The 56,095-nt window shown below is 50.7% G+C and carries 67 protein-coding genes, 1 tRNA gene, 2 rRNA genes and 9 pseudogenes (2 of these 79 only partly in view); 41 read left to right on the forward strand and 38 right to left on the reverse strand.

The window, feature by feature from the left end; all coding sequences use genetic code 11:
* From asd to cimA, 4 genes and pseudogenes are all read right to left on the reverse strand, one after another.
* Positions 1-226, reverse strand: the beginning of a protein-coding gene (asd, locus tag JCM16161_RS04910; protein ID WP_243669421.1) for an aspartate-semialdehyde dehydrogenase. Its footprint begins 794 nt before the window's first position; 226 of the gene's 1,020 nt are visible here — the first part of the coding sequence; its start codon is at positions 224-226; its stop codon lies beyond the left edge, outside the window.
* A gap of 115 nt (positions 227-341) precedes the next feature.
* Positions 342-836, reverse strand: coding sequence for an aspartate kinase (locus tag JCM16161_RS04915; RefSeq protein ID WP_054855165.1), 495 nt, complete (start codon positions 834-836; stop codon positions 342-344).
* 260 nt (positions 837-1,096) lie between these two features.
* Positions 1,097-1,321 carry a hypothetical protein gene (locus JCM16161_RS04920; protein WP_243669423.1) on the reverse strand — a complete coding sequence of 75 codons (225 nt, stop codon included), beginning with the start codon at positions 1,319-1,321 and terminating at the stop codon, positions 1,097-1,099.
* A gap of 150 nt (positions 1,322-1,471) precedes the next feature.
* Positions 1,472-2,972: pseudogene (cimA, locus tag JCM16161_RS04925) on the reverse strand (citramalate synthase).
* Positions 2,973-3,139: 167 nt separating this feature from the next.
* Here cimA and JCM16161_RS04930 point away from each other — a divergent pair.
* Together JCM16161_RS04930 and JCM16161_RS04935 are read left to right on the forward strand one after the other, a co-directional pair.
* A pseudogene (locus JCM16161_RS04930) lies at positions 3,140-3,666 on the forward strand (3-isopropylmalate dehydratase small subunit).
* A 134-nt stretch (positions 3,667-3,800) separates the two neighbouring features.
* Positions 3,801-4,565: a hypothetical protein gene (locus JCM16161_RS04935; protein WP_054855167.1), complete on the forward strand. Its 765-nt coding sequence runs from the start codon at positions 3,801-3,803 to the stop codon at positions 4,563-4,565.
* A gap of 101 nt (positions 4,566-4,666) precedes the next feature.
* Here JCM16161_RS04935 and JCM16161_RS04940 read toward each other — a convergent pair whose 3' ends face one another.
* The 16 genes and pseudogenes from JCM16161_RS04940 to ilvB all read right to left on the reverse strand — a co-directional run bounded on the left by JCM16161_RS04940 (position 4,667) and on the right by ilvB (position 18,103).
* Entirely contained in the window at positions 4,667-4,960 is a 294-nt protein-coding gene (locus tag JCM16161_RS04940) for a hypothetical protein (RefSeq protein ID WP_243669425.1), read from the reverse strand.
* Between the two features lie 115 nt (positions 4,961-5,075).
* Positions 5,076-5,590: pseudogene (locus JCM16161_RS15545) on the reverse strand (aconitase family protein).
* 49 nt (positions 5,591-5,639) lie between these two features.
* Positions 5,640-6,323: an aconitase family protein gene (locus tag JCM16161_RS15550; protein ID WP_243669427.1), complete on the reverse strand. Its 684-nt coding sequence runs from the start codon at positions 6,321-6,323 to the stop codon at positions 5,640-5,642.
* 131 nt (positions 6,324-6,454) lie between these two features.
* Positions 6,455-7,429, reverse strand: a complete 975-nt coding sequence (locus JCM16161_RS04950; RefSeq protein WP_054855169.1) for a thiamine pyrophosphate-dependent enzyme — start codon at positions 7,427-7,429, stop codon at positions 6,455-6,457.
* Positions 7,419-8,646 (reverse strand): annotated as a pseudogene (locus tag JCM16161_RS04955) (ferredoxin oxidoreductase). The gene JCM16161_RS04950 and the pseudogene JCM16161_RS04955 overlap by 11 nt, the downstream one beginning before the upstream one ends.
* Positions 8,643-8,909, reverse strand: coding sequence for a 4Fe-4S binding protein (locus JCM16161_RS04960; protein ID WP_054855170.1), 267 nt, complete (start codon positions 8,907-8,909; stop codon positions 8,643-8,645). Before JCM16161_RS04960 ends, JCM16161_RS04955 begins: the two are co-directional and overlap by 4 nt.
* A gap of 82 nt (positions 8,910-8,991) precedes the next feature.
* Positions 8,992-9,558 carry a 2-oxoacid:acceptor oxidoreductase family protein gene (locus JCM16161_RS04965; protein WP_054855171.1) on the reverse strand — a complete coding sequence of 189 codons (567 nt, stop codon included), beginning with the start codon at positions 9,556-9,558 and terminating at the stop codon, positions 8,992-8,994.
* Positions 9,559-9,700: 142 nt separating this feature from the next.
* A pseudogene (locus tag JCM16161_RS04970) lies at positions 9,701-10,692 on the reverse strand (citrate synthase).
* A gap of 227 nt (positions 10,693-10,919) precedes the next feature.
* The gene (locus JCM16161_RS04980; protein WP_054855174.1) at positions 10,920-11,225 is read right to left on the reverse strand and encodes a 4Fe-4S dicluster domain-containing protein; all 306 of its coding nucleotides are present in this window, start codon (positions 11,223-11,225) and stop codon (positions 10,920-10,922) included.
* Positions 11,225-11,634: pseudogene (locus JCM16161_RS15555) on the reverse strand (hydrogenase iron-sulfur subunit). The gene JCM16161_RS04980 and the pseudogene JCM16161_RS15555 overlap by 1 nt, the downstream one beginning before the upstream one ends.
* A gap of 2 nt (positions 11,635-11,636) precedes the next feature.
* Positions 11,637-12,737 carry a 4Fe-4S binding protein gene (locus tag JCM16161_RS15560; protein ID WP_243669429.1) on the reverse strand — a complete coding sequence of 367 codons (1,101 nt, stop codon included), beginning with the start codon at positions 12,735-12,737 and terminating at the stop codon, positions 11,637-11,639.
* Positions 12,719-14,053: an FAD-dependent oxidoreductase gene (locus JCM16161_RS15565; protein WP_243669431.1), complete on the reverse strand. Its 1,335-nt coding sequence runs from the start codon at positions 14,051-14,053 to the stop codon at positions 12,719-12,721. Before JCM16161_RS15565 ends, JCM16161_RS15560 begins: the two co-directional genes overlap by 19 nt.
* Positions 14,054-14,124: 71 nt before the next feature.
* Entirely contained in the window at positions 14,125-14,901 is a 777-nt protein-coding gene (locus JCM16161_RS15570) for a 4Fe-4S dicluster domain-containing protein (protein WP_243669433.1), read from the reverse strand.
* Positions 14,902-15,120: 219 nt separating this feature from the next.
* Positions 15,121-16,104, reverse strand: a complete 984-nt coding sequence (gene ilvC, locus JCM16161_RS04990) for a ketol-acid reductoisomerase (protein ID WP_054855175.1) — start codon at positions 16,102-16,104, stop codon at positions 15,121-15,123.
* Complete coding sequence (locus tag JCM16161_RS04995; protein ID WP_054855176.1) at positions 16,097-16,384, reverse strand: hypothetical protein; 288 nt, start codon at positions 16,382-16,384, stop codon at positions 16,097-16,099. Before JCM16161_RS04995 ends, ilvC begins: the two co-directional genes overlap by 8 nt.
* Positions 16,368-18,103 (reverse strand): annotated as a pseudogene (gene ilvB / locus JCM16161_RS05000) (biosynthetic-type acetolactate synthase large subunit). Before ilvB ends, JCM16161_RS04995 begins: the two are co-directional and overlap by 17 nt.
* 279 nt (positions 18,104-18,382) lie before the next feature.
* Between ilvB and JCM16161_RS05005 the strand changes: the two are divergent.
* The gene (locus JCM16161_RS05005) at positions 18,383-19,516 is read left to right on the forward strand and encodes a 2-isopropylmalate synthase (protein ID WP_054855177.1); all 1,134 of its coding nucleotides are present in this window, start codon (positions 18,383-18,385) and stop codon (positions 19,514-19,516) included.
* A gap of 48 nt (positions 19,517-19,564) precedes the next feature.
* Here the strand turns inward: JCM16161_RS05005 and JCM16161_RS05010 are convergent, their stop codons facing one another.
* Positions 19,565-19,912, reverse strand: a complete 348-nt coding sequence (locus tag JCM16161_RS05010; RefSeq protein ID WP_054855178.1) for a cupin domain-containing protein — start codon at positions 19,910-19,912, stop codon at positions 19,565-19,567.
* Between the two features lie 98 nt (positions 19,913-20,010).
* Here JCM16161_RS05010 and JCM16161_RS05015 point away from each other — a divergent pair.
* From JCM16161_RS05015 to JCM16161_RS05065, 12 genes and pseudogenes are all read left to right on the forward strand, one after another.
* Positions 20,011-21,016, forward strand: a pseudogene (locus JCM16161_RS05015) (isocitrate/isopropylmalate dehydrogenase family protein).
* Positions 21,017-21,256: 240 nt separating this feature from the next.
* Positions 21,257-22,222 (forward strand): hypothetical protein, encoded by a 966-nt coding sequence (locus JCM16161_RS15575; RefSeq protein ID WP_243669435.1) that lies wholly within the window; start codon positions 21,257-21,259, stop codon positions 22,220-22,222.
* A gap of 38 nt (positions 22,223-22,260) precedes the next feature.
* Positions 22,261-23,157, forward strand: a complete 897-nt coding sequence (locus JCM16161_RS15580; RefSeq protein WP_243669437.1) for a hypothetical protein — start codon at positions 22,261-22,263, stop codon at positions 23,155-23,157.
* 72 nt (positions 23,158-23,229) lie between these two features.
* Entirely contained in the window at positions 23,230-23,691 is a 462-nt protein-coding gene (locus tag JCM16161_RS05025; protein ID WP_054855179.1) for a hypothetical protein, read from the forward strand.
* 16 nt (positions 23,692-23,707) lie between these two features.
* Entirely contained in the window at positions 23,708-24,718 is a 1,011-nt protein-coding gene (locus tag JCM16161_RS05030) for a glutamate synthase-related protein (RefSeq protein WP_243669439.1), read from the forward strand.
* A gap of 11 nt (positions 24,719-24,729) precedes the next feature.
* The gene (locus tag JCM16161_RS05035) at positions 24,730-25,062 is read left to right on the forward strand and encodes a hypothetical protein (RefSeq protein ID WP_054855181.1); all 333 of its coding nucleotides are present in this window, start codon (positions 24,730-24,732) and stop codon (positions 25,060-25,062) included.
* Positions 25,059-25,466 carry a hypothetical protein gene (locus JCM16161_RS05040; protein ID WP_054855182.1) on the forward strand — a complete coding sequence of 136 codons (408 nt, stop codon included), beginning with the start codon at positions 25,059-25,061 and terminating at the stop codon, positions 25,464-25,466. Before JCM16161_RS05035 ends, JCM16161_RS05040 begins: the two co-directional genes overlap by 4 nt.
* A gap of 88 nt (positions 25,467-25,554) precedes the next feature.
* Positions 25,555-26,478: a prephenate dehydratase gene (locus JCM16161_RS05045; protein WP_243669441.1), complete on the forward strand. Its 924-nt coding sequence runs from the start codon at positions 25,555-25,557 to the stop codon at positions 26,476-26,478.
* Positions 26,479-26,650: 172 nt separating this feature from the next.
* Positions 26,651-28,063: a phosphoenolpyruvate carboxylase gene (gene ppcA / locus JCM16161_RS05050; RefSeq protein WP_243669443.1), complete on the forward strand. Its 1,413-nt coding sequence runs from the start codon at positions 26,651-26,653 to the stop codon at positions 28,061-28,063.
* 153 nt (positions 28,064-28,216) lie between these two features.
* Positions 28,217-28,313: transfer RNA gene (locus JCM16161_RS05055), tRNA-Pro, on the forward strand.
* Between the two features lie 267 nt (positions 28,314-28,580).
* Positions 28,581-29,402, forward strand: coding sequence for an ATP-binding protein (locus JCM16161_RS05060; RefSeq protein ID WP_054855183.1), 822 nt, complete (start codon positions 28,581-28,583; stop codon positions 29,400-29,402).
* A gap of 5 nt (positions 29,403-29,407) precedes the next feature.
* Positions 29,408-29,701, forward strand: coding sequence for a MarR family transcriptional regulator (locus JCM16161_RS05065; RefSeq protein WP_243669445.1), 294 nt, complete (start codon positions 29,408-29,410; stop codon positions 29,699-29,701).
* A gap of 200 nt (positions 29,702-29,901) precedes the next feature.
* Here JCM16161_RS05065 and JCM16161_RS15585 read toward each other — a convergent pair whose 3' ends face one another.
* Positions 29,902-30,087 carry a hypothetical protein gene (locus tag JCM16161_RS15585; protein WP_243669447.1) on the reverse strand — a complete coding sequence of 62 codons (186 nt, stop codon included), beginning with the start codon at positions 30,085-30,087 and terminating at the stop codon, positions 29,902-29,904.
* 293 nt (positions 30,088-30,380) lie between these two features.
* Here JCM16161_RS15585 and JCM16161_RS05070 point away from each other — a divergent pair, with 293 nt between their 5' ends.
* From JCM16161_RS05070 to JCM16161_RS05080, 3 genes are all read left to right on the forward strand, one after another.
* A complete protein-coding gene (locus tag JCM16161_RS05070; RefSeq protein WP_243669449.1) occupies positions 30,381-30,845 on the forward strand; it encodes a nucleotidyltransferase domain-containing protein in 465 nt (154 codons plus the stop codon).
* 186 nt (positions 30,846-31,031) lie between these two features.
* Positions 31,032-31,274, forward strand: coding sequence for a hypothetical protein (locus JCM16161_RS05075; protein ID WP_243669451.1), 243 nt, complete (start codon positions 31,032-31,034; stop codon positions 31,272-31,274).
* Between the two features lie 97 nt (positions 31,275-31,371).
* A complete protein-coding gene (locus tag JCM16161_RS05080) occupies positions 31,372-31,914 on the forward strand; it encodes an EVE domain-containing protein (protein WP_243669452.1) in 543 nt (180 codons plus the stop codon).
* Positions 31,915-31,945: 31 nt separating this feature from the next.
* Here JCM16161_RS05080 and JCM16161_RS15590 read toward each other — a convergent pair whose 3' ends face one another.
* The 10 genes from JCM16161_RS15590 to JCM16161_RS15615 form a co-directional block, all read right to left on the reverse strand.
* Positions 31,946-32,107: a hypothetical protein gene (locus JCM16161_RS15590; RefSeq protein WP_243669454.1), complete on the reverse strand. Its 162-nt coding sequence runs from the start codon at positions 32,105-32,107 to the stop codon at positions 31,946-31,948.
* Entirely contained in the window at positions 32,104-32,562 is a 459-nt protein-coding gene (locus JCM16161_RS05085; RefSeq protein WP_054855186.1) for a hypothetical protein, read from the reverse strand. Before JCM16161_RS05085 ends, JCM16161_RS15590 begins: the two co-directional genes overlap by 4 nt.
* 30 nt (positions 32,563-32,592) lie before the next feature.
* Positions 32,593-32,988, reverse strand: coding sequence for a phospholipase D-like domain-containing protein (locus JCM16161_RS05090; protein WP_054855187.1), 396 nt, complete (start codon positions 32,986-32,988; stop codon positions 32,593-32,595).
* 175 nt (positions 32,989-33,163) lie between these two features.
* Positions 33,164-33,340 carry a hypothetical protein gene (locus JCM16161_RS15595; RefSeq protein WP_243669457.1) on the reverse strand — a complete coding sequence of 59 codons (177 nt, stop codon included), beginning with the start codon at positions 33,338-33,340 and terminating at the stop codon, positions 33,164-33,166.
* 148 nt (positions 33,341-33,488) lie between these two features.
* Positions 33,489-34,193, reverse strand: coding sequence for an MFS transporter (locus JCM16161_RS15600; RefSeq protein WP_243669459.1), 705 nt, complete (start codon positions 34,191-34,193; stop codon positions 33,489-33,491).
* Between the two features lie 2 nt (positions 34,194-34,195).
* Entirely contained in the window at positions 34,196-34,444 is a 249-nt protein-coding gene (locus JCM16161_RS15605) for a hypothetical protein (RefSeq protein ID WP_243669461.1), read from the reverse strand.
* 92 nt (positions 34,445-34,536) lie between these two features.
* Positions 34,537-35,034, reverse strand: a complete 498-nt coding sequence (locus JCM16161_RS05100) for a hypothetical protein (protein ID WP_054855188.1) — start codon at positions 35,032-35,034, stop codon at positions 34,537-34,539.
* A 100-nt stretch (positions 35,035-35,134) separates the two neighbouring features.
* Positions 35,135-36,238: an ATP-binding protein gene (locus tag JCM16161_RS05105; protein ID WP_243669463.1), complete on the reverse strand. Its 1,104-nt coding sequence runs from the start codon at positions 36,236-36,238 to the stop codon at positions 35,135-35,137.
* Positions 36,239-36,553: 315 nt separating this feature from the next.
* A complete protein-coding gene (locus tag JCM16161_RS15610; RefSeq protein WP_243669465.1) occupies positions 36,554-36,988 on the reverse strand; it encodes a hypothetical protein in 435 nt (144 codons plus the stop codon).
* A 26-nt stretch (positions 36,989-37,014) separates the two neighbouring features.
* Entirely contained in the window at positions 37,015-37,365 is a 351-nt protein-coding gene (locus tag JCM16161_RS15615) for an EVE domain-containing protein (RefSeq protein ID WP_243669467.1), read from the reverse strand.
* Between the two features lie 193 nt (positions 37,366-37,558).
* On the opposite strand from JCM16161_RS15615, the gene JCM16161_RS15620 reads away from it, so the two are divergent.
* The 10 genes from JCM16161_RS15620 to JCM16161_RS05140 all read left to right on the forward strand — a co-directional run bounded on the left by JCM16161_RS15620 (position 37,559) and on the right by JCM16161_RS05140 (position 42,096).
* Positions 37,559-38,281: a cytochrome ubiquinol oxidase subunit I gene (locus tag JCM16161_RS15620; protein WP_243669469.1), complete on the forward strand. Its 723-nt coding sequence runs from the start codon at positions 37,559-37,561 to the stop codon at positions 38,279-38,281.
* A complete protein-coding gene (locus JCM16161_RS15625; RefSeq protein ID WP_243669471.1) occupies positions 38,260-38,541 on the forward strand; it encodes a cytochrome ubiquinol oxidase subunit I in 282 nt (93 codons plus the stop codon). Before JCM16161_RS15620 ends, JCM16161_RS15625 begins: the two co-directional genes overlap by 22 nt.
* Entirely contained in the window at positions 38,456-38,878 is a 423-nt protein-coding gene (locus JCM16161_RS15630; RefSeq protein ID WP_243669473.1) for a hypothetical protein, read from the forward strand. The genes JCM16161_RS15625 and JCM16161_RS15630 overlap by 86 nt, the downstream gene beginning before the upstream one ends.
* A gap of 32 nt (positions 38,879-38,910) precedes the next feature.
* Complete coding sequence (locus JCM16161_RS15635) at positions 38,911-39,213, forward strand: cytochrome ubiquinol oxidase subunit I (protein ID WP_243669475.1); 303 nt, start codon at positions 38,911-38,913, stop codon at positions 39,211-39,213.
* Positions 39,206-39,391, forward strand: a complete 186-nt coding sequence (locus JCM16161_RS15640; RefSeq protein ID WP_243669477.1) for a hypothetical protein — start codon at positions 39,206-39,208, stop codon at positions 39,389-39,391. Before JCM16161_RS15635 ends, JCM16161_RS15640 begins: the two co-directional genes overlap by 8 nt.
* Positions 39,358-40,278, forward strand: coding sequence for a cytochrome ubiquinol oxidase subunit I (locus JCM16161_RS05120; RefSeq protein WP_243669479.1), 921 nt, complete (start codon positions 39,358-39,360; stop codon positions 40,276-40,278). Before JCM16161_RS15640 ends, JCM16161_RS05120 begins: the two co-directional genes overlap by 34 nt.
* 192 nt (positions 40,279-40,470) lie before the next feature.
* The gene (locus JCM16161_RS05125) at positions 40,471-40,749 is read left to right on the forward strand and encodes a hypothetical protein (protein WP_243669481.1); all 279 of its coding nucleotides are present in this window, start codon (positions 40,471-40,473) and stop codon (positions 40,747-40,749) included.
* 14 nt (positions 40,750-40,763) lie between these two features.
* On the forward strand, positions 40,764-41,018 hold the full coding sequence (locus JCM16161_RS05130) for a hypothetical protein (RefSeq protein ID WP_054855190.1): 255 nt from the start codon (positions 40,764-40,766) through the stop codon (positions 41,016-41,018).
* A gap of 41 nt (positions 41,019-41,059) precedes the next feature.
* Positions 41,060-41,521, forward strand: coding sequence for a hypothetical protein (locus tag JCM16161_RS05135; protein WP_054855191.1), 462 nt, complete (start codon positions 41,060-41,062; stop codon positions 41,519-41,521).
* Between the two features lie 44 nt (positions 41,522-41,565).
* Complete coding sequence (locus tag JCM16161_RS05140; protein WP_054855192.1) at positions 41,566-42,096, forward strand: hypothetical protein; 531 nt, start codon at positions 41,566-41,568, stop codon at positions 42,094-42,096.
* Positions 42,097-42,161: 65 nt separating this feature from the next.
* On the opposite strand, the gene JCM16161_RS05145 is transcribed toward JCM16161_RS05140, so the two are convergent.
* Complete coding sequence (locus JCM16161_RS05145; protein WP_054855193.1) at positions 42,162-42,902, reverse strand: hypothetical protein; 741 nt, start codon at positions 42,900-42,902, stop codon at positions 42,162-42,164.
* Between the two features lie 92 nt (positions 42,903-42,994).
* Between JCM16161_RS05145 and JCM16161_RS05150 the strand changes: the two genes are divergently transcribed.
* A complete protein-coding gene (locus JCM16161_RS05150) occupies positions 42,995-43,240 on the forward strand; it encodes a hypothetical protein (protein WP_054855194.1) in 246 nt (81 codons plus the stop codon).
* A gap of 24 nt (positions 43,241-43,264) precedes the next feature.
* Here JCM16161_RS05150 and JCM16161_RS05155 read toward each other — a convergent pair whose 3' ends face one another.
* Positions 43,265-43,690, reverse strand: coding sequence for a hypothetical protein (locus JCM16161_RS05155; protein ID WP_054855195.1), 426 nt, complete (start codon positions 43,688-43,690; stop codon positions 43,265-43,267).
* 31 nt (positions 43,691-43,721) lie between these two features.
* On the opposite strand from JCM16161_RS05155, the gene JCM16161_RS05160 reads away from it, so the two are divergent.
* The 4 genes from JCM16161_RS05160 (at position 43,722) to JCM16161_RS05175 (ending at position 46,001) form a co-directional block, all read left to right on the forward strand.
* Positions 43,722-44,159, forward strand: a complete 438-nt coding sequence (locus JCM16161_RS05160; protein ID WP_243669483.1) for a hypothetical protein — start codon at positions 43,722-43,724, stop codon at positions 44,157-44,159.
* A 100-nt stretch (positions 44,160-44,259) separates the two neighbouring features.
* Entirely contained in the window at positions 44,260-44,859 is a 600-nt protein-coding gene (locus JCM16161_RS05165; protein WP_054855197.1) for a hypothetical protein, read from the forward strand.
* Between the two features lie 39 nt (positions 44,860-44,898).
* The gene (locus JCM16161_RS05170; RefSeq protein ID WP_054855198.1) at positions 44,899-45,678 is read left to right on the forward strand and encodes a ParA family protein; all 780 of its coding nucleotides are present in this window, start codon (positions 44,899-44,901) and stop codon (positions 45,676-45,678) included.
* Complete coding sequence (locus JCM16161_RS05175) at positions 45,663-46,001, forward strand: hypothetical protein (protein ID WP_054855199.1); 339 nt, start codon at positions 45,663-45,665, stop codon at positions 45,999-46,001. Before JCM16161_RS05170 ends, JCM16161_RS05175 begins: the two co-directional genes overlap by 16 nt.
* Here the strand turns inward: JCM16161_RS05175 and JCM16161_RS05180 are convergent.
* Positions 45,945-47,477 carry a type II/IV secretion system ATPase subunit gene (locus tag JCM16161_RS05180; protein WP_054855200.1) on the reverse strand — a complete coding sequence of 511 codons (1,533 nt, stop codon included), beginning with the start codon at positions 47,475-47,477 and terminating at the stop codon, positions 45,945-45,947. The two genes, JCM16161_RS05175 and JCM16161_RS05180, sit on opposite strands and share 57 nt — an antisense overlap.
* Before the next feature lie 75 nt (positions 47,478-47,552).
* Here JCM16161_RS05180 and JCM16161_RS05185 point away from each other — a divergent pair, with 75 nt between their 5' ends.
* From JCM16161_RS05185 to JCM16161_RS15650, 3 genes are read left to right on the forward strand one after another with little or no spacing between them, the layout of a single operon-like run.
* The gene (locus JCM16161_RS05185) at positions 47,553-47,897 is read left to right on the forward strand and encodes a hypothetical protein (RefSeq protein ID WP_054855201.1); all 345 of its coding nucleotides are present in this window, start codon (positions 47,553-47,555) and stop codon (positions 47,895-47,897) included.
* Positions 47,894-48,241: a ParA family protein gene (locus JCM16161_RS15645; protein ID WP_243669485.1), complete on the forward strand. Its 348-nt coding sequence runs from the start codon at positions 47,894-47,896 to the stop codon at positions 48,239-48,241. The genes JCM16161_RS05185 and JCM16161_RS15645 overlap by 4 nt, the downstream gene beginning before the upstream one ends.
* Positions 48,226-48,528, forward strand: coding sequence for a hypothetical protein (locus JCM16161_RS15650; protein WP_243669487.1), 303 nt, complete (start codon positions 48,226-48,228; stop codon positions 48,526-48,528). Before JCM16161_RS15645 ends, JCM16161_RS15650 begins: the two co-directional genes overlap by 16 nt.
* Before the next feature lie 4 nt (positions 48,529-48,532).
* Here JCM16161_RS15650 and JCM16161_RS05195 read toward each other — a convergent pair whose 3' ends face one another.
* The 3 genes from JCM16161_RS05195 to JCM16161_RS05200 form a co-directional block, all read right to left on the reverse strand.
* Positions 48,533-48,745 carry a hypothetical protein gene (locus JCM16161_RS05195; RefSeq protein ID WP_054855202.1) on the reverse strand — a complete coding sequence of 71 codons (213 nt, stop codon included), beginning with the start codon at positions 48,743-48,745 and terminating at the stop codon, positions 48,533-48,535.
* Complete coding sequence (locus JCM16161_RS15655) at positions 48,724-48,891, reverse strand: hypothetical protein (RefSeq protein ID WP_243669489.1); 168 nt, start codon at positions 48,889-48,891, stop codon at positions 48,724-48,726. Before JCM16161_RS15655 ends, JCM16161_RS05195 begins: the two co-directional genes overlap by 22 nt.
* 73 nt (positions 48,892-48,964) lie before the next feature.
* On the reverse strand, positions 48,965-49,753 hold the full coding sequence (locus JCM16161_RS05200) for a hypothetical protein (protein ID WP_054855203.1): 789 nt from the start codon (positions 49,751-49,753) through the stop codon (positions 48,965-48,967).
* A 108-nt stretch (positions 49,754-49,861) separates the two neighbouring features.
* Between JCM16161_RS05200 and JCM16161_RS15660 the strand changes: the two genes are divergently transcribed.
* The 5 genes and pseudogenes from JCM16161_RS15660 to JCM16161_RS05215 all read left to right on the forward strand — a co-directional run.
* A complete protein-coding gene (locus JCM16161_RS15660) occupies positions 49,862-50,836 on the forward strand; it encodes a DEAD/DEAH box helicase (RefSeq protein WP_243669491.1) in 975 nt (324 codons plus the stop codon).
* Positions 50,776-51,006, forward strand: coding sequence for a hypothetical protein (locus tag JCM16161_RS15665; RefSeq protein WP_243669493.1), 231 nt, complete (start codon positions 50,776-50,778; stop codon positions 51,004-51,006). The genes JCM16161_RS15660 and JCM16161_RS15665 overlap by 61 nt, the downstream gene beginning before the upstream one ends.
* 617 nt (positions 51,007-51,623) lie before the next feature.
* A pseudogene (locus tag JCM16161_RS15670) lies at positions 51,624-52,750 on the forward strand (hypothetical protein).
* Between the two features lie 171 nt (positions 52,751-52,921).
* Positions 52,922-54,430: ribosomal RNA gene (locus JCM16161_RS05210) — 16S ribosomal RNA — on the forward strand.
* A gap of 50 nt (positions 54,431-54,480) precedes the next feature.
* Positions 54,481-56,095: ribosomal RNA gene (locus JCM16161_RS05215) — 23S ribosomal RNA — on the forward strand; it runs 1,449 nt beyond the window's last position.
* Together the 16S and 23S rRNA genes form the textbook arrangement of a ribosomal RNA operon.

A 56,095-nucleotide genomic window follows, 5' to 3' on the forward strand; every position in this document is an offset into this window, starting at 1 on the left:
ACTTATGGTCTGAGGGTTCCGTGGATACTAATGTGATGTCCCTGGCATACTCAGGCACGTCACCCGGTATGAACCAGTGAACCGCCTCGCCATACTTACGACCAACCTTACCTGGGGATGCCGACAAACCAACTACCTCAATAAATGGGTGATTGGCCAGTAACTTAACCATCCACTGGCCAACGAGCCCCGTAGCCCCAAGTATCGAAACCCTTATGCGATCCATGATCTCACCCACCTATGCAGGTCCCTCGCCAATGAGACGGCATCATCCCACTCATTTAATAATGCGTACACGGCGTGCTGGTCATCACTAATAGTCTCCGCATCATGAGACGCCATTATCTTATACGCCTCACCCTTAAGTGACTCACCTGGGAAATCCTGCAACCGACCACGGACACCCTGAACATGCCCCTAACCTCATTCAGCGCAATTAATTTGGGTGTTGGCACGCAGTTGTTGATTACGTATGTCCCATCCTCACGCCAGGGATCCGTTATTATTGTTAGGACTTTACTCCCTAATAATGGTTCGAAGGTCCTTGGGTGGAACTTCTTGGCGCCAAGTAATGATGCCGTGTAAGCCTCGTCATAGCCAACCTCCCTAAGGAGTACTGGGTCGCTTATTATCCTTGGGTCACCACTGAGTATGCCACCACTGTCCGTGTAGAAGGTTAGTCGTGACGCGCCTAGGTAGCTTGCGAGTAGGGATGCCGTGTAGTCACTACCGCCCCTGCCGAGGGATGCGTACCTACCATCATTGGTAATACCTAGAAAGCCTGGAACCACAACAACATCATACTTACTAAGGGCATTACCCAACCTTTCAACCACGTACTTACTGCTTAATTCATGATTAACCGAGGCAAAGCCCCAATTGCTGTCAGTGACTATGCCAGGTTCATAGATTGCCTTAGCCTTAGGCCAAGTACGTCATTAAGGGCCCTCTCAATTAATAATGCCGAGAGTAACTCGCCGTGAATGATCACGTGATCCCTGACCCAGGCTCGCCGAGGTTTATAAACCTACTAAGCTCCTCACGCATGAGCTCGAGGAACGACACAAGGTCATTAAGGCCCAGATTTAAAGCCTCGCTATATATATCGAAATTGCCTCATCGAGTGCCTCTTTATCATGGTCGTTAAAGGCCTTATTAATAAGTCCGTAACGCCCTTCATCGCCGAGACCACAAGCACCAACTTATTACCCAGGTAATCCCTACCAACAACCCTACCTATTACATTAAGGACATTACCACTCGTCAGTAACGAACCACCCACCTTCGAAATCCTAACCCCCCGTTCTAGTACAGTTTCCATTTCCATCCGGTCACCTCTATATAGGCACGAACATAACACATATTTAAAATTTACTATCTCGAATATAGTATATACCTATTACCATGGTATAAATAGCAATAACAATATATAGAATTAGGAGTATAGATGTCATAGTTAATGCATTATTCCTCATTTACCTTTATAATTATAAATCATAAGGATATAGTTAAGCCCGTCAACCAGGGCCTCAACACTAGCCGCAATTATACTCGTTGACACACCCACGGTTCTCCACCTAATCCCACCATCGCTGAATTCCATGAGGACCCTAACCACGCTCTCCGTGCTCTTAACCTCACCGGGGAGTATGACCCTATAGTCGGTGAGCCTTACCTTATTAAGCTCGGGGAACAATCTCGAGGCGACGCTCCTCAATGCCATGTCAATCGCATGAACGGGCCCAACGCCCTCGGCAACGCCTAACTCCCCATTGACCTTTACCACGGCCACGTGCATGTCATCATCACTAACCACCTTCCAGTAATCAATCCTTAACGGGTCCCTGAAGAGTCCCATCTCCCTGAGGGCTATGAGTATTGCCGATGCCGACGCCAGGTCGAAGCTATAACCCTTATTTTCAAGCTCCTTTATCCTCTCCAGTGCGCGTTTGAGCTCGGGTCATCCTTACTCACGTTAAGGCCAAGCTCTTTGAGGTGCACGAGTATGTTCGATGAGCCCGCGAGCTCCGAAACCACGAACCTCCTCGTATTACCGACAAGCTCGGGGTCAATATGTTCATACGCCCTAGTCACTTTATATACACCGTCAACATGAAGGCCGGCCTTATGGGAGAAGGCGTAATCACCCACGTATGGTTGATACGGGTTAGGGTTCAACCCAGCGGCCTCATAGACAAACCTGGACACGGCCTTTAACTTCTTAAGATCGTCAACGCCCCTAAGAACCCTAAAGCCGAGTTTAAGCACTAAATTCGGTATTATCTGGACTAGGTCGGCATTACCCGTCCTCTCACCAAGCCCATTAATGGTTCCCTGAACATGGCGAGCGCCGGCTAGTACACCCATTACCGTATTAGCCACGGCGCACCCGGAGTCATTATGCATGTGAACACCGACAGTAACCCTCAACTCCTTCACAGCCTTACCAGTTATTTCGTAAACCTCGTGAGGAAGCATGGCGCCGTTTGTGTCCGCGAGGACCACGGTATTAGCCCCAGCCTCCTCGGCAGTCTTAACAACCCTGAGCGCGTAGTCAGGGTCCTCCCTAAACCCCTGGTAGAAGTGCTCAGCGTCGAAAATCACCGTTAAGCCGTGATCCCTAAGGTAACGAATACTGTCATAGACCATGTCCAGGTTATCCTCAGGCTAACCCTAAGGACCTCCCTGACATGGAGAGTCCAGGACTTACCGACAAGAACCGCAACATCAACGCCAGAATCCAGTATAGCCGCCAGGTTAGGGTCGTCCTTGGCACTGACACCCTTTCTCCTAGTCATACCAAAGGCGGCCAGCTTGGCATGACTCAATGAATAATTCCTCATAGCCCTAAAGAACTCAGCGTCCTTAGGATTACTACCTGGCCAACCACCCTCGATATAGTCGACGCCGAGGTCATCGAGCATGAGGGCAATCCTAACCTTATCATTAAGCGTGAACGAGACGCCGGTCATTTGGGCCCCATCCCTAAGTGTTGTGTCGAGAACCTCAACCCTCGTGGATTTCTACACCACCCATACCAAGCCTAGGTTATAGTAAGTATATATAAGCATTACTTCATAACAATAATATATTAAGTTTTACTTGATGAGCGTACAAAATTTAAATATACTCATTAGATATGGATACCGTGGGGTCCAGAGAACTTATTATCGAGGGCCCAGTGATTAAGGTTGGTGATAACATAGACACTGACGTGATAATACCTGCCAGGTACCTCGTTTACACTGATCCATCAATACTCGCTAAGCATGCAATGGAGCCCTTAATACCTAATTTCTTCGAGAAGGCTAGTAAGGGCGTGGTCCTAGTCGCGGGCAGGGGCTTTGGAATGGGTTCAAGCCGTGAGCAGGCAGCGATTGCTTTAAAGGCGGCTGGCGTTAGGGCTGTGCTTGCTGAGTCCTTTGCCAGAATATTTTACAGGAACGCGATTAACAACGGCCTACCAGTGCTTGTGGTACCCGGCGTTAGTAAGGAGGTTAATGATGGCGACTTCGTGAGGGTTAACGTGAGCACTGGCGAGGTAGTTATTAATAACGGGCAGAGGTTACTGAGGCTAAACCAATAACGGGTATGGCCCTTGAAATACTAATTAGTGGTGGTCTGCTTGAGTATATTAAGTCACGTGGAGTGTCAGGTAATATTTAATCAGCTTCATTACGATGAGGGTTTTGTAAAACTTTCAGCAAAGTCATTGATAAGGAAGTTAGCAAAACACTTAATAAATCGTTAAGAAATGGGCTGTTAATGGGTAATAATGGCTATATTGATGTCCAGGACCTATGGCGAAAAATCCTAGCTGGATTAACGAGCGAGGCATAGGCACCGTACGCATCAGTCTCGATAAGGGGAAAGCCATAACGTATAGGGCCTGGACCTACGAGAAGAGGGAGTTATCCTTCAATAATGGAATGAGTGAGTTGAGGATTAAGGGTAAGGCACACGTAGAGTTAAGGGCGCCTGAGGAGTACATAAAGGGGTTGTGTGGGATTATCGTGGATTTTATGCGTAGTGAGGGACGTAAATACGACTTCGTAAGCCTAAGAGCACCGCTGGATGTAATTAAGCACTTCATACCACCACCAAATGTATGTAAGTGTTCACTTGAGAACTCGTTGATGAGGGTTAGGGAGATTATTAATAATTCTACTGCTAATAAGGTGGTCCTCTTCCTTAGCACAAGCGAGTTCTTAGCAGGGTCCGCGGATGTTGATGAATACGTGTTCACTGACGGTAATATAGTGATAAGGGATGATGTCATGATGTTTAGCGGTACTAAAGCCCATCATAACCTTCTCTACTCAATTGAAGTTCATGGCTCTACATGGTCAATAATTATTGAGGGGATTGTTGATGCCGAGCTATACATGTACGTACATGCACCTAGGGAGCTTTGGGATACGATAATTAATGGCATTAAGGAGGCAGTGGGTAATAGGGATGTCGAGATTATTAATGAGGATGAGGATTATGAGGAAGACGGGGTTGAGGAGTTAAATGAGGAAGATGAGGATAGCAATTACGACTTTGTCATCGGTCCCAACTAATCACCAATACTGAGGAGGCCCGAGTACCTAACCTTACTGGCGTCATCATCCACGAACCTCCGCTTACCACTACCCGCAGCCAGAATAACAATACCCAACTCCTATGATAACTTATCGTTAATTATCACCTCCTCCTCAATATGCGATATAACGGCATCACAGACAACATCGCGGGTCTCCCTATCGTCGGTTACCACGGTTATTTGCACTGAACTCGGTACAACGTACTCTCTGATAGGCCCACCAGCCGTTCCCAACTCAATTAAGTACGCATTATTTGGTGGTGGCCATAATGATAAGGCCCTAGCTAAATTAAGCGGTACCAGTACCTGGGGCTTCTCGGTCTCAAAGCCTGTATTAACGAGTGCCGTCGTGATTACCTCTCGCTCCTTCACCCTCAGCCTTACCCTTATCGCCACGGTTAATCACCCATATATGCCCAATCCTACCCTTAATCCTAGTGTTGTCCACAAAATCTATACTTAAAATTAATGGTTAATAAATCCTAATTTACGTAAGGTACTTCCTGGGATCAACAAATTTGCCATTTAATGCCGCAGCAGCGGCTACAGCCGCATTTGCCAGGTAAACCTTACCCTCCGGTGAGCCCATCCTGCCCCTAAAGTTTCTACTGCCCGTGGACACGGCCACCTCCCCAGGGCCGACGAGGCCAAAGTGCCCGCCGAGACATGGACCGCAGGTGCCGTACGTCACCACACAGCCTGCCCTCACTAGCGTGTCTATGTAACCTAGTTCCGAGGCCTTTATGTATATCTCGCGTGAAGCGGTATTACCACGCACCTACTCCTCGCCCTACCATTCCTCAGTATCTTGGCCGCAACCTCAATATCGCTAAGCCTACCATTTGTGCATGAACCTATGAACACGTAATCCACGTCCAAACCCTCAACCTCACTTATTGACTTAACATTATCAACACTGTGCGGCGCGGCCACCAGTGGCTCTAACTTGCTCAATTCAACGTCATAACCATCAACATACCTGGCGTCTGGATCCGGCGTCACCGGCCTAACCTCGACACCCCTCCTCTCCCTAATGTATCTTACAGTCTCACTATCCGCACGAACATGGCGGCGTCGAGCCCGAGCTCCACGCCCATGTTTGACACGGTGGCCCTATAATCCATTGGGAACACTCCTGGATCCTCGGTAAAGAACTCGGCGGACTTACCATTAAGCCCCTCAGCCTAAACACACTGAGTAGGTGTAATGCGACGTCCTTACCGTAAACCCCAGGGCCTGGCTTACCAAGTATTCTGATCCTAAATGGTTCAGGGACTACGAGCCAGGTCCTACCTGTTATCACTATGGCGGCTATGTCACTAGCCCCAAGCCCCTGGGCAAAGGCGCCCACTGCGCCAACCGTTGTTGTATGGCTATCAGCAGCCATAACCACCTGTCCAGGGAGTGCGTAATGATCAAGGAGCAATTGGTGCAGAATTCCATCACCAACATCATGGAAGAACTTAACGCCGGCAGTCTTCACAAACTTCCTAAGCCCAACCTGAATCTCAGCAGCCCTCTCCGTGGGTGGTGGAGCCAGGTGGTCAAAGGCTAGGACAAACCTGTTAACATCCCAAACCCTGACAATCCCCATCTTCTCCATAACCTCAACCACATGATAACCTGTGAGGTCATGAAATGCCGCCAAATCAACATTTACTTCCACAACATCGCCAGGACTTACGGATTTACCTGATGCCCTGCTTAGTATCTTCTCGGTCAGTGTTAGGCCCATTAATTCCTAGAAATATATAGTGTTTATATGGTTTATCTCATAATACAGAGATTATGAATAATGCGTTACTATTTCGTAATTTTATTGCTTACTTCAAATAACGAATTAGGTAGATTAAGCCTAAACATTGATTATGAGTGTGTGACTGAAACCCCTGAACTCATTGATAATCGCCATAGGTAATTTAGGAATTCATCAACATCCCTCTCAAGCTCCTTTATTTCCTCATCAGTTATGTGGGACCACCTGGATTGAGCCTTAACAAACTCCTTCAGTGGCTTACGCAGTCTTCTATCCATATACATATCACTCGGTGGGTTTATGATTAACCTATCGTGGTCCCACTCGTATAGTGGGAAGTAGCCTGTTTCTGTGGCTAGCCTGGCTATCTCGATCATCTTCTCATCAGGGAATCCCCAACCTGGTGGGCATGGTGCTAGTACGTGTATGAAGGCTGGGCCCTCATTCAAGTAACTTAATGCTTTCCTAACCTTATTAATTAAGTCAATTGGGTAAGCCACATTCGCGGTTGCTGCGTATGGTATGTGATGTGCGATCACGATGCTCATTATGTCCTTCTTTTTCTCTATCTTACCTCTAATGACCGTTCCAGCGGGCATTGTGGTAGTCTTCGCAAACTTAGGCGTTCCTCCGCTTCTTTGTATTCCCGTGTTCATGTACGCCTCGTTGTCGTAGAGTACGTAGAGTACGCCGTGACCACGCTCAAGCATACCACTCAAGGACTGCAAACCAATATCATAAGTACCACCATCACCAGCGATGGCTATAACCTTGGTATTCCTCTTCAATAGACCATTCCTATTCAAAGCCTTTATGGCCGCCTCAATACCCGCCGCAACGGCGCCCGCGTTCTCAAAGGCCACATGTATGTATGGGACTCCCCACGATGTGTATGGGTATATGGTAGTCGTAACCTCTAGACAGCCTGTGGGGTTTACAATTATTACATCAGGCCCCGACGCCTTAAGTATTAACCTAGCAGCCAGGGTGGCGCCGCAGGCCGGGCATGCAGTATGCCCTGGCGCAAAGTACTCCTCCCTGGGTATGTCGAGGAATGACTTAACGAGCTTAACCTTAACTGACATATTCCCTCACCCCCATGTACACCGTGCTCCTTGCCAGGTTTGCTGGGTCCGATGCATTGATTATCCTTATTAACTCATTAATGTCCTTCGAGAACACAGTCCTCTGCCCAAGCCCGTGAATCACGGAGATCACGGGCGTATCAATGCCCCGGGATTTCAATGCAGTCGCCACCTCGAGTGCCACCGGACCTCTATTGGTGCTCCTGGACTGACGGCCCTGTCGATTACGGCCACCGCCTTAACACCCTCAATAGCCCTCACCAAGTCATCGGTTGGGAACGGCCTAAATAACCTAAGTCTCAGGGCGCCGGCCTTAATGCCGCTCTTCCTCGCCATGTCAACCGCCTTCTTCGTATTGCCCCATATGCCACCGTATGTTATAATTACGTAGTCCGCATCATCTATCCTATACTCCTCAATCAGCCTATAATTCCTACCAAAGGTCTTGTTGAATTCGTCATGTACACCCTTAATTACGTCCATTGAGTTATGCATCGCGTCAATCACTTGATACTTAATTTCATAATACCACTCGGGTATTGCCATGACACCCATGGTTATGGGCCTCCTACTATCTAGTATTGGTCTATTGATCCTCTTCGGTGCAAAGCTTCTTATGGCATCTAAATCGTATAATTCCACTGGTTCTGTGGTATGGCTCATTAGGAATCCGTCATATGCCACCATGACGGGCAGCAGGACCCTGCCGTCCTCGGCAATCCTATAGGCCATTATTATCGAATCATAAACCTCCTGAGCAGACGAAGCAATCAACACAACCCAACCGGTGTCCCTAACGGCTGCCAGGTCCTGGTAATCACCATGAATGCATATTGGTGCTGAGGCAGCCCTTGTGGCAAGGGCCATGACTATTGGAAGCCTGAGCCTGAGGCTATGTAGAGTAGTTCGAACATGTAGAATAGCCCCTGGCTTGAGGTTGCTGTGAATGTCCTTGCGCCGGCGGCCGAGGCGCCTATCAACGCTGACATGGCACTGTGCTCCGACTCAACCGGTATGTACTCAGCGAGCATTTCACCGTTTACTACGAAATCCGCTATCTTCTCGACGGCAGGGGTTTGCGGCGTTATTGGGTATGCCGCTACCACGTCGACCTCCGCATCCTTAGCGGCATAAGCCGCCGCGTGATTAGACGTTATGGCAATCCTATCCCTAACAATACCCTTCTTAATCTTTGGCTCAGCGGTTACCAGGCTCATTCCTCAACACCCTCTGGCACCATCCTTATCGCCTTTGTTGGGCATTCGTGGGCGCAGATTCCGCAGCCCTTGCAGTGGTCATAGTCAATTTCATACGTAATGTCATACCTCCTGCCGTCCTTTGTGACGTATGGTTTATCGAGCTCGAGTATAGCGGGCTCCGGGCAATAAACCCAGCAGGTCCTGCACCTAATGCAGGCATCCTGATCAATGACCGGCCTCTCAGTCCTCCAAGAACCAGTATTGTTCTTAGCAGTGCTCATCGGCTCTATTACGTAACCACCGATGGCAGGTAACTCCCTCCAGCCCAGTAACTTAACGGCCTTTGGAGCCAGGCACCTGAACTCATTTAATCACCCTCGCCTCGTTATACGCCACCCTAACCAACTCCGCATTTAACTTGCCCAATCTACCACTGAATATCCTCAAAACCGCATCAGCTACGTCATCAACCGTTAAGGCATCAAAGACCTTCAGTAATGCGCCGAGCATTGCCGTATTAACTATAGCCCTGCCCAAGTACTTAGTTGATAAATCATACGCATTTATATGAATTATCCCGCCATTGAACCCCCTTAAGTACGGCTCGACTGTTTCATAACGCCTTGAATTTATGACTATGTAATCCCGCGTTCTCTCGGGTATTTCCGGGTTGACTCTCAGCAGGTCTGGACCGAAGACTACGGATATATTAGGCCTTTCTATGGGTTCTCTAACCTCTATCGGCTCAGTGGATATTGCTAAGTACGACCTAACGGGTGCGCCCCTCCTTTCCGGCCCAAACTCTGGGTATGCCAGTGCGTACAATCCCTTACTCACAGCGGCCAACGCCATTATCTGCGCGGCGGTTACGGCGCCCTGCCCACCTCTACCGAAGAATATTATTTCATATTCATAACCTTCACCTGCCATACCAAGTCTTCATTGAATGTGATTAGTTATAAACAATTTTACAAATTTTTAAGTATTTATAATAATGAAATTAGTCCGTTGTAGAAAATCCTTGATACAATTAATGATGCCGTGATTGCGACATATAAGGAGACTGTTTCGGTCATCCCCTCTCATTAATTGGTAAGTACCTCAGGTCGCGTGGACCCACGTAGTACTCCATGAGCCTTATCAATCTACCCCCCACACTCCAATACTCAAGCACGTGAGCCACCCAGCCAACTATCCTGGCCAATGCGAAGTTAGCTGGGTTATACTCCATTGGAAAGCCTAGCATGTAGTAAATCAGGGATGCGTAGAGATCGGTATTGGCATGTACACCCTTATGTCCCAGATGCCTCTCAACCGCATCCTCAAGCGCCCTAGCCGTCTCAAATAGTTTAAGGTAATCACCGCCCTTACTCACCGCTAACCTCCTGGCCAGGTCCTTTAGATAAACCGTCCTTGGATCCGCGAACCTCTTATACACTCTATGCCCAAACCCTATTATCTTCTCACCCCTCCTTACCTTATCAATTACGTACTCCTCCGCGCGGCTCGGATCACCAACCTCAATTATTGTCTTCAGGGCCTCGAAATTAGCACCACCATGCAACGGGCCCTTTAGACTTGAGAGGGCGGCCACAATCACTGAGTATATGTCGGTTAATGTGGATGCCACAGTAACGGCAGTGAATGAGGAGTTATTCATACCATGCTCCATGTAGGTTATGAACATGGTCTCCAAAGCCCTAAGCTCCTCATCACCGGGTTCCCTGCTGAAAAACATGTAGTAATAATTAGCCACATGGCTTAGGTCCGTCCTCGGCCTCGGTGCTGAGCCATCCGTGGTCAATCTATGGTATGTCGCAACGATGGTCGGCGCCATGGCTATTAGCCTGGTTGCCTTAACCTCTTCATTGGGCCCCCTAGCCGTGGCCTCCCTATCAAGGACGCCAGATAATCGATGCTTAGTCTAAGTACGTCGATTGGCCTAAGGCCACTGGGTAAACCTCTAAGGAATGCCAGCAATTCCTTAGGTAATTCCCTATTCGATGCTAATTCACTAGTGAACTCCCTCAACTCCGCCGTGCTCGGTAGTTTACCCCTAAGTATTAAGTATGCGGTCTCCTCAAACGTGGATTTAAGGGCTAGCTCGCTCAGTTCATAACCCTATAGTATATCTTGGCATTGTCAAGGTCTATTAGGCATATGCTGCTTTCCTTAACATAAACACCCTCCAATCCCCACTTAATCTCGGGCTTGAGGGTCATGAAGTTCCATATAGAGGTATAGTCTTTATTGATAAAATTTGTTTATTTTTAATAATGATAAACACGGCATTACCTGTCTCTTCGTTGCTCAATTATTATCTTTGATCTAACGAACCTAATTACATTGGGTATTCTAATCTCGTTTGGGCAGTTTTCCTGGCATAGGCCACAACCCATGCATAGCCACACAACCTTACGCACCCAGTCATTTATTATTCCCAGGTTCGCCAACTTCATTACTAACCTCGTGTTTAACCCGAACTCGGACATCGGGCAAACCGTGGTGCATGTACCACATTGGTAACATAATGATGCCGTGGGCTCGAACTTAAGCAATTCCTCCTTAAGTGTGGGGTTAGCCACGGCCATGTCCATCACCTCAATTGCTTAATTTTCTGCTTCGTCATTTCGATCTCCTCCTTAGTCACGGTCTCGACAATCCTCCTCGCCTCATTGGCGGCTTCTATGAAGTCCTTAACGTCTGGTGCGCCGAATAGTCTTAGTTGGAATCTTTCTTCTCTCACGCCTATGTTTTTTAGTCTCTTTTTCCAGTTTTCGAACCTTCTCACGGTGTTGTAGTTGGCCGTTATGTAGTGGCAGTCACCAAGCTACAGCCAGTCACGAAGACACCGGCAGCACCAAGCTCGAAAGCACGCTTAACATGTCTCCAGTTAAGCCTTGAGCTGCATGGCAACCTAATAATCCTGATGTGTGGTGGGTACTGAAGCTTCAGTATCCCCGTGTTATCAGCTGCATAGTATGAGCAGTATGCGCACGTGAACATTATCACCTTCTTCTCAGGCTCCTCAGCAAGGCAGCCTCAACCTGAGCCAAAATAGCATCATCACTCAATAGGTCCATGTCCAATGCGCCGTATGGGCACTCACCGACACATGCACCACAGCCCTGGCATGCGGCTGGGTCTATCTTCACGGGCTTACCAGGCTCGCCCTTAATCGCGCCGTAGGGACAGGCCTTAACGCATAATAAACAACCAACGCACTTGCTTGGGTCTATCCTCGGTACCGAGACCTCCTTAATTATGTAATCCCTAGACAACAGCGTCAACGCCCTGGCAGCAGCTGCATAACCCTCCAGGACAGCCTCGCCAAAGCCCCTATGAGCCCTAACCGCGCCCGCTATGAATATTCCAGGTGTCATTGTGTCCACGGGGCCGAGCTTCGGGTGGGCCTCCATCAGGAAGCCCTCCTGATCCCTAGAAAGCCTCAAAACCCTAGAAACCTCGTCCGAGTTAGGCCTCATGGGTGTATTGAATACCACGGTATCGACATGGACCGATACATCACCACCAAGCTCCACGTCCCTAATCACGGCAATGTCATGATTAAGCGATACGTAATTCATCACATCACCTTCCCTCGGGACTCTAAGTATTGTTATACCAGCCCTCCTAACCTCCCTATATAGGTCCTCGTATTGGGTCCCAACCGTCATGACGTCTTTAACAACGACATACACGTTCTTGCCAGCCCTCCTCAATGCCAGCGCTGTGTTAAACATTATGGCTTGGCAATAGGGCTTGCCGCACATGTCAATGAACAATACGTCATTGCCAGTACTCAAGCCCTTACTGACTAGGTCATGTATCGTCATGACATTGAGTCCATCACTACCATTGTAATTAGCGGTGTTGACGGGGCTAGCCCCTGTGGCAACTATTATTGCGCCCACGTCGAGCTCAACGCCGTTGCTCAGGACAACGTGGAAATTACCCGTGAAGCCCGTCACGTCCTTAACCGTAGTTCCATAGTAGACCTTAACCCTGGGATTCTCGAGAACCTTTAGCAATTTATTGATCATATCCTTAATTCTGGCGCCCTCCGGCAGGTACTTAACTACGAAATCGTTTAAGTAGGGCCACCGCATTTACTTCCTAACTCAACCACTATGGTTTCAACGCCTGCATTAGCGAGCGCATTAACGGCAGCGAGCCCCGCTGGACCACAACCAATAACCAACGCCCTCTTGATTATACCGAGCCTCTCAGGTCTGAAGGGTTTCATAAGTGGTGCCTTGGCTACTGCCATTCTTATCATGTCCTTTGCCTTTTCTGTGGCTATCTTCCTGTCGTTGTGGACCCAGGTGTCCAGGTTCCTAATGTTCGTCATCTCCACAAGGTAAGGATTAAGACCAGCCCTCCTCGCAGCATCCTGGAAAAACCTAAGGTGGGTCGCCGGTGAACATGCCGCCACAACGACTCTGTTAAGGTTGTTTTTCTTTATCGACTCAGCGACGCGATCCAGCCCGGCCTTTGAGCAGGCGAAGGGTATGTCCTCGGCGTGAACCACGCCGGGTAATTCCCTTGAAAACTTAACTAACTCATTCACATCGGCGACGCCGGCTATGTTACTGCCACAGTGACAGACGAAGACGCCAATCCTCGGCTTCTCCACCTCTATGGTTTCATTAAACTCCTCAGTCTTTATCACTGATTTACCCATGAAGCCCACGGCCTGGGCTGCCGCCGCCAAGCCCATGAGTACCGATTCCGTGATGTCGGTGGGCCCGGAGGCGCTTCCAGCCACGAATATGCCGGGAACGTTGGTCTCGACCGGGTTTGCCGGGTTCGCCTTGATGAAGCCATATCTATCGAGTTCGAGACCCAATGCATTGGCTAACCTCTGCAGGTCCTTGGAGGGCTTCATGGTAGGCGCCAGGACGATCATGTCATAATCCTCGACCCTGACCTCCCCACTCCGCGTATTCTCGTACCTAATCCTTATTGAACCATTAACGGGGCCTATCATCATTGGCCTACCATGGACTATCCTAACGCCCTTTTCAATGGCCCTCTGGTATAGGTTCTCGAAGCCCTTGCCGTATGTCCTAACGTCATTCATGTATAATATGGTGACGTCATCAATGCCGTGGTTCTTAGCGTAAATGGCCTGCTTAAGTAGGTACTCGCAACAGACCTTTGAGCAGTATGGATTAGCCTTACTCGTTCTGGAGCCTATGCAGGATATGAATAGGACCTTCCTTGGGTGTTCATGGTTACTTAGCTTAATCACCTCGCCTAATGATGGTCCAGTGGCGTTGACGAGCCTCTCAAACTCCATTGCGGTGAGTATGTCCGGGTGCTTGCCGTAGCCGTACTTAGTCAGTACCTCACCGCCCTCTAGCTCGTAGCCCGTGGCCACTATGACCGCCGCCACCTCCCTCTCGATTATCCTGGGCATCATCGTGAATAGTATGGTCCTGGGTTCACAGACGCTAACACACCTATTGCAGGCTATGTTCTCAGGGGGCTTGTTTAGGCATAGGTCTGGTCTATGGCGTAGATGCCGGGCTCGGCCTGAGGGAATGGTAGGTATATCGCCTTCCTAAGGCCAATCCCGGCATTGTACTCGCTCGGGGTTGTCATGGGGCATACGTTCTCGCACAACCCGCATTTCGTACATTCATCCGTAACATACCTAGGCTTAACGAGTATCCTAGCCTTATAACGCCCTGGCTCGCCCCTCAATTCCAGTAGCTCCGCCATTGTTAGCACCTCAATGTTCTTATTATTCGAGGTATCACTCATTAGCGGCCCCTCTATGCATATGCTGCAGTCTAGTGTTGGGAATGTCTTGTCGAGCATTGCCATCTTACCGCCGATGGTCGCCGATTTCTCGATTAATGTCACCTTATAACCCATGTTAGCCAAAGCCAAAGCAGCCTCAATACCAGCAATACCACCGCCAATTATGAGGACTCGGTTGTTTACAAGGCCCTCCTGTACGGCCTTGGTACCGCCGATCTTCATTAAGTAATCCCTCACCGTTATCTCCTCCTCACGCTCGACGTATATCGCATTCGTTGGGCAGACCCTCTCGCATATGCCGCATGCTACGCAGTCAAGTTCCTTACCAGGCTTAATCCTGACGTAATGATAACCCCTCGGGTTAACCTCCTCCTTAGTCAGCTCCAGGACATTCATTGGGCACCTCTTAACGCATAACTCATCGCCTATGCACATCTCCGGCGTAATCTTGAGCTTACCCAATGGTCTCCTTACTTTATCAATATCTAACGCCCTATAACTCACGGTTTAATGGACTGTTTCATAGATTAAAATTTTGCCTAAGTTAAAAATAAAAGATTAATAAGTCAATAGACTAACCTCTAAATTATTAAAAATTATTCATAATACATAATCATGATTTATAATTAATAAATTAATAACACCTCGGTTGCTCGCCATGAATTAGGTAAAAACGAGGGAACGTATTTAAGACAGGTAAATTGCCAAAATTATAACGAAGGCCTACTTACTCCTCATTAATTGCCTCAGGAATTCACCAACCTTCTCAACCTGGCTGTTGCTTACTTGCTCAAGTAACTCCCTGAGTCTTGGCGCGCCGCGTTGATACTCGGCGACCCACTCCTTAGCGAACTCACCACTCCTAACCCTCTCGGCGGCCTCCCTCATCCTTCTCTTAACATCCTCATTAATTACGTATGGCCCAACCGTTAAGCCGCCATACCTAGCCGTCTCGCTGACGCCAAGGAGCATCCCGGTGAGTCCCCTCTCCCATATTAAGTCCATTATTAGCTTAGCCTCGTTGATGGCCTCGAAGTAAGCCACCTCCGGTTGGTAACCAAGTTCCACCATAACCTCAAAACCATACCTCAACAACTGCAGCAGCCCGCCAACTAATACGTTCTGCTCACCTATTAGGTCGGTCTCCGTCTCCTCAGCGAAGGTTGTCTCTATAACACCAACCCTCGTGAACCCATTGGCCTTTGCAATCGCCAACGCAGTCTTTAGGGCATTCCCGGTGAAGTCCTGGTGAACAGCAACCAGCGCCGGAACGCCCCAACCCCTGACGAATTCATCCCTAACAGCCTTACCGGGCGCCTTGGGCGCTATTAAGACGACATCGACATCACTCGGCGGCTTTATTAGCCCGAACCTAATGTTGAAGCCGTGGGCAAAGACCACGGTCATGCCGCGCCTAATGTTTGGCGCAATTTCCGATTCCCAAACACTTGGCTGTACCATGTCGGGCAGCAGAACCGCTATTACATCCGCCCTCCTAACCGCATCACCCACTGGGTAAACCTCAAACCCCTCCTGCCTAGCCAGGTCAAAGCTCTTGCCCGGCCTAACACCAACGATGACCCTAACACCACTATCCCTCATGTTCAACGCCCACGCCCTACCCTGAATGCCATAGCCCAACACCGCAATTACCTTATCCCTTATCACCGATAGGTCTGCATCCCCATCTTTGTATATCCTAGCCATTACTAACCACCACCTTATTCATGTGTACTTCTTCGGGCATATATTTAACATTTACCACATCGTAGAGCTTATCAAGTTTATTACAGACCCACCTAACCTCATCCTCCTCACCCCTAGCCCTGATGGAAACCTTAATCACTGAGTCACTCATGTCCACCACCACGCGCTTAATCGTTATCTTGCCCCTCCTGATTACGTTCATAGCCCTAACCACGGCATCGAATGGGTTAACCTCATTACTCATCATGACCTCTATCGAGAAATCACCCTCCATAGCCATCACCTGGGTACCTGAGGTCGACCTTAAAGCTCCGGGAGTATGACCTCCTCAAGCCATTTACCTGACGGTACGAAGGGCAGGACGAAATCCCTCTCCCTATCAATGGTTATGTCGACGATCAACGCCTCATTATTCCTAACGGCCCTCGCACGGCACTCCTCAACTCCTCGTAATTACTCGGCCTAACACCCTCTATTCCATATGCCTCGGCTATCTTCATGAAGTCCGGGTTGACGTTAAAGTCCACGGCGATTATCCTCCTATTATACAGCATTACCTGCCAATGCCTGACGAGCATGAGCGTTGAGTTATCGAATATGGTCACTATCACGGGTAGGTTATACTCACGAATAAGGGCCAGGTTCTGCATTGTCATTTGGAATGAGCCATCGCCATCAATATCGAGCACGGGCACGTCGGGCCTGGCTATCTTTGCACCCAGGGCCGCGGGTAACCCAAACCCCATGGTGCCAAGGCCTGCGCTGGTTATGAAGGTTCCAGGTACGTAAACATCCCAGTGAAGCTCACACCACATTTGGTGGCTACCAACACCAGTAGTGGTTATTGAGTGTGGTGGCATCACCTCCCTAAGGACCTTTAAGACTCTCCACGGCGCGAACCCATCAATGTTAACCCTCCTCCTGTACTCCTCATAACTCTCCTTAATACCCCTTAACCACTTAATGAATGCTTCATGCCTTCTCTCGAGGGCCTTGGGCATGAGCTTAATCATGGTCGAGAGGACGGCCTTGGCGTCGCCGACAATACCGACCTCGGGCTTAACGTTCTTACCAATCTCGCTTCTGTCGATGTCCACGTGTATTATCTTCCTACCCCTCCTAAACTCGTTGAAGTTGCCCACGGTTCTATCGCTGAACCTTGTGCCGACTGCCAATATTACGTCGGCATTTATTATGGCTGCATCGGCCTCAAGCCTACCATGCATTCCCGAGGGACCCATAACCAATGGGTGATTACTAGGTACGCAGTTCTTACCTGGCAGCGTGGTGACTATGGGCATGCCTATTAATTCGGCGAGGGTCAGGACCTCGTTGGTCGCGCCACTCCAACAAACACCACCGCCGACCAGCATCACGGGTCTCTCTGCGTTTAGGAGTAGTTTGAGTGCGTAGGCGATTAATGAGGGGTCTGGCTCGGGGATTGCCTTCCTGGCTATTCTTATTACCCTGCCTTAACGATTGTCGGGTTTACATCCATTAACTGCACATCCCTCGGTAAATCAATAACTACGGGGCCTGGCCTACCATCTGTTGATATTTCATAGGCAGCCTTGTACACGGGGACCAGGTCCTCAGGCCTCTTGACCATGAATGTGTGCTTGGTGACGGGCATCGTAGCGCCGACGATGTCCGTCTCCTGAAAGGCATCCCTTCCGAAGAATGCAGTTGGTACTTGACCCGTTATTGCTATTAGTGGTGATGAGTCCATCATCGCGTTGGTGAGCCCGGTTAGTAAGTTTGTGGCGCCTGGGCCTGATGTGACGACCACGGTCATGGGCCTCCTCATGACCCTACCATAGGCATCCGCGGCATGTATGGCGCCCTGCTCATGCCTAAACATATAAACCTTAATATTAGAATTATATAGTGCATCGAAGAACGGCATTATCTGGCCACCAATAATGCCAAAGACCTCCCTAACGCCCATACCCTCCATCTCCTTAACCAGTAAATCAACGGCTCTAGGCATTATGACCACCCAACGCGCTCATTTCATGCCTACTCATGGTGGCTCCTAACCGTGAGTTTGACGAGTCGTTTCCATCATACGTAAAGAATAAAGCACCTCATCATACATAAGTCAATTTATAGAATATTTAAGCTTTTCCGCCATATAACTAATATAATGTGATTTATTGGATGTTTATGGTTATTCTATATCCTAGGGAAATGCTTAAATAAAGTATTTTTATTAATGGGTACGGTGGGTTAGATTGCTCAGGGAGACGTAGTTAGGGTCTCGCCTGGGAGTAAATACGTGAGGTTATTAGATACGACGCTTAGGGATGGTGAACAAACACCCGGCGTTGCTCTTAAACCTGAGGATAAGTTGGCTATTGCGTTAAAACTTGAGGAGTTGGGCGTTGATTCCATAGAGGCTGGCTTCCCAATAGTTAGTGATGGTGAGTTCAGGGCCGTTAAGTCAATAGCGAGGGAGGTAAGTAACTCCGAGGTCATTGCATTGGCGAGAACCAGGAGGGAGGATATTGATCGTGTAATTGATGCTGATGTACCGGCGGTTCACATATTCATAGCAACATCAGACCTACACATGAGGTATAAGCTTAGGATGGGTAGGGAGGAGGTCGTGGAGGCCGCGGTGAACGCGGTCACCTACGCCAAGTCCCATGGACTAACAGTGGAATTCAGCGCGGAGGATGCGACGAGGAGCGACCCCAAGTTCCTGGCCAGGGTATTTCAGGAGGTTGTTAATGCAGGTGCTGATAGGCTTGACATTGCGGACACGGTTGGCGTAATGTGGCCTAGTAAGATGGCGTCGCTTGTGAGGTTTGTTAGGGAGAACGTCAGGGGTAATTACCTACTTAGTGTGCATTGTCATGATGACTTCGGAATGGCCGTGGCAAATAGCGTGGCAGCTATTGAGGCTGGCGCTGACCAGGCCCACGGCACGATAAATGGGGTTGGGGAGAGGGCGGGTAATGCGGCGCTTGAGGAGATTGCGGCTGCCGTGAGGTTCCTACTCAATTATGATGTTGGCATTAAGTTCGAGAAAATTAAGGAGGTCTCTGACCTGGTCTCGAAGCTCTTCGGTATACCTGTGCCGCCTAATAAGGCTATCGTCGGGGCCAACGCCTTCTCCCATGAGTCGGGTATTCACGTACATGGGGTGCTCTCGAACCCACTGACCTATGAGCCGATAGACCCAGGGGCTGTGGGCATGAGTAGGAGGATAGTCGTTGGGAAGCATAGCGGTAGGCATTCAATAATGTATGTGTTAAGGTCCATGGGCATTGAACCACGTGATGACATAGTCAATACCGTGCTGAGGAGAATTAAGGAGTTAGGTGACATGGGTATTAGGGCGTCTGAGGAGGATATTAGGCACATAGTAATGGAGGTGCTTAACCAAGGTAGTGATAGGCCGTATTAAGAAAGCCCCTATGCATGTTTGATTTAACGCGTTTAAAATAGGCACTAATCACTCCCTTAAGTACTTATCCTCACCCCTTAACCAATCATCCCTAATTGGTGAGTAGACATCAATCACGAGCGAGTCCTCAAGCGCCTCAACACTGTGCACGGTATTTGGTGGTATGTGAACCACATCACCGGGTTCGGCTATGTACGTGTCATTATTCACGACAAACCTCAGCCTTCCCTTAACCACTATGGAGACCTGCTCATGTGCGTGAGAATGCGGCTTAACAACGGAACCCCTCAACAACTTAAATTGGGCTACCGTAACCCTAGAGCCATGCATATGCCTCCTATAAATCAACTCACCAAGCCTCTCCCAATTAGTCTCCTCATACTTAAGCAGTGCCATGCCTAACCCATACCTTAGAAGTATTTAAGTACTTAAACCTAAACAGTATTTTCTATAATTAGCAATGCATAAAAAAATAGGCTATGTAGTAAGGCCCAATGAGGGTGGCGGTGATTGAGGGTGACGGTATTGGGCCTGAGGTAACGAGGTCCGCGTTAGAGGTCCTTAAGACTGCCGCGTCTAAGTATGGCTTAAGTATCGACATAGTGAATGTTGAGGCTGGCGATAACGCACTTCGTAAGTACGGTGAGGCATTACCAAGCAAGTATTGGTCAGTAATAGAGAGTTCCGACGCAATCCTGAAGGGGCCCGTTGGCGAGAGCGCCGGTGAGGTGGTTGTTAGGTTGAGGAGGGGGTTGGACCTATACGCCAATATCAGGCCTGCCAGGAACTACCCGGGGGTTAAGGCTGTGAGGGACGGCGTTGATTTGGTCATTGTGCGTGAGAATACGGAGGACGTCTACGTGAGGGCTGAGTACATGTTCAGTAACGACACTGCAGTGGCCCTTAGGGTAATAACCAGGAGAGCCAGTGAGCGCATTGCCAGGGTCGCCCTAAACATGGCCAGGACCAGGCGTAGGAGGGTAACCATTGTTCATAAGGCCAACGTACTAACAGTGTCCGATGGCTATTTAGGAATGTCGTTAAGGAGATTGCCAGGGAGTACCCCGAGGTTGCGGTTGACGAGATGTACGTGGATGCGGCGGTTATGGACCTGGTCAGGAGGCCCCAGGACTTTGACGTAATAGTCACGACAAACCTCTACGGCGACATACTCAGTGACTTGGCGGCCTACGTGACCGGTAGCATTGGCTTGCGCCATCGGCCAACATAGGCGATAATAAGGCGTTATTCGAGCCAATACACGGCGCGGCCTTCGACATAGCCGGTAAGGGAATTGCAAACCCGACCGCGATGATTTTGAGCACAGCATGGATGCTCAGATGGTACGGTGAGAGGACGGGAAGTAATAACTACGTGATGGCCGGGAATGCCATTGAAAATGCTGTGATAAGCGCCCTAAGTCAGGGCGTACATACGCCAGACCTGGGTGGTAACTACACGACGGAATCCTTCACTTCCATGGTCCTTAAATTTATTTAGTATTTATTACGCAAATTCTTCGAAATAATTACATGTTATTGCTTCGTCATTGTATAAATATTTAATATATAAAACATTCGATAATTTAAAAATAGCTTATTTACATATTTCCTAGGATATATAAAACTTAAATACTCTTTACATAAGCTTATTTATTGCATATATATGGTGCTACCCATTAAATATCCAGCGGATTGCGGTATCTTCGGCGTAATTAGGCGTGGTAATAACTCGGATAAGGTGGGTGGTGACCTTGTTGTTAAAGCCTTAGAAACAATTAAGTTCAGGGGCGCCGGACTGGGTTCAGGCTTCGCCTTATTTAATCATGAGTCCATGGGCTTTAAAATGGGCATCTTCGTTAAGGAGGAGTTCATGAAGAATGCGGTGGATATTGTGGAGTCGTTAATGAGGGATTACGGCTTTGGACCCATTGATGTGAGGGTTAGGAATAAGCTTGGCCCCATGGCTGACCTCGAGGCTCGGGTCCTGGGCAATAATAGGTCTAATGGAAAGATTGCTGACGCCATTAATGCTATTAATGACCTACTGTGGGAGGGTAGGGTTGGCAGGGTGTATTACTGGGGCGAGCATGTTAACGTGTTTAAGGGCGTTGGTTACCCAAGCGATATTGCCTCAGTGTATAGTGTTGATAGGTATAGCGCGGACCTATGGATTGCACACACGAGGTTCCCAACGAATTCGCCCGGCTACCTACCCTATTGGTCGCACCCATTCTCGGTAAATGACATAGCGGTTGTGCATAATGGTGAGTTGAGTAGTTATGGAAATCACATAAACGCTCTCTACTATAATTACGGTTTAGGCTCATTCGTAGGCACTGACAGCGAGGTCGTGGCCTATTTAATGAATTACTTACTACATGTACAGGGGCTTGGCATAGAGGATGCCGTTAGGGTGTTGATTGGGGAGTCGCCTAAGCATGTTCATGGCCATGGCGCATTATCACTAATTAGGCGGTTCAGGTGGGCAATGCTTGACGGGCCCTTTGCCATACTCATGGGTATTTACCACAATGATGATTTATACCTCATAGCCCTGGCTGATAGGTTTAAGCTTAGGCCCATCGTTATTGGTATGGATGATAATTACTACTACGTGGCCAGTGAGGAGGCCGCCATTAGGGCCGTATCACCTAATGCCAGGGTCTGGACCTTGAGCCAGGTGGCTACTTCATTACCTCATTAAAGCGTGGCGTCATTTCGTGGGGTAGGGCTAGGGAGGAGGTGGATGTCTTCTTCCCGGCTAGGTCCTTCCCAACGTATGTGGGTAAGGACGCTATTGATGCCGAGGGCCTTAGTTATAAGGAACTGAATGAGGAAATACTAAGGAGGGCATTGGGCGGAGCCAGGGTCATTAGGGTGGTAAATGTCAGGGGCCATAGATTCATTGGCGTGAATCTGCCGAGGCATGGCATAAGGGACATCAAGGTCGAGATATACGGCACACCAGGTAATTCCCTCGCAAACCTAAACAACGGCGTTGAATTTGTGGTCTATGGGAATGCACAGGATGATGTTGCGGATACAATGCATGACGGCAGGGTCATAGTACATGGTGATGCGAGGGATGTGCTTGGCCAGGCATTGCAGGGTGGTGAGGTCTTTATTAGGGGTAATGCGGGCAATAGGGTTGGCATTCAAATGCGTGAGTACCGTGATAGGAGGCCCTACTTAATAATTGGTGGTAGGGTTGATGATTACCTGGGCGAGTACATGGCGGGTGGCGTCGTGATGGTCCTCGGCATCGACTCAATAAATAGATGCAGTATACCACTGGTTGGTAAGCACGTCGGTAGCGGCATGGTTGGCGGTAGGATATACATTAGGGGCAAAGTACCTGAGCAAAGGATTGGCTTAACAATTCCTTACCCTGAACTTAAGGAATTCCTTGACGCCATTAAGGATGAGGGCCTAGGGCAGGATGAAGCAAATAGGTTACTGGGTGTGATAACGCATTCAGAGCACGTTAGGAGAAATAGGGTTGAATATAGGGATTTAAATGAGGATGAGGTTAGGGAGTTGGAACCCATAATACGTAGGTTTGCCCGAGAATTTAATGTAAGTGAGTCCATAATTGATTATTTACTAAGTTCTAGGTATACCGTAGTGACTGCCGAGTAGTTATTAATGACTGTAATATATATTATCTAAAGTATAATAATGCTTATAAATAGGTAACCGGCTATAATCCGAGTGAATTATATAATCAATATAAGGCCCAGGCAGGTGATTAGGGATTTCATTAGGTTAACGAATATGGGACCTACGGATGATTTCTGGTACAGTGAAGTCATTAATGAGATTAGGGGGATGGCGATGCATGGTAGGCCCATTAGGATTTTTAGGAGGGGTGTGAGGAGGTATAGGATTCTTGATAATATTGATTTTGGAATTAATGAAATTAGGTTGGCAGGGCATGAAAGGGGTATTGCAAGCCTTACCTCGTTCATTGGCGGTATTGAGGTTTCCGCACCCATATACCTGGCCGACATGTCCTTTGGTTCCCTAGCCGGTGTGCCCAATGTTGTTGAGGCTGAGTTGGCAGATGAGTTAATGCTCATAAGTGGTACTGGGAGGGTGGATTGCACCCTGAGGTTGCCAGGCATAGGAGGATATTTGTTCAGTGGGCGTCGGCTAGGTTCGGCGTTGACATAAACACCTAATGGCTGGCATGGGGATTGTGATTAAGATTGGGCAGGGCGCGAAGCCGGGAATTGGTGGTCATCTTCCTGGATCGAAGGTGACGCCAGTGATATCCCAGGTTAGGAGGATACCGATTGGAATTGATGCGCTATCGCCGGCGCCACACCACGACATATACTCCATCGAGGACTTAAAACAGAGGATTGACGCCCTTAAGGAGGCTACTGGTAAGCCCGTATTCGTTAAGGTCGCGGCTACTAACTACATACCGTATATAGCGGCTGGCATTGCTAGGATGGGGGCTGACGGGATAATAATTGATGGCCATGGGGCGGGCACGGGGGCTACCCCATTGGTTGTTAGGGATAACATAGGCATCCCCATTGAGTTGGCCATAGCCTCAGTGGATAGGATGCTTAGGGAGGAGGGACTTAGGGACAGGGTCACATTGATTGCGGCTGGCAGGGTGTCCACGGCTGATGATGCGGCGAAGCTCATGGCCCTTGGGGCTGACGCGGTCTCCATGGGCACGGCACTGTTAATATCCATGGGCTGCGCCATGGCTAGGACATGCCATAGGGGCAACTGCCCGGCAGGCATAACGAGTAAGATAACTGATGGGTCGGTGATTGTGGATTACGACTTCGCCCTTAGATCATCGAGGAACTTCCTCACGGCATTCATGGAGGAATTAAGGTTAATACTTGATTACCTGGGTATTGATGATGTGAGAAAACTCGTTGGTAGGAGGGACCTGCTACGGGGTCGCTGTATCGATGGCATTACAGCAAAGGTGCTGGGCATTAGGGAGGTGAATTGCGAGTCTAGTGATGAAGCATTAATAAACCCAGGCAGTACCTGGACGCCCGACTACTCAATATACGCAACGCAACTGGTTAGGACTGGTGATGTGGTGATAGTGAGCATGGGTAGTAGAGGACCGCCAGAAGTCGAGCCTCCCAAGAGGTTGATTGATTGGTTGAGGCTCGATGGTGCCCAGGTCACGAAGCCGGCCATAGACCCGTATAGGAGGACATAGACGTATCGACAGTGCTGGGCAGAGGTAGGCTGTGGCTCTCAATGCCCGTGATCATTAAGCCGCCGAGTACGTGGAGTGGCGAGCTCATAAAGGCCGTGAAGTTCGTTGCAAGGGCTAACTCGGTCATGGCGGACCTTGAGGGCATGGACATAGTTGATGATAGGCACTTGATGAGGGTCATGTGGGATAGGTATGTGGATGGGCTGGGCGCGCTCGTGATACCGTACCCGCAGCAGGTCATGAAGGACGTCAACGCCCTGACCTACCTGAGGGTGGTTAGTGCCGGTGATATTGCCAATGCCGTAAATACGTTGGTGAGGGAGATTGATAGGGTTCATGGGTGATAATCGATATCAATGATGACTACCCGGAGGTGTCCTTGGTGAGACTTGACGTGGAGCTTAGGAGGAGGGGCGTCAGGGAGGACGTGGACTTAATAATCCACATGCCCAGTGTTAGGAGTAGTGGTGATATTGTTAAGCTGGTTGCTCTTGGGGCTGACGCGGTGATTATAAGCGGTTTCGTGGAGAGGGCGCTTCATGGCTATAAGGATATTGAGGACTTTAGGCTTAGGTTCATGAGGTTCCTAACGGGCATTAGGAGGGAGATAGCCCAGCTCCTTGGTGCGGCCGGTATATACTCACTGCAGTCCATTGTTGGTAATAGGGAGCTGCTAAGGGCGTTGAGTGGTAGGGTTAGGGATATGCTCATGGTTAAGCTGGCTGGCGAGGACGCGCTCTATAGGTAATTACTGAATTAAATATAGTAAGTAATTGACGTTATGGTAATATTTATAAACCATGAATTGGTAATAACCACGTGGGCAATCAGGAATTTTGGAATTGATAACAACGATAGCCAGGGCTGAGGAGGAACTCAATAAATTGAGGCATCTGCTCATTAAGTATGGTAATGATGTGAGCATTACGGAAGTAATGCAGTCAATACATGAACCACTCCTCCTCAGGCTTATTGGCGAGGTATTAATGGGTAATGATAAGGTGGCCTACCTGGGCCCAGAGGGTAGTTATTCCCACGAGGCTGCGGTTTACTTATTTGGTAGTGCCGTGACCTTCGTACCACTTAGGTCGATAGGCGACGTGGTTAAGGGTGTTTACCAGGGCGATTATGGCTTTGGTGTCATACCCATTGAGAATAACCAGGCTGGGGTTGTGGGTGAGTCCATGGAGTCCCTGATTAGGTGGAATGTGTATGTGAACTATGCAATTGATTATAGGGTATCGCTATGTCTCGTGGTTAATGATGGGGCTGAGATAAGCGATGTCAGGGAGGTTTATTCACACCCGCATGCCATTAATGAGGCGTTAAACTTCATATCAAGGTTAAACGCCTCAATAAACTATACACAATCAACTTCAGAGGCTTTGAGATTGATTAAGGGGTATAGGCATAGGGCGGCGGTGGCGTCTAGGATTGGTGCGGAGCTTTATGGGCTTAAACCACTGGTTTGCGGTATTGAGGATAACCCAAACTACACGAGGTTCCTAGTAATATCTAGGCATATGAATAGGTCCGGGGATAGGACCCTCGCCATATTCTCCGTACCCAACAAACCAGGCTCCCTATTCAACGCGTTAAAGCCCTTCGCGGAGCTTGGCATTAACCTATCAATGATATACTCAAGACCAAATAGAAGTAGTCCCTGGGCTACGACTTCCTACTCGAGACCGAGTGCCAATTATCCGATGAGGACTGCTCAAGGGCATTTAATGAGTTGGGCAGGGTCGCCGTTTACGTGAAATTACTGGGTAGCTACCCCGTGTCCCGCATTCACTAGCTGACTAATTCTATATATTTAATCGACGAATTTATATAAAATAAGTATAACTTATTAACCACACACTCCACTAATTACTTGGCTATGGACCACGTACCAATGAGCATGTGTACACAACACCCTGATAATGCCAGGTGCCTAACTGGGTCAGGGATAGTGTTATCCAGGGTGATGATGAGGTACATGAGGCTTACCTAGCCTATAGCCTATACGGTTGTCATGAAGTGATGTGGGATTTCGAGGGCAAGGACGTGGATATTTACGTAGTTAGAAAACTACTCAGTAGATACCCGGAATACTTCAGGAATAACGTCCTAGGTAGGGATGTATACCTAACACTCAGGTTGCCGAACCCATGGGTTGAAACGGCGGAGAAGAAATTATTCTCACAGGCCCTCGAATTAGTACCAACGGCTTACGACGTTGCCAGGGAGTTTTATGGCGATGACAACATCAACGGCGTGTTCCAGGTTATTTTGCCGTTAACGTCGAGGGCGGAGGAATTGATATTTACGTATAAGTACTACGAAAGGGTCGTTGCCGGTAAGGCATTCATTGAGTTAGTTCCGGGGGTTAGGGTCATGGATGTCCTCGGTAGTGTTAGGCCGAACACGATAGACGTGATACCGCTCATTGAGGACCTAAACTCAATGATGAGCATTGATAAGATAATTATTGGTTACTGGAAGGTCGTCAAGCCAAGTTACTTGAGGATCTTCATAGCCAGGTCTGACCCCGCCATGAATTACGGCTTAATACCCGCGGTACTCATGGCAAAGGTGGCGCTTAGTAAGGCTCTGGACTTGGGTAGGGAGCTTGGGCTTGAGGTTTACCCTATAATTGGTGTTGGGCCCACGCCATTTAGGGGCCACCTAACGCCATACAACGTGGATAGCGTCATTAGGGAGTACCCATGCGTGTACACATTCACCGTGCAGTCAGCATTTAGGTATGACTACCCAGAGGGTGAGGTGGTTAATGCCATTTCAGAGCTGAATCATAGGGCGCCAAGTAGTGACTGCACTGTCCCTGACCATGGAGTGCTCATTAACATAATTAATAAGTATGTAATTAATTATCAAAGGGAGGTTGAGGGTTTGGCGAACGTTATAAATAGGGTTTCGAACTACGTACCCAGGAGGAGGGCTAGGAAGTTGCACATTGGCTTGTTTGGTTATAGCAGGGGCTTTAGGGGTGTGGTCCTTCCCAGGGCTATAACGTTCGTCGCATCGCTCTATTCCCTGGGAATACCGCCTGAGGTGCTGGGCGTTTCCACGCTTGAGGAGTTGAGTGAGGAGGAGTATAGTGCGTTAAGCGAGGTCTATGTAAACCTAAGGCATGACTTAACCCGCGCGGCTAAGTACGTATGTCATGAGTGCCTTGACCTACTCACGAAGTACGGCCATGCCTTCGAAATCAATGGTGAGACTATTAATGAGGTTAAGAGGGATATCAAGGCCCTCGAGGATATGGCATTAAGACTGGGCCGAATGATTATGAAGGCAGGAAGCATGAATTGTTGGCGCAATTACTCATTAACTCACTGATTGAGGGTAGGGAGGAGGACACGACTAAGTACATGGTTGAAATGGCATTAATCAGGCACGCAATAGGTTAGGAGGTAGTTTACGGGAAATCAAACCATCACAAAGGTGAGGAATAAGGAAAACTTAAATTCCCTCAAAGCCACTCACTAAACCGGGGCCGTAGTCTAGCCTGGCTAGGATGCTCGGCTCGGGATCTAAGAGAAGACGCGAGCCCGAGTGATCCCGGGTTCAAATCCCGGCGGCCCCACCACGTTTGTTATCATAATCTCGCACATTGCACCTACTGATTTGGTCTCATCATGATATCCCTATGGGCGCATACCTGCGCATTGCTGCCCCACCTCTTCATGGGGATTAGGGTTTAATCAGCTTAAGTTTTAACCGATACTTCACGCTCAATTGCGCTTCCCTTAGTAGTGCCTTATTACTTTGATTATTACACATGCTTAGGCATGCCAACCTATGTCGATGAAGGTAAAGGATATTTACCCGGTACCGGGAATTTCCCGGTACCGGTATGAAATTCATATTTGGTAGGGAGATTACGGACCCGGCGGACTTCTATGATAGGGAGGAGGAATTGAATACATTAATAAACTCCTTTAGGAATTTACAGCCAGTAGCCGTAATTGGTTATAGGAGGCTTGGTAAGTCCTCACTCCTCAACGTGGCCCTTAGGCTTGTGGGTGATGATTTCATAGCAGTAAAGGTGTCCCTTGAGGGCATTAGGACTATTAGGCAGTTTCTTGACTTATACGCCGGTAGTGTCCTGGCGGAGGTTGTCAGGAGGTCACTTAGGCTCAGGGTTAGGCCTATCTTGGCGAACGTTAGGGACTACCTCCATGAACTGCTTGGGGCTGTTAGGGAGGTTGGTATTAGGGTTGGTAGTCTCGAGTTGTATGCCAGGCTTTACTCCGACGCCTTAGATGGCAGGGTTAACGCCATTGAGGCCCTTAGGGAGTTTTTGGACATGCCGCAGAGACTCGCTGAGGATTTGGGTAGGAGGATCATCGTAGTGCTGGATGAGTTTCAACAGGTTCGTTTCCTAAAACAGCCCTACCCGGAGATTCTTAGGGTAATGAGGAGTAGGTGGCAGGTGCACGACATGGTTGAGTATGCCATAGCGGGTTCCGAGGTTGGTATAATCAGGGAGTTGCTGGGTAGGGGTGACGAGCCATTCTACGCCTTCTTCAGGGTTATGGAGCTCAAGCCATTCAGTAAGGAGGTTGGTGTGGCATTCCTTAGGGATGGGCTTAGGGAGTACGGGAGGTCATGCCCAGAGGAGGTGCTGGAGAGAGCCTATGAGTTAACGGTGGATTCCCAGCATGGCTCAGCCTAGTGGGCATGAGCATTGTTGAGCGTGGTTGTGATGCCTGGAACATACTCGGTGATCCAACGGTTAGGGTTGTGGTTGAGTCCGAGCTCAGGGGCCTAACCCAGGCTCAGCTCACCATGCTGAGGGCGTTGGCGAAGGGCGTCAGGGTGACGAAGTCCGGCGTTAACAAGCCGAGTAGGGTACTCAACGAATTAATAAGTAAGGGGTTGGTCGAGAGGAGGGGTAGGGGTGAGTACGTGATAGTAGACCCAATGCTGAGGAATTACCTACTCAGCAATAATGCCTCCTTGCTCATCCCGTAATCCTCGCCGAAGAACCTCAGGTAATATAGTGACCATTAACACTAATAATGCCACCCATTCTGAGTGATGGTACATACCCGGCGACCTCGCACCAGCCAGCAGGCCCTGGGTTAATTCCCGTAGTGGTTGGTTTAGGGTCCTGGGACCTTAACAATGCATATTGTTAACTCCTCAGTTATGTACTTACCCTCCACGTAGAATTACACGGCCATTGGCGTGGCATTGGTCCTGCTCCTGGAAATGCCGTGTTTGAGACCATGCCGTTGGTCTCGGCATGGCAATGCATGTGATGGTGAAGGAAGGCATCGAGTCTCTGGGAATGAGTATGAAGTTTTATTGTGGTACGGAAAGCCGTTATTAATGTCACTTGGTAGGTTGTACGGCATGAGGAAGTGCCCATGTGGAGGTAATTAACCGTAAGATAAAGAGCGGTTGTAATAACCACATCATTCTGGGTTCATAACTATCAATTCCCCATATTTCGCAGGACCTTTAAAATTCTGACGCCCTTAAAAGTAGGTCGGGCAAGATTGAATGTAACCTCACGCCCATTGCACCAACGTATTACGTAAAGAACGCTTACCTATTTCCATCTAAGCATGGACTTGCGGCCTACGCCATGGTTCCTCGGGTAAGCGGATATAAAGGTGGCTGGATATAACTAATCAGTGGGGCGTGTATGGACCTTAATGAGTTAATTAACCTACTGAGTATGGCGTGCAGGGATTTAGAGAGTGAGTTCGGTGATGAATTCCTCGGACTCATGCTATTCGGTAGTTGGGCTAGGGGTGAGGCGCATGAGGACAGCGATGTTGATGTGGCGGTACTATTTAACACGTTGAGGGGGCTGGAGGTTAGGGTCAGGGCTTACGAGGTGCTCAGGCGATTCATCAGGCGCGACATAACGCTGATAGACATGAGGAGGAGCGAGCTTGATGGTAGTCTGACGGCGTTGGCGATAAACATGGCGTGGGATGGGGTAATAATCTGTGATAAGTACGGTGACCTAAGGCGATTTAAGAACTCCGTAATTAAATTCATAGAGAACGAGGGCTTGATCAGGTACAGAACTAAGGATGGGAAGTATGGGTGGATGAGGTCTGATGGAAGGCCGATGATTAAGTCGGTGAGGGTTAATGTATGACCCAATTGACGAGGTCAATTACAGGTATAGGCTCGCCATTAACTACCTCAGGGAGGCCAACGAGGCATTTAGTCGGGTGATTGGCGGGGCACCGTTGCCGCCGCCCAGTTATCCTCTGAAAACGCGGCTAAGGCCATCATAGCTGTTTATAGGATACCGAGTTGGAGTCACGATCCGTCGGGGGAGTTGGAGGAGGTAATGGTTAACCTACCGAGGGATTTAACGGGGTTAGTAAGTGAATTGGTGGTGATAGTGAGGAGGTTGGCACCTGAGCATGGTAGGAGCACGTATGGCGAGCCTGAACGTGGGTTAACCCCTTGGGAAATATACGGCCGAGGTGATGCCGAAACTGCCCTGGGCATGGCTAGGAGGGCCGTTGATATTATGAGAACCGTGTTAAAGTCCCTAGGCCTAGAAATTTCTGATTAAAGATTGATCCATGAAATAACTTAATGATAAGGCATTAACGCTTAATCATCACTAATTGGCATATTATTTATATTTAATCTTACGGTAGAAATCATTAATGGGCAACGCCAACATGCACTGGATCTTTACAACTAGTCCACAAAACCTTGCCATTTGCCTGAAGTATTGCGTGTTCGGCGTTGATAATGAGAAGTACGGAATTACGACGAGGAAGCTCGTGAAACCCGGCGATTTCGTAATATTCTATGTCAGATCGTTGAGGACAAGTATAGTCAACACGCCCAGTAAGTGCCAGAGGGTGTTCCTAGGGCCTTATAGAGTTAGAAGTAGTGGTATATTGAGCCCCAATCACCCAGCCGTTAATGAGTGGAATTCGAAGAATAAATTTAATGTAGTGATGGAGATTGGGAAGGGAAGTGACGTAATTGGCGCCGTTGACGTTAATGAGTTACTAAATGACCTATTATTCATCACGAATAAGGCTAGGACTGGTCGTGGTGGTTGGCAGGACCACATGCAATTCTCAATAATATCAATTAGGGAGGAGGATTACGGTACCATAATTAATCACTTAAACCCGAGACATCCCTGTATAAAACAGTTAAGGGAGTTAATGGGAAACACAACACCATGCCTGTGACCTCCTTAAGTAATCAATAGTTATGGCTGCCCTACTGATTACAGGCCAGCCTTCTCAACGCACTACCATCTCTTCTGCGAATACCAACCAACCTACAGTCAGTGATTGGTAGTACCAAGGCCAGCGGCAGTAACCTATATGGTATCTTCCACCTGACATAGTCATCCCTATAACGCTCATCACCAAGTCTCATAAGTTCATCACGGGCAAGTTCCCCAGCCTGCCTGGGCATTCCCGCGACGCCTCCCTAACCATAGCCTCATAAATCTTAACACCACTACCCAGCTCCTCAACACTTACACGGCTAGTCCTCAGCAGGTTTATGAATGTCCTAACCCAACATAGCGGGTGTCCTGCGATGATGACCGAGCCAGACCCCCTAATTAACCGCCTAGCCAATTCCCTAACCTCTAAGTTCAATTCCTCAGCAACAGCATAAACAACGCAATTCTCCGGCAAGTCTCCACAATCACGGAATCCCCTGTTGATGGCCTCGGCAACGGCTACAGCGCACCGCTTAGGGTTAAACGTGATAAGGCACTCCTCATTAACACCCAGGATACCTAGTAATGCCCTGTTTACCTCGTTCACAAACCCAGCGGCGCTGCGATTCGTGCTCCTAACCTCAACCTCCTCAATATCCTCCACGTAATCCTCAGTAAGCGGCTTAGCATTAAGTCACAATTCCTCAAAATACCTCATTAATTGACCATAAAGTCCTCCATCTCTTATTAAAATATTCAATTCAACATTACCATAAAGACCACCAACCGTTAAATTGGCGCTACCAACAACGGCAACACCACTACCAAGTAGGTAAAGTTTAGTGTGCAGGTTTGGATATACTCTAATCACGTCACGCCACCTCTCATAGATAGCCCTCGGTATCGGACCCAAGTCACCGACTACAACCCTAACATCGCTAATACTCCCCAGGTAATTAAGTACGTACGATAACCCATCATAATCAATAAACCCAGTCGCTGCATTAAACAATGTTAAATCACTGAGGCCCCTAGCTCTATCTAAGCACTCATCGAGCCTGTGACAAATATGAATGAGTACGCCCTTCATTAATTGTAATTATAGGTTACCCTACTTAAGTATGACGAGGAATCTCCAAGGTGGTTAGGTCGTGTGATGGTCAATTAGGGTTCTTGGCCTAGAGAAATTGAAATCACCATTAGTTAATTATTACTAAAATGGGCACGAGACCTACGATGACTTTAAGACAACCCTCATGCCTGGTTTACGAGACTTCATCGAGCTTCCTTAACTCAATGCCCGTGTTATCACGGGTTATTACGGCGCCTATTATCGCTACTATGAATCCAACAATGAGCATTACCGAGTAGCCAATCACTAGGCCTAGCCTAAGCCAGAATGGGGCTGTGAGTAGGGCTGCCGTTGCGCCTATCGAGGCCATGTTCCATAGGAAGCCAATCGCGGAGCCCCTGAATCGCGTTGGGAATAACTCGGCTAGGTAGCAAGCATGACGCCGCCTGTGCCGATGACGCTGGTTAGGATGCCCGCCGAGATGATGAGGGTCGGGAAGGAACTCCTTAGAACCGCCGTTAGTGGGTAGCGAGTATAATACCTATTAATGAGTAGTATAGGAATGCGTACTTCCTCCTAGCCGCATTACTCAACACACCGCCGATTATCGTTATCACACCACCAATGAGTGATGCGTAAGTCAGTCCCCAGAACACCGTGGATAGGGGTATTCTCAGGAAGGTTCCTAGGTAGGTTGGTAGGAAGCCGAGGGTTGCGTAGGCAACCCAGAAGATTCCGGCGAGTAGGAGTAGGGCTATCAATGCGTCGCGGTAGCCCCTACTGAAGAACTCAATTACTGGCGCCCTGGATATCCTGCCGGCGCTCTTCAACTCCCTGTAAATGCTCGGCTCATCAACCGTAAGCCTGAGTAAAACACCCACTACGGCAACCGCGAGACCGACGAGGAAGGCATACCTCCAGCCATAGGCCACGAAGGCCTTAGTCCCAAAGTAATCCCTCAGCGAGGCGAAGGTGAATGCCGCCAATGCATAGCCCCAGTAATAACCACTCTCGATTACACCACTGACCAAGCCCCTATACCTAGGTGATGAACTCTCAATAGCCACCAGGTGCGAGCCACTAACCTCACCGCCAACGAACACGCCGACCAGGAGCCTAAGCAACACGAAGAGTGCGGTGGCCATTAATCCAATTTGTTGGTAGGTCGGTAATGCGCCGGTCAGTGCCGAGGATATGCCAAGGCCGATTAACGTGGTCATCATCGTCAACCTCCTACCGATCCTATCAGCACGTGGCCGAATATTATGCCGCCCAGGGGCCTGGCGAGCAGGGTCAGTGAGTAGGAGGCGAAGACGAAGAGGAGCCTGGCTATTAGGTTTGTTGGTGGGAAGAAGTACATGCCGAGGACCGAGGCTATGAATAGGACCAGGGTTAGGTCGAAGACGTCAACCATCCAACCAAGCATGCCTCCAACCACGGCCCTAACATTTATGGAACCACCAGTACTGGCCATACATGATCAACGCTGGGTAATTTAAAACTAAAATAAAAAAAAGTATTATCCTTAAGTAAAAGTGGGTTAGGGCGAATATTACGCCAATAGTGTTATTTCGTTGCCTCAGTCGAGAATCCGTAATTAATGACCCTATCACTACCCTCCTTCTTAACGGTGAACTCAACATTCACACTCTCTATCCTACCCATCTTAGAGGCTAATTCATTCAATAATTCGCTAAGGTCCTCAAAAACGTTAGTGGCGAATTTGCCCGGTATCTCTATCCTGACCCTGAAGCTTACATCCTCCACCTCGCCAGTCATTATGCTCCTGTACTCGTCATATGAATAGCTCTTCGCTAGCTGTGGCGGTATTAATAGGTTGAACACCCTAATGAGTAAATCAGCCCTCCTTGAGGCGAGTAGGTTTATCATTAGTGAGGCGAGGGGTTCTGCTATGTCCTCGATGTTCACCAACCTTACATTCCTCCTTCTGGCCTCCTCCACGGCCTCGGGCAGGAAGACCCTGGCGGCTACGAAGGATTGCCCCAGATTTGAGGCCTTAATAATATCGTCGGCGGTGGCCACGGCCATAATCCTACCCTTCAACTCGGCACCGCCTCCATCCTCAGTATGAAGACCCCATCCTCACCAAGCTCAAGCAACACTAAACAAGCCCTAACCAATGCCTATAAACCTTCCTCATGCCTTACCACCAGCGTAAACTACCCAGGACCCCCTCAGAGGCCCTTAGCATACCAACCCTGCCAGACTCGTCTTTGGGTAATAAATACTCATCATTAACCCTCTCAATAAAGCCGTAGTCGACCAACCTACTCAATATCTCATATACCCTGGACCTAGGTATCTCCTCGTTAATCAACGTACCCGCAACCTCGACAACCTCACCCAGGCGCGCCCTACCGCCCAGCCTGCCCAAAGCTAGGGTTATGGCAGCGTACCTGTACGCAGACTGCGTCGTCAGTAGGAAGTTCCTAAACTCCTCCCTAACCTCCTCTATGGCCTGGGCTACTATGTTTTCAATGTTAGGCTTAACGCCATGCCTTAGGTAATTCACGTACTCGGCACCAAACAGCGTTAACCAACCAACAACCCTATCTAGCCTATTCACGGCATTGTTTATCACGTCATCACCAACCTCTAGGCCCTCCTCCCTAAACCCCATCCTCAGGAACTCCCTGCTCTCGTCCTCACTAAATCTGCCCAGGTAGATCCTCCTCATATACCTGCCGAAGAACGGCTTTCCATACTCAAGACCCCTCAATAACCCCTCCATAATCCCCACCATACTACCCGTCATTACAATCACGGTATTTGTACAGTAATCATAAACATCCTGAAGTAAGGATGGGAAGTCAATACCCATGACCCTACCCAACTCCTGCGCCTCATCAAGTACAACAACTAGCCTCCTCCTATTATCCCTGGCGAAGCCATCCAACTCCCTGAGAAGCCCACCGACATCCTCAGCCCTAAACCTCCTAAGCCTAACCCTAAGCTTAAACGAGCTGAAGTTCACCACGGAATCCTCATCAACACCAAGCACATTAGCCACAAACCTAACAACCCTACCCACCAACGTACCAGCTCTAACCAACCTAGCAACCTCCTCAGGGAGTAAGGCCACGAAGGAATCCCTCGAATACCGAACCCTACCCGACTCACGAAGTCTCACCAAATTCAACCTAAGAGCCAAAACACCCAACTCATTAATAGCAACATTAACAAGACTAGTCTTACCAACCCTCCTAGGACCAAGAACAACACCCCCACTCACCCCTAACAACGGCATCCTCAAGTAACGAAAGCTCCCTATCCCTATCAAACAAATCCTCCCTCCTCTCCTTAGGCCTAGTACTAAACAGCATGTTACGCCGGCGTAACAATTACGCGGGCGTAATAAAAACCTAACTTCAAATCAATGCCCAGAATAAGTTTCTATGTTTTATGTGGTTTTCATGCCGTGGCAAAATTTTGCCATGGCTCGGTTAGTGGGAATTTATTTGTTTATTCTTGTCTTAACTTTGTTAGTTCTTTGAGGGTTTCTTTGTGTTTCTTTAGGTCTTCGTGTAGTTGGTTTATTTCCTGTTTTGCTATTATCCTTATCTTATTCTTTAGTTCGTGGAATGATCTTGAGCGCCTTTTGTATTTGTTTTTCTTCCTCTTTATTATTCGTTATGATGTATAGTTTTATTCCTCTCCATTTATCTCTTACGTGTTTTAGTTTGGCCAGGGTTTGTTCTGTGTTTTTGTTCGTTTCGAAGGCTGCCAGTGGTGCTAATCCTTCGTTGTATTCCTCCTGGCTTCCCCACCATACCTGAGTTATTTTGTAGGCCCCTGTGTCGTAATTGCTCACTGGATAATAGTTTAGGATCTCCGCTATTTCCGTGAGTTCCCTCACCACTTCCTCGTCTATTATGGTTTCCTCCCTCGCCCTGTCTGTCTCCGTTATTTTTGTTTCCTCCATTACTTCCGTTATTGGTCTTGGTGTTGTTTGCCTTCTTAGTTCGTTGATTATTAACTGCGCGTCTGCTATCGGCATTGGTGTTGCCTTTGGGTTTGTTGGGTCTACACTGTGTAGTGCTCGGTAATGCCCCTCCTACCCCTAATGAACGATAACTTACTGGCTATGCTGCCAAGCTCAACCCTACCCAGGGCTATCGGCTTTACCTCAACCACGTGTGACCAATCATTCAACTTCTTACCAGCCTTAACCCAATCACCAACAACCTCGAAAACCCCCACGAAGGACTTACAGTAGGACTTACAACCGAAGCCACTCACGAAGAGCACAAGGCGTGTGCCGGGCCTTACCCTAGTCATTAACAGGCCGCACTCTGGGTCACGGCAACCAAATAGGCCCGTCTCCACAATACCCATGAAGACCCTCTCCCTCACAATGGCAAGCCAGTAATTCACGGGTGATAAATAGCCTAGGTAGAGAAAAACTTTTGCTGGGGTTGCGGTGCGTCATAATTCAAATGAGTGCAATTGAATAGTAAATAAACCCATGCCTCAACGCCAGTGAATTTAACTGGAAACCGCTAATTACAATGACCAAGTAATACTTAAACATTTTTAAGTAAGGAGTTTGGGTAATACCTCGATCTAAATGGGTGATTCAGCCCTAGGCGTACTTAATGAGCTCTACGTGCACAGCGCCAATGTTAATAATGCGATGGTCATGACCATAATCGGTATATACCTACACGCGGTCTTCGTATCATTCACCCTGGGCTTCCCGCTGGCCATACTCGCCTGGCTCATTAAGTGGTACAGGACTGGCGATGCATTATTCCTCAATTACTCCAAGACCCTGACCATGGTTTGGGCCGTGAACTTCGCCCTCGGCGCCGTCACGGGCACAATAGTGGAGTTCGGGCTACTGGACATCTGGCCAACGAGCATACTACTCTACTCCTCCTCGGCCTTCATACCACTCCTCTATGAAGCAACAATAGCCTTCATAGGCGAGGCAGTACTTGTGGTCCTCTTCATAGTCGCCATAGGCAGGTGGAGGGCTAGGTACACACTGGGCATACTAATCGCGGCCTGGCTCCTCGGCTCACTCTCAGGCTACTTCATACTAACGGCTAATGCCTGGATGAACGTCCCCTGGGGCATGGGTGGGATACCACACGCGTTATACCCGTTCCTACCGAGTTATGGCCCTGACGATGCAAACCTAACCGCAACACTAAACCTAGCCGCACTACTCCTGCACTACACAATCGATGGCTCCGGCTCGGTAGCCTTATCGAGCACAGACTTCACGTCGCTGGTCGGCACCTACTTCACAAACCCATGCTACCCATGGTTAACCCAGACGCCATAGTGACCACGTTTCACACATTATTCGCGGCATACGCAATAGGCGTGGGCGCCGTGGCCCTAGCCCTCTCAATAAGGTTCTTCAGGACCCACGACGATAAATACATCAAGTTACTAAAGCCCCTCCTCTGGGTACTCACCGTGGTACTCCTCATAGAGCATAGTCCTCGGGCATTTCATGGGCGATGTCGTGGTGGCGTACCAACCACTCAAGTTCACGTCACTGACCACACTGACAGGAGGCCCAGGGGTCTATGGGTATGAGTACTACGACCCCGTGGAGGCGCTATTTGCATATGGCAACCCATACCACCCACTCTACGGGTTCCAATACTACCTAAGCCAATGCAGGGCACTGGGCAACATCACCTTCGGTCAACTCTACGGCGAGCTAGACCCAGGGATGCTCAAATACCTCGGCCCACTGGCCAACGTGACGCTGGCCCAGAACTGCGAGGCCGCGGTGCTCTCCCTGGAGCCGCTGGCGCCACTGGTGAGTGCGTTTTACTACACAATGATTGGCGCTGGAATACTACTCGCCATAGCCGCAGTACTTGCCCTATTCACATACCTCGTGAGGGTGCCAGCCTATCGGCGGTAACGGACTTCATAAACAATGAAATACTGGGCGTATTGATAGGCAGTGACAACGTAATGCCCTTCCTAGCCTCAGCAATGGCTGTCCTATCGGCTATAGCCGCCACGGCCGGGTGGGCAGCGAGGGAGATTGGTAGGCAGCCGTGGACCGTGTATGGGTTGATAACCACGAATGAGGTCGTCACGGGAGACGTGATAACCCCGGGCTTCGTGGCCTTCGTAGTCGCCATACTGCTTGTAATAGCCGTTGTTGGGGCCCTGGCCATGTACTACGTGGCCACAAGACCAAGCCTCCTTGATAGGGTTAGGGAGTTAACTGGGGTGGTTGGTCATGAGTAATTACCTAGCCCTACTATCCTTTGCGGTGCTTGGCTTCGCCCTCGAGATGCACCTGGTCTTCGTTAACGTGATCATCGGGGCTACGGTGCTCACGGTAATAACCAGGTACCTAGCCTACCTACGCAGGGACCGGGCCTTGAGTACGTGGCCAGGGACATGTTTAGGCTCATGGTCGTGACCGAGCTCTTCGGTGGTGTCTGGGGCACGATACTGACGGTGTTCATGGCGGGCCTCTTCCCATCAATGACCGCGATATTCACGAGGGTTTACTTCTACCCAATAGCCATAGCCCTCGTAGGCATACTACTGAGCATACCGCTCATAGCCATATACTGGCATCTATGGGGTAGGATTGACCCGAGGACGCACAGCCTGATTGGCGTGCCACTAGCCATATCCGTACTCCTCGTACCAGTGGGCTTCAGGTACCTCTTCGCGGGCCTTGATTACCCGCAGTACGTCACGGGGGACCTCAACCCACTCACAGTCTTCTCAAACCCTGTATACCCACCGCTCATTGCCCACACGCTAATCGGCGCCATGGACATAGGCGCCTTCGTAACAGCCTCGGTACTGGCGACTAGGAGGAACCTAGACATTAGGAGTGTGAGGATCGCCCTCGGCACCGGGCTAGTACTACTAGTGCCACAAGCCATTGCCGGGGCCTACTACTTCACAGTCCTCGAGAGGTACGACCCATACATAGCCAGCAACATTGCAGGGCCATTACTCGGTTATGACCCTAGCACGGCCATGTTCTACCCAGCCTTCTACGCCGCGATAGCCCTCACCATAGCCCTGGGCGCCGCAGCCCTATACGCCTTTTACGCGGTAATGCAGGGTAGGGTCGCTAGACCCGTGGTAATCAGCACGGGCCTCCTCGCGGAGGCCGTACTCGTGCTCATGGAGTACGTTAATGACGGGTCCAGGTACCCATACCTATTCATAAGCGGTGGTTCCGGCATACCAATAACGCAATTACTAAACACACTCATACCACTACCCCTAATTGCCATGTACACAATGCTCCTATCAACATTCATATTCACGCAATCTTCACGGTAACCCTATACTACGCCATAATAAGGAGACTCCTACCAGAGGAGTGAGTTAAACACACTATCAAGCACCTCTCAAAACGGTCTTTAACACTTCAATATGCAGGTTCGCAACTTTTATATAATGTATATACTGCCTCAGTTCAATGCCCGATAGAAGGGACTTCCTCAGACTTCTTGGGGCCCTCGGCTCGGTGCATTGGGTGGCGTAGTGGTTGATTCCCTAACCACTAGGTTTATTATGAGGCCTACCGAAACTTCACAACAAATTGCGCAGCCCCAATACTCGGTGATTGTCCAAACACCCCAGGGCCCTAATGGGCCTAGGCCAATGGTCGTTTCGGCTGATGGCGAGGTTATTGTTGATGAGAATGGCAGAATAATAAGCGACCTAGGGGTATACCCTACTGAGGGTGTTAATGAGTTGGGTGGTTATACCCAGACTGCGGGTATACAGGAGGCAATAGCTACCTTCTAAACACTGGCGGTGGTGTGGCCTTCATTAGGAGGGGCGACTATTACCCCAGCAGGATTATACACGTTGGGGTCATTGATAGGCAGGTCCAGGTCATTCTTCAGGGCGAGGGATTGGCCACTAGGATTCATCTCTATAACAATACCGGGCATGGCATGGATTGGGCCTTCACAGTGGGTACTCCAGGTAATTCACCAACGGCCGACCAAGCACCACCCCCAGTCTTTAGGGATTTCGCATTCGTCAACGATATAAACACAGGCCGCCCGTAGGCCCACTCGTCACCGGCGGGTATTATAGTGGAGGTGGGGCTGTGGGTAACGGCGTGGTTTTGGAGGACATCACGGTCGTCGACCCACCAAGCCTAGCCAATAGCCCAGGTACTCCCCCATCACCGATAGGTTGGATTTGGTTCAATAACTCCTACGGCATTAGGGTTAGGGGGTTCACATACCTTGGAGCCAATCCAAATAGTAAGGGCTCGACAATAATCGTTAGTGATGGAGTGACCTTTACCGAGATCGATGAGTCACTCTTCATAAGCACGGCCAGGGCCGGCATCGCAATAGCCTCCGGTACAGGTATTGTACAGGTGACTAATACGCAAATACTTGGGTTTAACGTTGGTGTTAACTATGGTAATACTGACGGTAGGAGTAAGTTGATGATGACCAACGTGGTTATAGGCACCGATAGAGGTGGTGTGGAAGGTTACGGCGCCCAACTCTTCGTGGACGTACCAATATACGTAGATTACGGCTTCACGGACGCCTAATATGTTGCAGTAGGTTAGGTGGCGTTATCAAACTCCGGGACTCAGTGGGCAGGATTACTATAAGCAACTCTGAAGTCCACTCACTAACCATAGAGGCCATTACTGAGAATAGGCCCCAGAGCGACCTACTCCTAACCATCGAGGGCAGTAGGGTGGTAGGCTTTGGCGGTGGCCCCCTCATAAACATACCGCAGGGATATACAGCGAATTCAATAATTAGGGTCAGGCTCATTAATAATGAGTTGAGTAAGCAGGCCCAGGGGAGTGGGTGGTCGTTAATAGCCGTGCCGAGTGGCGTAATCCTCGAGATTAGGAATAATTACATAAGGACACTTCCAGGCTTCAACACAATCATTGGGCTAAGCCAGGACTTAACGAGTGGGTTCTATGAATTCTCAGAAAACACGGTAGAGCCCATGACCCAACCAACATACCTACTCAGTGGCGGTGTTGCAATAAGCGCACCATTCATAATAAGCGGAAACAAATTCTTGGCACAGGCACGGCTATTTAAGGTCGCACCCACGTCACAGGCAGGTCTATCACTCGCGGGTAATATTAACCTAACCACGTAAATTACCCACCACGAACTAGCTACGCGCATAACCAAGCCCCTTAATATTGATGACAAATAGAAAAATCAAAGCCCAGGATTAGTCCTCTCCCTCATACCCTCAATAAGCCAAATACCCCTCCTCCCAGCCTCCTCGACCGCGCCCAGCATTGCCCTTAGGCAGTAGATGACCTTAATCACCCTGCCCGGGAACTTATCCGGGAACAGCCTTAAGGCCTCGCCAACCCCCTCATCAAACCTTGCAATCAACCTAGGACCAGCCCTAGTCTTGGCCTCGCCGACCACGGTCAACTGCCCATTAGTCCCATAAACATCAAACTCAAACCTCGAGTCAAGCACAACCCTGTCAGTCCTAATATCAACACCCCTCCCCCTAAGCATATGTGTAACAACATCATTAGCCTCCTCCTCAATAGAAGCCGTCAAATTATCCAAAGTCCTCCTAATGGCACCAACATCCCTCCTAAGCAACCTAACCTCCCACCACAACCTCTCAATATTCTCATCAATCCTCCTAACCTCCTGCCACAGCTTATTATTCTCCTGCCATAATTTCTCGATGTTTTCGTTTATTCTCTTATTCTCCTGCCACAACCTGTTTTGATCTTCCCTCAAAGCCCTAACTTCTTGCCAAAGCCCCTCCTGACCCTCCACAAGCCTCTGAACAGTCCTCGCCAACTCACCAACAGCACTAATCAATTGCTTAATCGAAGACTGAACATCAGAAATACCCAAAAGCCCCATTACGGCTAGCCTAAACTCCTCATCCTCCCTCAACAAACGCAAAAACTCATCACGAAAAGACATCCAAATAATGAACCCACAACCAAAAATAAAAACCCACCGCCACAGGCTGGAGGACAACCACATAATCGGGGAACTAGGGTTCAGGGAAATTCATGGACTACGTAGCATTCATAAACGAACCAGCCCAAATAACCGAGGCAGAGGAACACCCCGAGCATGGCCATGACCTGGAAACACCTACACCGAGACTCACAGCACATGATGAAGACGGAATAACACAACCCAACATTGAAATTACCAAGGAAGTAAGCGAACCAATAGGTAAGTGGCAAAGGCAAGGCACAAAAACAGCCATAACCACAGTAAACAAAGCCGGGGAACAATCACAATTAATTTAAGGGGAAGAAAAGCAACACAACTGACTAAGAGGCAGTGAGAGTAAGCGACTCAACCAGGGAACCACCAGCACCACTCAACGAAACAACAACGGTATAAGAAACGCCAGGCTCAACACCACTACACTGACCAACGAGCCCATAACTACCCCCCGCGACCACGGTAGCGCCAACGCCACTCCACGAACAACTAAGTGTCGAGCCATTAGGCCCATAAACCTTAACACCACTAACGGTTAACTGGGTCGTACCTGCATTATATATGTTTATTGTGACGACTCCTGTAGACGCTGATATACTGCCGGAAACCTCAACCTCTGGGGTATTAATGGCGTGTTGACCCATGGCCTTCGCCCCATGGTAAAAGATCATTATTAACGCCACACCAACGACTATGAGAACAGCCGCTATTATTACTGAGACCAACGGTGATAACTCACCCCTACTACGCATAATTAATCCATGGGGGTACTCCTTTTAAGTATTGCCGCGCAATACACCTATGGGCCTAGGCCCAGTAAGGCCCTGGTTCAGGGCTAGGCTCGAGGAGGCGTTGCTCATGACGCTCGCAACACCACTATTCCTGGCACAACCCGCCGGCAAGGTCCTGGACACCCTCATTGACGAGGCGCAAAGGCTGGGCCTAAACCGTGCATTAATCAGGCGATTGCTCATGGCCAGAGCCGTTGTGTCCATGAACGAACCAATAACCAAGTACGTGGGTGGCCTTGGGGGTATGCTCGAGGCTATGGTCAACGCCGAGAGGCTGGGCATTGAGCCGGGCACTGCCGTGCTTTACATACTTAGGGAGCTCGATGATTACCTGGGCAGGTTGAGGAGTGATCATAGGGACTTGGTAACACTTCTTGACACACTCACGGTTATTACGCTGGCCATAATGCCCATGACGATAGTCTCGTGAGCAGGGCCTTAAGCATGGACCCGACGATGTACCTAGTGATTACCTACGCCTCGGCAGCGCCAATAACGGCATTACTGGTTGGAACCTGGACCCGGGCCTGGTGGGTATCGATAATGAATTAACCAGGTACATGGGGATCGCGCTGGTACTTGCCGTGCCCATTTACGTGGTTACCAGGTCAATTGCGCTGACGTGGTTGGCCTTCTCCATAGCCTTCCTGGGCATGAGCCTTAATTGGTACATTGGGAGGGTTAGGGCTGTAAATGACGTGAGGCACACGGCAATTAACAGGGTTATGAGGGCTGCGATAACGCCTAGGCTTGATCAGGCAGGGTCCAGGAATTGGTTTGAGGGCTTTATCAATGAGTATGCGAGGGTGGTGGCTACCACGGGCATGGGGAGGCCTGAGGTGATTAACGTGGCGGTTACATCGCTAACCCACGTTATTAATGCCGTGACGGAGTCCAGGAGGGTTGGGTATGCCTCGGTCATCGTTTCCGTGTCCCTGATGGAGATTATACTCGTAATAACCAGGTTAATAGCAACCCAGGTGGCTGGGGGTGCATTAATGCTGCAGTTAATGCTCCCAACGGTAATACTCGGTGGTTTCATGAGTGGTTATGTACTTGATTCAATAATCACGGGCGTGTACGCCACAGTGCCGTTAGTGATTACGTACATAGCCCTGACCATGGCCTAGCGGGTAAAGCCTTAATAATGCAATACGGAGTTACAAACTATGTTAACTGTGTTGTTCCTAAGCCAGAAGGGTGGTGTTGGCAAGACGTTGATAGTCACGAGCCTAGCCACGGCACTGGCAATGAGGGGTTACAGGACCTGGCTTATTGACCTAGACCCAAACGCAACCGCATCCAAGGTACTAGGCGTGAGTAACCCTGGCAATGTAAGTGGTGCCCTGACGTACATGATGGGGACTACGAGGACGGTCAAGGTCTCAACGGCTTATATCGAGGACGGCGTCGTGGGAAACATAAGAGTCATACCGCCAGGCACCACACCGGTCGCTAATCCATACAATGCATTACCAAGTACGCCGGTCCTTAACTCCAGGATATCATCACTAATCAGGGGGATAGGTAATTACAGGGTCAAGCCAAACTTCATATTAATAGACACGCCAGCCCTATCGCCAACCCTAAACCCAGGACTCACAACCGCGTTGGTGAGCAATGCAGACGTAATAACCCTGGTGGCCACCGACGAGCCCGGCGGCATGGGTTGGCTAGGTAACATGCTTGAATATGCGGCAACAATAAGCCCGGGAAAGGAGGGCGTGGTTGTATTGAATAAGTTATCAAGCATAAGGGGTAACCTAGACATTGGTGTTAAGAATGTGGTGAAGATACTCAGGAACTCGGCCATTGAGGCTGCATGGCGGTTAGGCTCAATACCCTACCTGGTCAAGGACCCGGGGCTTGGCCAATTCAGGAAGGCGATTGATGAGTTTGCAGCATTACTGGAGAGGTTGAATGCTGAGAGGGTTTGGGTGAGTCCATGAGGCTTCTGCGTAGGAGGGTCGTTAATGAGGATGAGGATGAGGAGATAACGAGGCTCATGAGAAGGATTAGCAATAGACCGAGGCTTAGGGTTGAGGGCGCTAAACCGAGTAGGGATGCGGTGGAGGTGTACGTGAGTAATGGATTGAAGGCCTTGGAACAGGCACTGAGGGGCTTGGGCGCGGATGAGGGTGAGGTTAGGAGGGCGCTTAGGATTGGTAGGGAGGCCCTAGTTAGTAACTACCCGAACCAGGTTGATGTTGTTGAGTTAGCGAGGCAGTTGCTGGCTAGGGTTAGGACTCCTCAAGGACAACGTCACTCCTGACCTCCCTGGGCATAACCAACTCCCTAGCCTGTGGAAGAGTGCCACGAGCCTAACCCACTCGGCCTCATCAATGTCAAAGCTGGAGTAATGCCTAAGGAAAGCCTCCCTATCACTGACCTCCCTAATCACGTAGTCCTCACCAACACGCCCACCCAGGAATTTAACCAGGACATCCTCATGCAAGCCCCCATCCCAAGCGGTCACGGGCCTGCCCCCATCCACAACCCACGCACCAACAACCCTCCTAACAACCTTACTACCAGCCTCAAACCTGCCCATGAGCACGACCAACAACCTAATCAAATCAACGGGCACGCCATACTCCCTAAGCCTAACAATGGCCTCCTCAACGCCACCAGCGTGCATCGTGGTGGCCCCACCAACCTGCCCGCTCATAATTGCATGCAACCAGGCCCTGGTATCCTCGGGCCCTAACCTCATTAATAAATATGTAATCGGCGCCAACCCTAAGTGCATGGACAAGCCTCTGAAAAAGCGGTATGGGCTTGACGCCGGCTCCATGACCCTCACGACTAAGCAGCGGAATGACGCTGCCCGCATAATCACTAACCAGTTCCTGGGGGAGTAGGACCTCGTCGATGTCCTCGACTTGGCAATCACGGTGCTTGGGGGCAGGGCTGACATGAGGGCCGCAGACATGCTGGTCTTCCCGGAGCCCGCGGGCCCAATCACGAGTATTGGAACACCAACCTCAAGCGCCAGCCAGAGGTAGGCCGCGAGCCTGGCGTCAATTGAGCCAAGCCTAACCATGTCAATCAACTTCCAAGCCCTGGTGGGGAAAACCCTAATACTGACCCTGGTCCTATCCGTAACATCGAAGGAGTCAACACTCACCCTAAGCATTGGCCTATGACCCCTATCATAAGCCTCAACCGATGGGTTATAATACGTTGGGTAAACCCCAACCCTATCACCAATAACACTAACGAGCAGCTCAACCTCGCGGGTACTCGGCACCACATTCGACTGACAATCACCAAGACTGCTCAACTTAAAATGAACCCGGGCACCAGGCGCCACGTAGATGTCCGTAAGGCCGACCTCATCGCTCACGACCATGACAGGCTCCAGAACGCCGTAATTATACAAGCCTCTAAACAATAGTGAGGCCCATTTATTAGCATCATCACTAGACACATTAACACCAACACCCCTCAGGTAATTAACGGCCTCAACCCTGAGGGCATTGATCACGGAATCCTCAAAATCCAAACCCCTCGAAATGCCCCTAATCACGGCATCCCTAACCCTAGGCATGTGCTTAACCGTAAAGTCCTCAAGGCTGAAGGAGTCAATGCCGGGAAGCGTCGAGTCACCAACATCGACGAAACAGCCTGTGCCCCATACCGTGCTGTAGATTGTTACCGTGCTGGGGAAACCACGGAACAAAACCCTACGACTAAAGACGACCTCGCCATCGACAGCGCCAGCCGAACGACTATAGAACAAACCCATACAATACTCCTCAACAAACCCCTTAATAAGTTGTGAGGGGTAAAACTAATTAATGAGGGTCTCGACTAAAGAATCATGTTCGGGCTAGGTAGGAAGAGGAGGTTGACGGGTAATGAGGAGATTGAGGAGGAACTCGTGATAGACGATGAGGGCAAGGACGAATTCGGGCTAACCCAAACCCCCACCGTAAACCCGCAATCGACGACCCGCCAACAAGACCTAACAGACCTTAGAAGCTACATAGATGAATTGAGTAGGAGAATTGAGGAGGTAATGAGCATCAAGAATGACTTGGAAAAACTCACGCAGATGAAGCCCACGATAGAGAACTACATAAGTACGCTGAACGAAATAGTGAAAACACTGGGCGAGATCGAGAACCTACTGAATAAGCTTGAGGAGTTAAGGAGGAGGCTATGACGATAATAACCGTAACGAGTGGTAACGTGGGCGGTGTGGGGAAGACAACAATAACGCTAGCCCTAATGATGAGCACGAAGAACGTGGCATACATAGACCTAAGCCCAGATAACCGCTCCCTATCCCTACTCCTAGGCTTAAACCCAAGGACGGACATAATAGACAGCATACGCGGCGGTAAGTACATGATGTACGTGAGGGATGGGAACGCGATCATACCAATAAGGCATAGGGAATACCTAGAGCTTAGGCAGTTGGGCGAGATAGCACCGGCTGAGGTGCAAAGGATGCTTAGGGCCTGGAGAAGGCCCTGGCTAGTAGGTATGGTGTGGAGAACCTCGTAATAGACACGATGAGCACGGTGAACCTAGGACTAACAATGGGTGCGATAGAGACCGCGGACAAACTACTGATACCACTGACCAGGGAGAGGGAGGAATTAATAAGGAGGACGGTGCCGAGGGTGGGCACGAAGCACATGATCTACGCAATGAACATGGCCAGGGAAAACCTGAGGATAGACGGCATGGCCGCGGTAATACCATACGTGGAAGGGGCAAATAATCAACTCGAGGTTGCGGAAAGAATTAGGAATTACATCAAGAATTTGATGAGGGTCGTCCTCGAGTAATGGGCTAGACGAGTGATGATAAGTGGTTCATAACCATGGACATGAAGCTCTTAAGCGCCGTAGCCACCGCCGTTAAACCAACCGAGTTAAGCACGGCAGGTAGTATACCCATTAGCAGGACGAAGACCACGCCCATCGCGGCCAAGGCACCAATAATACGCCTAATACTGGACCACTCAATAAGTGAGTAACCAATCAGTGACTGAACGAGGGCCAAAAAGCCAATGAGCCTAAGCCAGCTATTGTTATTAGTATTAATACGGCTGCGATGAAGGCCATGAAATCAACAGTACTACTCACGACGCCCTGAATGGCAGACTCGGCAGCGGCATATGGATTGGTGGAGCTGAGTATCACCGCCATGGTGGCAATTAATGGCTAGGCCTAATTAGGGTTGTGGGGCGTGGAGTTCACGTCGCACCAGGCCTGGCGCAACTCAGTGCTTGATGGCCCTAAACAACCTCGTTATGGCGCTGTCCTCGAGGCCGAGCTTAAATAGGTATGTTGGGCCCAGCATTTGGCGGGCCATGGACACCAGGTCCTCGATTGGTCGGGTGAACGGCATTAGGGCGTAGTACCACTTCTGCGAAACCTCAACGCCGATTATGGCGTACGGGTCCCAACGGGCAACGAGCTTAGCCCTAACGCCATTAACCGTGAATTGCCTACCAACCCTCTCAAACCTAGCCTCGCCAGGGAAGCCAAGCTCATTAACCAACTCGCCGAATGTCTTGAAGTTCGTGGGCTCCCCAATCACGAAGAATGGGGACTCAGGCGTGACCTTAAGGTAGTGCCTACAGCCCTCGGTGGGCATCCTATTACAGACCCTCACAACCCTACCACCGGGGAACGCCTCAACAACCCTATCCGCAGAGACCACGGAGTCGGGTTCGTAGGAGCTAACGACAACGAGGACGTCAGCCCTACCCAATAATTCAACGAACTCAGGCTGGGCGAGGCTCATTGGGGGCAAATCAACAATGGCAATGCCATTATAGCCCTGCGGAGGCAGTCCCTGCCTAACCCTAACAAGCCTAGACAACCTATTAACACCATCAACGAAATCACTAAGGTAATAATAAACCCCCGTACAAACACCAAGGCCGCAGGAGTAATCAAACAACTCATGGCCAAAACCCCTAAGCGAAAGAATAGCCGATAAGCCAAGAGCCACAGTCGACTTCCCAGTACCACCCTTACCACCGCTTGTGACTACTATCAGCATTCCGATTATGTTCGTCTCAATGCAGTATTTATATTACTTTTGCCAAACTCGAGCGCCGGAATACTGTGGGCACGTCTCATTAAGCCTGGGCAAAGCTTCACGTGTGGGGTGGGTAGACAGACTCATAAAGCCGGGGAGGCGCTACTCCCTGACGGCTTAATGAGTGATTTCTGGGGGAGGTACCTGCACCCGAGGCTTGTGGGTGTGATTAGGGAGTTTGGGTATCTGGAGCCTACGCCGGTTCAGGAGAGGGCGATACCCAGGGTGCTCGGTGGCGTTAATGTCCTAATCACCGCGCCCACGGGCAGTGGTAAGACCGAGGCCGCCATGTTCCCAATAATGAGCAAGATACTGAGCGATAACTTAACTAGCGGCGTTGCGGCGATTTACATAACGCCTGCGAGGGCCCTCAATAGGGACGTGAACATTAGGCTTAGGGAGATAGCCAATAGGTTGGGTATAACCACGGCGGTTAGGCATGGCGACACGCCCGAGAGTGAGCGTAGGAGGCAGGTTAGGGAGCCGCCCGTGATACTCATAACGACGCCTGAGACCCTCCAGGTCATCCTGGCTATGAGGAGTATGAGGAGGGCGCTTAGGAGTGTTAGGTGGGTTGTTGTTGATGAGTTGCATGAGTTGATGAATGATGAGAGGGGTGCCCAACTGTCCATAGCCCTGGAGAGGCTGGTCAACATAGCCGGTGAGTACCAGAGGATTGGGCTTTCGGCGACCATAGGCAATACCGAGTTGGCGAGCCAATTCCTAGCCGGCGTGGGTAGGCCTGTGGAGGTGGTGAGTGTGGACGTGAGTAGGGAGATGGAGGTAAGCGTTGAGTATCCCGAGGCGTCTGAGGAGGACGTGGACTTGGCTGAGGAGTTGAACACAACGCCCGAAACCGCCGCGAGGCTTAGGAGGATCGTCGAGATAATCAGTGCTCATAGGGCAACCCTAGTCTTCACGAACACGAGGGATGAGGCGGAGCTGCTGGGGCATAGGCTCGGTAGGGTGCTCGGTGATGACGCGTGGGTGTCTACCACGGCTCACTGGACAGGGAGGAGAGGGAGGGCCTTGAGGAGGGCCTGAGGAGTGGTGGGGTTAGGGCTGTGGTCACCACGTCAAGCCTTGAGCTGGGCATTGACATTGGGCATGTGGACGCCGTGATTCAGTACTCAAGCCCGAGGCAGGTCACAAAGTTAATCCAGAGGGTTGGCAGGAGTGGGCATAGGCTTGGTGGGAGGCTGTTGGTTACGTAATCACGAGGGACGTGGATGACTACCTCGAATCCCTAGTAATCGCCAGGAGGGCCCTAAACAACGAGTTGGAGAGGGGGGTTGAGTATCACGAGAAGGCGCTTGACGTGCTTCACCACCAGGTCGCGGGCATGGTGATTGAGGCTAGGATTGAGGGCGGGGCATTAACCATAAACGATGTCCTAAACACAGTGAGGAGGGCGCACCCATTCAGGGGGTTAACGCTTGAGGAGTTGATGGACGTCCTGAGGTTCATGGAGAGTAACAGGTTCATCAGGGTTAATGAGGATGGGACAATAACGCCGAGGAGGGGACTCCACAGGTACTACTTCGAGAACATATCCATGATACCAGACCAAAGGCACTATAGGGCTAGGGACATGATAACGAACAAAGCCATTGGCGAGTTGGATGAGGAGTTCGTGGAGACCACGGAGACGGGGACGCAGATAATACTTGCGGGTAGGCCATGGAGAATAGTCGGTATAGACCATGAAAAGGGTGAGGTTGTCCTAGAACCACTGAATCAAATCCTAAACGCAGTACCCACCTGGATTGGCGAGGAAATACCAGTACCAACCGAGGTGGCCCAGGAGACGTGTAGGTTGAGGGAGGGGTTAATGGGCGCCATAGCCAACGGCGTGGATCCAGCCACGGTATTGGCGAAATACCCAACGGGTGGGGTCCCCAGCGCACTCATTGAGGAGTTGAGGCAGCAGTTGGGTACGGGGGTTACGGGGTTCACGAACGCTGTGATCATCGAGTGGAGGGGTAGGGATGCCGTGATCCACGCGTGCCTGGGCACCAAGGGGAATCAGGCACTGGCCCTATACCTAGCGAGGTTCATTGGGCAGAGGTATAGGGTTGCCGTGACCTACGTGACCGACCCATACAGGGTACTCATAACAGCACCAATAGGTATACCGCCCCAGGCAATAATTGAGGCCCTAAGCCAAAGCCGGACTACGTGGAGGGGGAGTTGAGGGAGGCCATAAGGGGCACGAGGCTTTATAGGTATAGGTTCATACACGTGGCGAGGAGGTTCGGGGTGCTGCCGAGGGAGTCCGTGGACGTTAATGTGGAGAGGCTAGCCACCGCCCTCAGGGACACCGTGGTGGATAGGGAGGTCATTAGGGAGATACTCACCGAAAAGGTGGACTCAACACCCCTCAGGCAATTGGTGAGCAGTGTCAGGGAGGGGAGAATAACGGTTAGGGTCGTTAAGGTCGAACAATACACGCCAATAGCCCAGCACATAATAAACCAAGCGGGCAAATACGACACGGCAATCCAGGGAATACCAACAACCACAATCCTACAACTACTAAAGAAAAGAATCGAGGAAAGGGAAGTAACACTACTATGCCTAAACTGCGGGTGGCACACGACCATGAAGGTAAAGTACATACCAGAACAAATCAAATGCCCAAGATGCGGAATGAGGCAAATAGCCGTACTAAAGTACGGAGAAGACCCAACAAGAGCATACGAAATAGCCAAGAAAGCCAGGAGAAAACAAAGACTAACAAGGGAGGAACAGGAAAAATGGCAAGAACTAACACAAACAGCATTGGCGGTCCTACAATACGGCAAAAAGGCCATAACAGCCCTGGCAGCACACGGAGTAGGACCAACAACAGCAATAAGAAAAATCCTACCAAAAGCCAAAACAGAGCAAGAACTCTACCAACAAATCCTAGAAGCAGAACGACAATACCAACGAACAAAACCCTTCTGGAATGAATAAACAAAAACGAAAACCACGAAGAAAAAAAACTTATAAAACACAAAAACAAGGAAACCAACCGCACAATGAGTCCCCAACCAAACCACCCGGGAACAGCCCGGGCGGAAGGTTGGGGATGATCCAACCCCAACCACACCCAAACCCAACCCCCGAACAAACCCCATCCCCAAGAAACCGGTTGATCCTGCCGGACCCGACCGCTATCGGGGTGGGGCTAAGCCATGCGAGTCGAACGCCCGGGGACCGCCGGGCGTGGCGCACGGCTCAGTAACACGTGCCTAACCTACCCTCGGGAGGGGGATAACCCCGGGAAACTGGGGCTAATCCCCCATAGGGGAAGGGCGCTGGAAGGCCCCTTCCCCGAAAGGGATCACGGTCGATCTACCGTGGTCCGCCCGAGGATGGGGGCACGGCCCATCATGGTGGTTGGCGGGGTAACGGCCCGCCAAGCCGAAGACGGGTGGGGGCCGTGAGAGCGGGAGCCCCGAGATGGGCACTGAGACAAGGGCCCAGGCCTACGGGGTGCAGCAGGCGCGAAAACTCCGCAATGCGGGAAACCGTGACGGGGCCACCCCGAGTGCGCCCGAAGAGGGCGGCTTTTGCCCGGTGCAAAAGCCGGGCGAATAAGCGGGGGGCAAGTCTGGTGTCAGCCGCCGCGGTAATACCAGCCCCGCGAGTGGTCGGGGTGCTTACTGGGCCTAAAGCGCCCGTAGCCGGCCCGGTAAGTCGCCCCTGAAATCCACGGGCTCAACCGTGGGCTGGGGGCGATACTACCGGGCTTGGGGGCGGGAGAGGCCGAGGGTACTCCCGGGGTAGGGGCGAAATCCGATAATCCCGGGAGGACCACCAGTGGCGAAGGCGCTCGGCTGGAACGCGCCCGACGGTGAGGGGCGAAAGCTGGGGGAGCAAAGGGGATTAGATACCCCTGTAGTCCCAGCTGTAAACTATGCGGGCTAGCTGTTGGGCGGGCTTAGAGCCCGCCCAGTGGCGTAGGGAAGCCGTTAAGCCCGCCGCCTGGGGAGTACGGCCGCAAGGCTGAAACTTAAAGGAATTGGCGGGGGGGCACCACAAGGGGTGAAGCTTGCGGCTTAATTGGAGTCAACGCCGGAAACCTTACCCGGGGCGACAGCAGGATGATGGCCAGGCTAACGACCTTGCCGGACGAGCTGAGAGGAGGTGCATGGCCGTCGTCAGCTCGTGCCGTGAGGTGTCCGGTTAAGTCCGGCAACGAGCGAGACCCCCGCCCCTAGTTGCTACCCGGTCCTTCGGGACCGGGGGCACACTAGGGGGACTGCCGGCGTAAGCCGGAGGAAGGAGGGGGCCACGGCAGGTCAGTATGCCCCGAAACCCCGGGGCTGCACGCGAGCTGCAATGGCGGGGACAGCGGGATCCGACCCCGAAAGGGGGAGGCAATCCCGTAAACCCCGCCCCAGTAGGGATCGAGGCTGCAACTCGCCCTCGTGAACGTGGAATCCCTAGTAACCGCGTGTCACCAACGCGCGGTGAATACGTCCCTGCCCCTTGCACACACCGCCCGTCGCGCCACCCGAGGGAGCCCCCAACGAGGCCTCTTCTCTCCAGGGCAACCCCCTGGGGAGGGGAGGACGAGTTGGGGGCTCCCGAGGGGGGCGAAGTCGTAACAAGGTGGCCGTAGGGGAACCTGCGGCCGGATCACCTCCTCTGGGGATGGGGTGTTCAAAGGGGGTTGGGTGGTACCCACTGACCAAACCACCACCCGCACCAGCAAGCCGCCCGGTGGATGGCTCGGCTCGGGCGCCGAGGAAGGGCGTGGCAAGCTGCGATAAGCCCGGGGTAGGCGCAGGCAGCCTTTGAACCCGGGATCCCCGAATGGGGCCTCCCGCCCAGGCCGAATAGGCCTGGGCGCTCCGGGGTTCTCCCCGGAGCGGGAACCCCCCGAACGGAAACATCTTAGTAGGGGGAGGAAGAGAAACCAACAGGGACCCCCTGAGTAGGGGCGACCGAAAGGGGGTGAGCCCAAACCAAATCCCCACGGGATAACCGTGGGGAGATGTGGGGTTGAGGGCCCGGGTACCGCCGGGGCGGCCTAGCCGAAGTGGGTTGGAAAGCCCCGCCGTAGAGGGTGATAGCCCCGTAGGCTAAAGGCCGCCTGGCGGAGTCCCGGTGTCCCGGAGTACCACGCCTTGGTTTTGGCGTGGGAAGCTGGGGGCCACTGGCCCCCAAGGCTAAGCACGTCCCGAGACCGATAGCGCACTAGTACCGTGAGGGAAAGCTGAAAAGAACCCCGAAAGGGAGTGAAAAGAGCCTGAAACCGGGCGGCTAAAGGAGGGGCGGCCCGAAAGGTGCCCTCCCCCGAAGGAAACCGGGGCGAACCCGGGAGTACGAGGGGGAGGGTCCAGGGTCGCCCCTTCCGTCTAGAAACACGGGCCGGGGAGTTCCCGCCCGTGGCGAGCCTAAGGGGTTAAGCCCCGAAGGCGTAGGGAAACCGAAAAGCCCGTAGCGGGGGGTGACCCCGTGAGGGGCTGGGTCTTAATGGGCCCGTAGTCACGGGCGGGAGACCAGAAACCGGGCGATCTAGCCCTGGGCAGGGTGAAGCGGGGCGAAAGCCCCGTGGAGGCCCGAAAGGGTTCTGATGTGCAATTCGTTCCCATGACCTGGGGCTAGGGGCAAAAGACCAATCAAGCCCGGTGATAGCTGGTTCCCCCCGAAGCGGGTCCCAGCCCGGCCTCCCTGGAGGAGGCCCACGGGGTAGAGCACTGATCGGGGACGCAGGGGCCGAAAGGCCCCGGTCCCCGGTCAAACTCCGAACCCGTGGGCTCCGAAGAAGGGGGGAGGCGGGTTCCTCGGGGTAAGCCTGAGGGCCGAGAGGGAAACAACCCAGACCGGGGTTAAGGCCCCTAAGTGCGGGCTAAGTGTCAACCTAGAAGGGTGTCCCCCGCCCAAGACAGCGGGGCCGTGGGCCTAGAAGCAGCCATCGGCTAAGAAGTGGGTAACACCTTACCCGCTGAGGCGGGGGGCCCCGAAGATGTCTAGGGACTCAAGCCCGCCGCCGAGACCCGGCCCGCGGACCGTTGGTCCGCGTGGGGTAGGGGGGCGCGGCCATGGGGCGGAAGCCGGGCCGTGAGGTCCGGTGGACCCGTGGCCGATGCAGATCCCGGTGGTAGTAGCAGCGAAGAGGGGTGGGAACCCCCTCCGCCGGAAAGGACCAGGGTTCCATGGCAACGACAATCAGCCATGGGTTAGCCGGTCCTAAGGCGGGGCCTAATTGGTACCCGCCGAAGGGGAAACGGGTTAATATTCCCGTGCCGTGGGGGTAGGCCTCGCGGCAACGCAGGCTCCACCCCCGACGCCTCGGGATAGGGTGGG

This window comes from Vulcanisaeta sp. JCM 16161, assembly GCF_001316285.1.

Coding starts and splice junctions, on each gene's coding strand:
- JCM16161_RS04920 (WP_243669423.1), bottom strand. CDS start 1,321: ATGGAAACTGTACTAGAACGGGGGGTTAGGATTTCGAAGGTGGGTGGT.
- JCM16161_RS04935 (WP_054855167.1), top strand. CDS start 3,801: ATGGCGAAAAATCCTAGCTGGATTAACGAGCGAGGCATAGGCACCGTA.
- JCM16161_RS15550 (WP_243669427.1), bottom strand. CDS start 6,323: ATGGGCCTAACACTGACCGAGAAGATACTAAGCAGGGCATCAGGTAAA.
- JCM16161_RS04950 (WP_054855169.1), bottom strand. CDS start 7,429: ATGTCAGTTAAGGTTAAGCTCGTTAAGTCATTCCTCGACATACCCAGG.
- JCM16161_RS04960 (WP_054855170.1), bottom strand. CDS start 8,909: ATGAGCACTGCTAAGAACAATACTGGTTCTTGGAGGACTGAGAGGCCG.
- JCM16161_RS04965 (WP_054855171.1), bottom strand. CDS start 9,558: ATGGCAGGTGAAGGTTATGAATATGAAATAATATTCTTCGGTAGAGGT.
- JCM16161_RS04980 (WP_054855174.1), bottom strand. CDS start 11,225: ATGGACATGGCCGTGGCTAACCCCACACTTAAGGAGGAATTGCTTAAG.
- JCM16161_RS15560 (WP_243669429.1), bottom strand. CDS start 12,737: ATGCGGTGGCCCTACTTAAACGATTTCGTAGTTAAGTACCTGCCGGAG.
- JCM16161_RS15565 (WP_243669431.1), bottom strand. CDS start 14,053: ATGATGCCCAGGATAATCGAGAGGGAGGTGGCGGCGGTCATAGTGGCC.
- ilvC (WP_054855175.1), bottom strand. CDS start 16,104: ATGGCTAGGATATACAAAGATGGGGATGCAGACCTATCGGTGATAAGG.
- JCM16161_RS04995 (WP_054855176.1), bottom strand. CDS start 16,384: ATGGCTATGGAGGGTGATTTCTCGATAGAGGTCATGATGAGTAATGAG.
- JCM16161_RS05010 (WP_054855178.1), bottom strand. CDS start 19,912: ATGGCACTGCTTAAGTATGAGGAGACTAATTGGGAGAGGCTTGGTGAG.
- JCM16161_RS05030 (WP_243669439.1), top strand. CDS start 23,708: ATGGGGATTGTGATTAAGATTGGGCAGGGCGCGAAGCCGGGAATTGGT.
- JCM16161_RS05060 (WP_054855183.1), top strand. CDS start 28,581: ATGAAATTCATATTTGGTAGGGAGATTACGGACCCGGCGGACTTCTAT.
- JCM16161_RS05065 (WP_243669445.1), top strand. CDS start 29,408: ATGAGCATTGTTGAGCGTGGTTGTGATGCCTGGAACATACTCGGTGAT.
- JCM16161_RS15585 (WP_243669447.1), bottom strand. CDS start 30,087: ATGCCGTACAACCTACCAAGTGACATTAATAACGGCTTTCCGTACCAC.
- JCM16161_RS05070 (WP_243669449.1), top strand. CDS start 30,381: ATGGACCTTAATGAGTTAATTAACCTACTGAGTATGGCGTGCAGGGAT.
- JCM16161_RS05080 (WP_243669452.1), top strand. CDS start 31,372: ATGGGCAACGCCAACATGCACTGGATCTTTACAACTAGTCCACAAAAC.
- JCM16161_RS15590 (WP_243669454.1), bottom strand. CDS start 32,107: ATGAGACTTGGTGATGAGCGTTATAGGGATGACTATGTCAGGTGGAAG.
- JCM16161_RS05090 (WP_054855187.1), bottom strand. CDS start 32,988: ATGAAGGGCGTACTCATTCATATTTGTCACAGGCTCGATGAGTGCTTA.
- JCM16161_RS15595 (WP_243669457.1), bottom strand. CDS start 33,340: ATGGCCTCGATAGGCGCAACGGCAGCCCTACTCACAGCCCCATTCTGG.
- JCM16161_RS15600 (WP_243669459.1), bottom strand. CDS start 34,193: ATGATGACCACGTTAATCGGCCTTGGCATATCCTCGGCACTGACCGGC.
- JCM16161_RS15605 (WP_243669461.1), bottom strand. CDS start 34,444: ATGGCCAGTACTGGTGGTTCCATAAATGTTAGGGCCGTGGTTGGAGGC.
- JCM16161_RS05105 (WP_243669463.1), bottom strand. CDS start 36,238: ATGCCGTTGTTAGGGGTGAGTGGGGGTGTTGTTCTTGGTCCTAGGAGG.
- JCM16161_RS15610 (WP_243669465.1), bottom strand. CDS start 36,988: ATGCCGATAGCAGACGCGCAGTTAATAATCAACGAACTAAGAAGGCAA.
- JCM16161_RS15620 (WP_243669469.1), top strand. CDS start 37,559: ATGGGTGATTCAGCCCTAGGCGTACTTAATGAGCTCTACGTGCACAGC.
- JCM16161_RS15625 (WP_243669471.1), top strand. CDS start 38,260: ATGGTTAACCCAGACGCCATAGTGACCACGTTTCACACATTATTCGCG.
- JCM16161_RS15630 (WP_243669473.1), top strand. CDS start 38,456: ATGGGCGATGTCGTGGTGGCGTACCAACCACTCAAGTTCACGTCACTG.
- JCM16161_RS15640 (WP_243669477.1), top strand. CDS start 39,206: ATGAGTAATTACCTAGCCCTACTATCCTTTGCGGTGCTTGGCTTCGCC.
- JCM16161_RS05145 (WP_054855193.1), bottom strand. CDS start 42,902: ATGTCTTTTCGTGATGAGTTTTTGCGTTTGTTGAGGGAGGATGAGGAG.
- JCM16161_RS05150 (WP_054855194.1), top strand. CDS start 42,995: ATGGACTACGTAGCATTCATAAACGAACCAGCCCAAATAACCGAGGCA.
- JCM16161_RS05155 (WP_054855195.1), bottom strand. CDS start 43,690: ATGCGTAGTAGGGGTGAGTTATCACCGTTGGTCTCAGTAATAATAGCG.
- JCM16161_RS05170 (WP_054855198.1), top strand. CDS start 44,899: ATGTTAACTGTGTTGTTCCTAAGCCAGAAGGGTGGTGTTGGCAAGACG.
- JCM16161_RS05180 (WP_054855200.1), bottom strand. CDS start 47,477: ATGGGTTTGTTCTATAGTCGTTCGGCTGGCGCTGTCGATGGCGAGGTC.
- JCM16161_RS05185 (WP_054855201.1), top strand. CDS start 47,553: ATGTTCGGGCTAGGTAGGAAGAGGAGGTTGACGGGTAATGAGGAGATT.
- JCM16161_RS15645 (WP_243669485.1), top strand. CDS start 47,894: ATGACGATAATAACCGTAACGAGTGGTAACGTGGGCGGTGTGGGGAAG.
- JCM16161_RS15655 (WP_243669489.1), bottom strand. CDS start 48,891: ATGGCGGTGATACTCAGCTCCACCAATCCATATGCCGCTGCCGAGTCT.
- JCM16161_RS05200 (WP_054855203.1), bottom strand. CDS start 49,753: ATGCTGATAGTAGTCACAAGCGGTGGTAAGGGTGGTACTGGGAAGTCG.